Annotated in this window: 45 protein-coding genes, 1 tRNA gene and 1 riboswitch (1 of these 47 running past the window's edge); of the genes, 19 read left to right on the forward strand and 27 right to left on the reverse strand. The window is 70.8% G+C overall.

The features are described from left to right. From ABZ928_RS13605 to ABZ928_RS13675, 15 genes are all read right to left on the reverse strand, one after another. On the reverse strand, positions 1-983 hold the 5' portion of the coding sequence (locus ABZ928_RS13605) for an NAD(P)/FAD-dependent oxidoreductase (protein ID WP_361517834.1). Its footprint begins 403 nt before the window's first position; only the first 983 of its 1,386 coding nucleotides appear in the window; its start codon is at positions 981-983; its stop codon lies beyond the left edge, outside the window. A gap of 441 nt (positions 984-1,424) precedes the next feature. Continuing rightward, positions 1,425-2,366 carry a Ppx/GppA phosphatase family protein gene (locus ABZ928_RS13610; RefSeq protein ID WP_361517836.1) on the reverse strand — a complete coding sequence of 314 codons (942 nt, stop codon included), beginning with the start codon at positions 2,364-2,366 and terminating at the stop codon, positions 1,425-1,427. Next, positions 2,363-2,908: a DUF501 domain-containing protein gene (locus tag ABZ928_RS13615; protein ID WP_361517838.1), complete on the reverse strand. Its 546-nt coding sequence runs from the start codon at positions 2,906-2,908 to the stop codon at positions 2,363-2,365. The genes ABZ928_RS13610 and ABZ928_RS13615 overlap by 4 nt, the downstream gene beginning before the upstream one ends. Positions 2,909-2,954: 46 nt before the next feature. Beyond that, positions 2,955-3,431 carry a septum formation initiator family protein gene (locus tag ABZ928_RS13620; RefSeq protein WP_361517840.1) on the reverse strand — a complete coding sequence of 159 codons (477 nt, stop codon included), beginning with the start codon at positions 3,429-3,431 and terminating at the stop codon, positions 2,955-2,957. A 99-nt stretch (positions 3,432-3,530) separates the two neighbouring features. Further along, a complete protein-coding gene (gene eno / locus ABZ928_RS13625; protein WP_361517841.1) occupies positions 3,531-4,817 on the reverse strand; it encodes a phosphopyruvate hydratase in 1,287 nt (428 codons plus the stop codon). A gap of 304 nt (positions 4,818-5,121) precedes the next feature. Further along, on the reverse strand, positions 5,122-5,811 hold the full coding sequence (locus tag ABZ928_RS13630) for a transglycosylase family protein (RefSeq protein WP_361517843.1): 690 nt from the start codon (positions 5,809-5,811) through the stop codon (positions 5,122-5,124). Between the two features lie 3 nt (positions 5,812-5,814). Next, a riboswitch (cyclic di-AMP (ydaO/yuaA leader) is annotated at positions 5,815-5,993 on the reverse strand. 194 nt (positions 5,994-6,187) lie between these two features. Beyond that, a complete protein-coding gene (locus tag ABZ928_RS13635; protein ID WP_361517845.1) occupies positions 6,188-7,165 on the reverse strand; it encodes a transglycosylase family protein in 978 nt (325 codons plus the stop codon). A gap of 215 nt (positions 7,166-7,380) precedes the next feature. Then, positions 7,381-8,661, reverse strand: coding sequence for a cytochrome P450 (locus tag ABZ928_RS13640; protein WP_361517847.1), 1,281 nt, complete (start codon positions 8,659-8,661; stop codon positions 7,381-7,383). Then, positions 8,658-11,057, reverse strand: a complete 2,400-nt coding sequence (locus ABZ928_RS13645; RefSeq protein ID WP_361517849.1) for a hypothetical protein — start codon at positions 11,055-11,057, stop codon at positions 8,658-8,660. The genes ABZ928_RS13640 and ABZ928_RS13645 overlap by 4 nt, the downstream gene beginning before the upstream one ends. A 123-nt stretch (positions 11,058-11,180) precedes the next feature. Beyond that, positions 11,181-12,188 (reverse strand): nucleoside triphosphate pyrophosphohydrolase, encoded by a 1,008-nt coding sequence (locus ABZ928_RS13650; RefSeq protein WP_361517850.1) that lies wholly within the window; start codon positions 12,186-12,188, stop codon positions 11,181-11,183. A gap of 115 nt (positions 12,189-12,303) precedes the next feature. Further along, positions 12,304-12,948, reverse strand: a complete 645-nt coding sequence (locus ABZ928_RS13655) for a SurA N-terminal domain-containing protein (protein ID WP_361517852.1) — start codon at positions 12,946-12,948, stop codon at positions 12,304-12,306. 252 nt (positions 12,949-13,200) lie between these two features. Continuing rightward, on the reverse strand, positions 13,201-14,028 hold the full coding sequence (locus tag ABZ928_RS13660) for a glycoside hydrolase domain-containing protein (protein ID WP_361517854.1): 828 nt from the start codon (positions 14,026-14,028) through the stop codon (positions 13,201-13,203). 276 nt (positions 14,029-14,304) lie between these two features. Beyond that, entirely contained in the window at positions 14,305-15,798 is a 1,494-nt protein-coding gene (pkaE, locus tag ABZ928_RS13665; RefSeq protein WP_361518907.1) for a serine/threonine protein kinase PkaE, read from the reverse strand. A 38-nt stretch (positions 15,799-15,836) separates the two neighbouring features. Beyond that, complete coding sequence (locus ABZ928_RS13670; RefSeq protein WP_361517855.1) at positions 15,837-16,559, reverse strand: hypothetical protein; 723 nt, start codon at positions 16,557-16,559, stop codon at positions 15,837-15,839. Between the two features lie 92 nt (positions 16,560-16,651). Beyond that, positions 16,652-18,757, reverse strand: coding sequence for an N-6 DNA methylase (locus tag ABZ928_RS13675; protein WP_361517857.1), 2,106 nt, complete (start codon positions 18,755-18,757; stop codon positions 16,652-16,654). A gap of 231 nt (positions 18,758-18,988) precedes the next feature. Here ABZ928_RS13675 and ABZ928_RS13680 point away from each other — a divergent pair, with 231 nt between their 5' ends. Both ABZ928_RS13680 and ABZ928_RS13685 read left to right on the forward strand, forming a co-directional pair. Next, positions 18,989-19,681: a hypothetical protein gene (locus tag ABZ928_RS13680; protein ID WP_361517858.1), complete on the forward strand. Its 693-nt coding sequence runs from the start codon at positions 18,989-18,991 to the stop codon at positions 19,679-19,681. Positions 19,682-19,791: 110 nt separating this feature from the next. Beyond that, positions 19,792-20,583 (forward strand): hypothetical protein, encoded by a 792-nt coding sequence (locus ABZ928_RS13685; protein WP_361517859.1) that lies wholly within the window; start codon positions 19,792-19,794, stop codon positions 20,581-20,583. Between the two features lie 12 nt (positions 20,584-20,595). On the opposite strand, the gene ABZ928_RS13690 is transcribed toward ABZ928_RS13685, so the two are convergent. Continuing rightward, a complete protein-coding gene (locus ABZ928_RS13690; RefSeq protein ID WP_361517860.1) occupies positions 20,596-21,339 on the reverse strand; it encodes an N-acetyltransferase in 744 nt (247 codons plus the stop codon). A gap of 43 nt (positions 21,340-21,382) precedes the next feature. Continuing rightward, entirely contained in the window at positions 21,383-22,153 is a 771-nt protein-coding gene (locus tag ABZ928_RS13695; protein ID WP_361517862.1) for an HNH endonuclease family protein, read from the reverse strand. Positions 22,154-22,315: 162 nt separating this feature from the next. Here ABZ928_RS13695 and ABZ928_RS13700 point away from each other — a divergent pair, with 162 nt between their 5' ends. Continuing rightward, on the forward strand, positions 22,316-22,501 hold the full coding sequence (locus ABZ928_RS13700) for an antitoxin (protein ID WP_361517864.1): 186 nt from the start codon (positions 22,316-22,318) through the stop codon (positions 22,499-22,501). A gap of 162 nt (positions 22,502-22,663) precedes the next feature. Here ABZ928_RS13700 and ABZ928_RS13705 read toward each other — a convergent pair whose 3' ends face one another. Together ABZ928_RS13705 and ABZ928_RS13710 are read right to left on the reverse strand one after the other, a co-directional pair. After that, the gene (locus ABZ928_RS13705) at positions 22,664-23,140 is read right to left on the reverse strand and encodes a hypothetical protein (protein WP_361517866.1); all 477 of its coding nucleotides are present in this window, start codon (positions 23,138-23,140) and stop codon (positions 22,664-22,666) included. A 40-nt stretch (positions 23,141-23,180) separates the two neighbouring features. Next, on the reverse strand, positions 23,181-24,113 hold the full coding sequence (locus ABZ928_RS13710) for a hypothetical protein (protein ID WP_361517868.1): 933 nt from the start codon (positions 24,111-24,113) through the stop codon (positions 23,181-23,183). A gap of 115 nt (positions 24,114-24,228) precedes the next feature. On the opposite strand from ABZ928_RS13710, the gene ABZ928_RS13715 reads away from it, so the two are divergent. After that, positions 24,229-24,879 carry a TetR/AcrR family transcriptional regulator gene (locus ABZ928_RS13715; RefSeq protein ID WP_361517870.1) on the forward strand — a complete coding sequence of 217 codons (651 nt, stop codon included), beginning with the start codon at positions 24,229-24,231 and terminating at the stop codon, positions 24,877-24,879. A 198-nt stretch (positions 24,880-25,077) separates the two neighbouring features. Here the strand turns inward: ABZ928_RS13715 and mfd are convergent, their stop codons facing one another. The 3 genes from mfd to ABZ928_RS13730 all read right to left on the reverse strand — a co-directional run bounded on the left by mfd (position 25,078) and on the right by ABZ928_RS13730 (position 32,290). Further along, positions 25,078-28,608 (reverse strand): transcription-repair coupling factor, encoded by a 3,531-nt coding sequence (gene mfd, locus ABZ928_RS13720; protein WP_361517871.1) that lies wholly within the window; start codon positions 28,606-28,608, stop codon positions 25,078-25,080. Positions 28,609-28,937: 329 nt separating this feature from the next. Beyond that, positions 28,938-31,505 carry an FtsX-like permease family protein gene (locus ABZ928_RS13725; RefSeq protein ID WP_361517873.1) on the reverse strand — a complete coding sequence of 856 codons (2,568 nt, stop codon included), beginning with the start codon at positions 31,503-31,505 and terminating at the stop codon, positions 28,938-28,940. Further along, on the reverse strand, positions 31,502-32,290 hold the full coding sequence (locus tag ABZ928_RS13730) for an ABC transporter ATP-binding protein (protein ID WP_361517875.1): 789 nt from the start codon (positions 32,288-32,290) through the stop codon (positions 31,502-31,504). The genes ABZ928_RS13725 and ABZ928_RS13730 overlap by 4 nt, the downstream gene beginning before the upstream one ends. A gap of 452 nt (positions 32,291-32,742) precedes the next feature. On the opposite strand from ABZ928_RS13730, the gene ABZ928_RS13735 reads away from it, so the two are divergent. Both ABZ928_RS13735 and ABZ928_RS13740 read left to right on the forward strand, forming a co-directional pair. Continuing rightward, on the forward strand, positions 32,743-34,245 hold the full coding sequence (locus ABZ928_RS13735; protein WP_361517877.1) for an MFS transporter: 1,503 nt from the start codon (positions 32,743-32,745) through the stop codon (positions 34,243-34,245). A 21-nt stretch (positions 34,246-34,266) separates the two neighbouring features. Continuing rightward, complete coding sequence (locus ABZ928_RS13740; RefSeq protein WP_361517878.1) at positions 34,267-34,773, forward strand: GNAT family N-acetyltransferase; 507 nt, start codon at positions 34,267-34,269, stop codon at positions 34,771-34,773. Here the strand turns inward: ABZ928_RS13740 and ABZ928_RS13745 are convergent. After that, entirely contained in the window at positions 34,724-35,095 is a 372-nt protein-coding gene (locus tag ABZ928_RS13745) for a hypothetical protein (RefSeq protein WP_361517879.1), read from the reverse strand. The genes ABZ928_RS13740 and ABZ928_RS13745 overlap by 50 nt on opposite strands. Positions 35,096-35,375: 280 nt before the next feature. Here ABZ928_RS13745 and ABZ928_RS13750 point away from each other — a divergent pair, with 280 nt between their 5' ends. Together ABZ928_RS13750 and ABZ928_RS13755 are read left to right on the forward strand one after the other, a co-directional pair. Then, positions 35,376-35,786, forward strand: a complete 411-nt coding sequence (locus tag ABZ928_RS13750) for a DUF485 domain-containing protein (RefSeq protein WP_361517881.1) — start codon at positions 35,376-35,378, stop codon at positions 35,784-35,786. Continuing rightward, on the forward strand, positions 35,783-37,438 hold the full coding sequence (locus tag ABZ928_RS13755) for a cation acetate symporter (protein WP_361517882.1): 1,656 nt from the start codon (positions 35,783-35,785) through the stop codon (positions 37,436-37,438). Before ABZ928_RS13750 ends, ABZ928_RS13755 begins: the two co-directional genes overlap by 4 nt. A 122-nt stretch (positions 37,439-37,560) precedes the next feature. On the opposite strand, the gene ABZ928_RS13760 is transcribed toward ABZ928_RS13755, so the two are convergent. Then, the gene (locus ABZ928_RS13760) at positions 37,561-38,445 is read right to left on the reverse strand and encodes a cellulose-binding protein (protein WP_361517883.1); all 885 of its coding nucleotides are present in this window, start codon (positions 38,443-38,445) and stop codon (positions 37,561-37,563) included. Positions 38,446-38,737: 292 nt separating this feature from the next. On the opposite strand from ABZ928_RS13760, the gene ABZ928_RS13765 reads away from it, so the two are divergent. Next, positions 38,738-39,508: an alpha/beta hydrolase gene (locus tag ABZ928_RS13765; protein WP_361517885.1), complete on the forward strand. Its 771-nt coding sequence runs from the start codon at positions 38,738-38,740 to the stop codon at positions 39,506-39,508. 112 nt (positions 39,509-39,620) lie between these two features. Here ABZ928_RS13765 and ABZ928_RS13770 read toward each other — a convergent pair whose 3' ends face one another. Next, on the reverse strand, positions 39,621-42,980 hold the full coding sequence (locus tag ABZ928_RS13770) for an SUKH-4 family immunity protein (protein ID WP_361517887.1): 3,360 nt from the start codon (positions 42,978-42,980) through the stop codon (positions 39,621-39,623). A gap of 8 nt (positions 42,981-42,988) precedes the next feature. Beyond that, positions 42,989-44,032, reverse strand: a complete 1,044-nt coding sequence (locus ABZ928_RS13775) for an SMI1/KNR4 family protein (RefSeq protein ID WP_361517888.1) — start codon at positions 44,030-44,032, stop codon at positions 42,989-42,991. A gap of 333 nt (positions 44,033-44,365) precedes the next feature. On the opposite strand from ABZ928_RS13775, the gene ABZ928_RS13780 reads away from it, so the two are divergent. Both ABZ928_RS13780 and ABZ928_RS13785 read left to right on the forward strand, forming a co-directional pair. Continuing rightward, positions 44,366-44,902 carry a YwqJ-related putative deaminase gene (locus ABZ928_RS13780; RefSeq protein WP_361517889.1) on the forward strand — a complete coding sequence of 179 codons (537 nt, stop codon included), beginning with the start codon at positions 44,366-44,368 and terminating at the stop codon, positions 44,900-44,902. A 61-nt stretch (positions 44,903-44,963) separates the two neighbouring features. Continuing rightward, positions 44,964-45,458: an SUKH-3 domain-containing protein gene (locus ABZ928_RS13785; RefSeq protein ID WP_361517891.1), complete on the forward strand. Its 495-nt coding sequence runs from the start codon at positions 44,964-44,966 to the stop codon at positions 45,456-45,458. 105 nt (positions 45,459-45,563) lie between these two features. Here the strand turns inward: ABZ928_RS13785 and ABZ928_RS13790 are convergent, their stop codons facing one another. Further along, positions 45,564-46,880, reverse strand: coding sequence for a histidine kinase (locus ABZ928_RS13790; RefSeq protein ID WP_361517893.1), 1,317 nt, complete (start codon positions 46,878-46,880; stop codon positions 45,564-45,566). 167 nt (positions 46,881-47,047) lie between these two features. Here ABZ928_RS13790 and ABZ928_RS13795 point away from each other — a divergent pair, with 167 nt between their 5' ends. The 8 genes from ABZ928_RS13795 to ABZ928_RS13830 form a co-directional block, all read left to right on the forward strand. Next, entirely contained in the window at positions 47,048-47,920 is an 873-nt protein-coding gene (locus tag ABZ928_RS13795) for a hypothetical protein (RefSeq protein WP_361517895.1), read from the forward strand. Positions 47,921-47,931: 11 nt separating this feature from the next. Further along, positions 47,932-48,005 (forward strand) — tRNA-Gln (locus ABZ928_RS13800). A 111-nt stretch (positions 48,006-48,116) separates the two neighbouring features. Then, positions 48,117-49,565 (forward strand): bifunctional UDP-N-acetylglucosamine diphosphorylase/glucosamine-1-phosphate N-acetyltransferase GlmU, encoded by a 1,449-nt coding sequence (gene glmU / locus ABZ928_RS13805; protein WP_361517897.1) that lies wholly within the window; start codon positions 48,117-48,119, stop codon positions 49,563-49,565. Positions 49,566-49,698: 133 nt separating this feature from the next. Beyond that, the gene (locus ABZ928_RS13810; RefSeq protein ID WP_361517899.1) at positions 49,699-50,679 is read left to right on the forward strand and encodes a ribose-phosphate diphosphokinase; all 981 of its coding nucleotides are present in this window, start codon (positions 49,699-49,701) and stop codon (positions 50,677-50,679) included. 207 nt (positions 50,680-50,886) lie between these two features. Then, positions 50,887-51,480 carry a 50S ribosomal protein L25/general stress protein Ctc gene (locus ABZ928_RS13815; protein WP_361517901.1) on the forward strand — a complete coding sequence of 198 codons (594 nt, stop codon included), beginning with the start codon at positions 50,887-50,889 and terminating at the stop codon, positions 51,478-51,480. A 113-nt stretch (positions 51,481-51,593) separates the two neighbouring features. Next, on the forward strand, positions 51,594-52,211 hold the full coding sequence (gene pth / locus ABZ928_RS13820) for an aminoacyl-tRNA hydrolase (RefSeq protein ID WP_361517903.1): 618 nt from the start codon (positions 51,594-51,596) through the stop codon (positions 52,209-52,211). A 52-nt stretch (positions 52,212-52,263) separates the two neighbouring features. Continuing rightward, positions 52,264-52,779 carry a hypothetical protein gene (locus tag ABZ928_RS13825; protein WP_361517905.1) on the forward strand — a complete coding sequence of 172 codons (516 nt, stop codon included), beginning with the start codon at positions 52,264-52,266 and terminating at the stop codon, positions 52,777-52,779. Between the two features lie 135 nt (positions 52,780-52,914). Beyond that, positions 52,915-53,550: hypothetical protein (locus ABZ928_RS13830; RefSeq protein ID WP_361517906.1), on the forward strand; the 636-nt coding region annotated here is incomplete at its 3' end.

The following is a 53,550-nucleotide window of genomic DNA, read 5'->3' on the forward strand; positions in this document are numbered from 1 at the left end:
GGCGGGCACCAGGCGTTCTCGACACCGGCCTTGCGGGCGGCCATGTCCGGGACCTGGGCGTTGTCGCCCGCGGCCCAGATGTAGTCGGTGCCCTGGACCTGGAGGGTCGCGGCGGTGTCCACGTGACCGCGGGGGCCCAGCGGGAGGCCGTAGCGGGACAGGACCGGGTTCGGCTTGACGCCGGCGGTCCACACGATGGTGTTGGAGTCGACCTCGAGGCCGTTCTTCAGCACGACGTGCCCGTCGACGCAGGAGTCCATCGAGGTGGAGAGGTAGATCTCCACGCCGCGGCTCTCCAGGTGCTCCTTGCCGTAGGCGCCCAGCTTGGGGCCGACCTCGGGGAGGATCTTGTCGGCGGCGTCGACGAGGATGAAGCGCATGTCCTCGCGGGACACGTTCTTGTAGTACTTGGCCGCGTCGCGCGCCAGGTCCTCGACCTCACCGATGGTCTCCGCGCCGGCGAAGCCGCCGCCGATGAAGACGAAGGTGAGCGCCTTGCGGCGGATCTCCTCGTCGGTGGTGGAGTCGGCCTTGTCGAGCTGCTCAAGCACGTGGTTGCGCAGGCCGATGGCCTCCTCGATGCCCTTCATGCCGATGCCCTGCTCGGCGAGGCCGGGGATCGGGAAGGTGCGGGAGACCGCGCCGAGCGCGATCACCAGGTAGTCGAAGGGCAGCTCGTACGCCTCGCCGACCAGCGGGGCGATCGTGGCGACCTTGCGGTCCTGGTCGATGGTGGTGACCCGGCCGGTGAGAACCTCCGCCTTGGGCAGCACGCGTCGCAGCGGGACGACGACATGGCGCGGGGAGATGTTGCCGGCGGCGGTTTCGGGGAGGAAGGGCTGGTAGGTCATGTACGACCGGGGGTCGACGACCGTGACGGTCGCCTCTCCGTAGCGCATCTTCTTGAGGATGCGCCGAGCTGCGTACAGGCCTACGTACCCACCGCCTACTACGAGGATCCTGGGACGCTCCGTGGTGCTCATGCCATCGAGTATCCACCCGCCTCAGGGGGGTCGCTCGTGCGCCCCTTCACAAGCTCTTGGAAGGGGTGTGTTATCCTCCGCGACCCACGTGACCCAGGTCATGGCGCGAACCGGGAACCACCGTATAGGGCGACCCGTTGTCAATGCCGCGTGAGCTGCCTCTCTGGCCTCCCGAGGGTGCCGTGAGCCCCTCGAAATCCTTGCTCGCGAAGACATCCGCAACGCCCCGCTCACACCCCTTCTGAACACGTTCAAGGGGCTGTTGGCCCCTCGGAAGGGTCAGCCGGACCCTTTTCCTGGTTCCACGGAGCGGAATTCCTTGTGAAGAACTTCACGAACTTTCTCGACGGCACACGACAGAGGGGCCCCGAAGGGCCCCTCAGACGCGCTCAAACGTTGTTCTGCCTGCTCAGCAGAGGGCCACGGACGGCCGCGGACCGCTTAAGCGATCGACCAGGCGATGCCGTCGAGGATGTCGTGCTCGCTCACGACGACCTCCTCGGCCCCGATCCGCTCCATGATCGACAGCAGTACGAGGGCCCCCGCCGCGATGACGTCCACGCGCCCCTCGTGCATCGACGGGACGGCCGCGCGCTCGGCGTGGGTGGAGTGCAGCAGCCACTCGGTGATCTCGCGGACCTTGTCGTAGGAGACGCGGGAGTGGTGGATGCGCTCGGAGTCGTACTCGGGCAGCTCCTGCGCGATCGACGACACGGTGGTGACGGACCCGGCGAGCCCCACCAGCGTGCGCGCCTCGCGCAGCGGGACCGTCTCCTCGGCGAGGTCGAGGGCGGCCTCGATGTCCGCGCGCATCGCGGCGGTCTGCGCCTCGGTGGGCGGGTCGGTGACGGCGCCGTCCTGGACGAGGTGCCGCTCGGTCATCCGTACGCACCCGACGTCGACGGAACGCGCGGCCCGTACATGGTCGTCGCCGACCACGAACTCGGTCGAGCCGCCGCCGATGTCCACGACCAGGTAGGGCTTGGAGAGGTGGTCGCTGCCCTTGAGCTCCTTGGTGGCCCCGGTGAAGGAGAACTCCGCCTCCTGGTCACCGCTGATGACCTCGGGCTCGACGCCGAGGATGTCCAGCACCCCGCGCACGAACTCGTCCCGGTTCTCGGCGTCCCGGGAGGCCGAGGTGGCGACGAACCGCAGCCGCTCCGCCCCGTACTCCTTGACGACCGCCGCGTACTCACGGCAGGCGGCGAAGGTCCGCTCCAGCGCCTCGGGGGCGAGCCGCCCGGTGCGGTCGACGCCCTGTCCGAGCCGCACGATCGTCATACGGCGGTCCAGCTCGGCCAGTTCGCCGGTCGCCGGGTCGCAGTCGGCGACGAGGAGCCGGATGGAATTCGTACCGCAGTCGACGGCGGCGACCCGGGTCATTGATCGTCCTCCTTCTCGGCGGTCGCGCACCCGGAGGTCACGCACGGGCCCTTCGCCCACCACTCCGGGAGCATCGCGATCGCCTCGTCGCCCAGCGGGTTCACGCCCGGCCCGGCGGCCAGGGAGTGCCCCACCAGGACATGCAGGCACTTCACCCGGTCCGGCATGCCGCCCGCGCTCGGGAAGCCCTCCAGGACCTCGATGGCGTCACGGCGCGCGATGTAGTCCTCGTGTGCGGCCCGGTACGCGGCGGCGAGCTCCGGGTCGGTCTGAAGGCGTTCCGTCATCTCCTTCATGACGCCGTTCGCCTCCAGCGTGCCGATCGCCGAGGCGGCGCGCGGGCACGTCAGGTAGTACGTCGTCGGGAAGGGCGTGCCGTCGGGGAGCCGGGGGGCCGTCTCCACCACGTCCGGCTGACCGCACGGGCAGCGGTGCGCGATCGCGCGCAGCCCGCGCGGCGGGCGGCCGAGCTGCTGCTTGAAGGCCTCGACGTCCGCGTCGGTGGGCTCGGTGCGCGGAGTGGCGGGCGGGGGCGTTTCCATGCCGTACGAAGGTCTCTCTGCTGTTTGAACTGGTGGAAAGGTCGGTTCACTGGTCGGAGGCGTCGGACTTGTCGACCCCGTCCCAGACGTTCGCGTACCACGGCCGGTCGGCGGCCCCCAGCTCGGCGCGCGACTGCTGGGCCGCGCCCGGGTCGACGACGATGAACCCCGTCTCCCCCGGCATCACATAGTGGAGCCGCTGCCGGATCTGCTGCTCGGCGTACGCGTCGTCCTGCCAGCGCGCCTTGAGGTCCCGCAGCTGCTCTACCCGCTGCCGGGCCTGCTCCTGCTGCCGCTCCAGATCAGCGATCTCGGCGCGCTGGGAGACGTACTGCCTTATCGGGTAGGCGAGCGCGACCACCAGCGAGCACAGGACGAGCGCGAGCAGCGCCGCCCGGCCGGTGAGCCGGGAGCGGCGGGCCTGCCGCTTGGTCTGCGAACGGTAGACCCGGGCCGCGGTCTGCTCGCCGAGCAGCTTGATCCTGGTCGCGGTGGAGAAACGGTCCCGGTCCTTGACGGCCATCTCTCACTCCGTTCACCTACGCGCGTACGTCCCCGCACACGGTACGGGACCGGGTACGGGGACGTACGTACGACTGGCTAAGCCTTAGCCCGGTGAGGGTCAGCCCTTGAACCGCGGGAAGGCCGAGCGACCGGCGTAGACGGCGGCGTCGTCGAGGATCTCCTCGATGCGCAGCAGCTGGTTGTACTTGGCGACGCGGTCCGAGCGGGCCGGGGCGCCGGTCTTGATCTGGCCGCAGTTCACCGCGACCGCGAGGTCGGCGATGGTGACGTCCTCGGTCTCGCCGGAGCGGTGGGACATCATGCACTTGAAGCCGTTGCGCTGGGCCATCTCGACGGCGTCCAGGGTCTCGGTCAGCGAGCCGATCTGGTTCACCTTGACGAGCAGGGCGTTGGCGGAGCCCTCCTCGATGCCGCGGGCCAGACGCTCCGGGTTGGTGACGAAGAGGTCGTCGCCGACGATCTGGACCTTGTCGCCCAGCTTGTCGGTGATGACCTTCCAGCCGGCCCAGTCGTCCTCGAACAGCGGGTCCTCGATGGAGACGAGCGGGTACGCGGAGACGAGCTCCTCGTAGTACTCCGTCATCTCGGCGGCCGAGCGGGACTTGCCCTCGAACTCGTACTTGCCGTCCTTGTAGAACTCGGACGCGGCGACGTCGAGCGCGAGCGCGATCTGCTCACCGGGGATGTAGCCGGCCTGCTTGATGGCCTCGACGATGAGATCGAGGGCGGCGCGGTTGGACTCCAGGTTCGGGGCGAAGCCGCCCTCGTCGCCGAGGCCGGTGGACAGGCCCTTGGTCTTCAGCACCTTCTTGAGGGTGTGGTAGACCTCGGCGCCCCAGCGCAGCGCCTCGGAGAAGGACTCCGCGCCGATCGGGGCGATCATGAACTCCTGGATGTCCACGTTGGAGTCGGCGTGCGAGCCGCCGTTCAGGATGTTCATCATCGGAACGGGCAGCAGGTGCGCGTTCGGGCCGCCCAGGTAGCGGAAGAGCGGCAGGTCGCTGGCCTCGGAGGCGGCGTGCGCGACGGCGAGGGAGACGCCGAGGATGGCGTTGGCGCCGAGGGAGCCCTTGTTGTCGGTGGCGTCCAGGTCGAACATCGCCTGGTCGATCAGGCGCTGCTCGGTGGCGTCGTAGCCGACCAGCTCCGGGCCGATCTGCTCGATGACGGCGAGGACGGCCTTCTCGACACCCTTGCCCTGGTAGCGGTTCGGGTCACCGTCGCGGAGCTCGATGGCCTCGAAGGCACCGGTGGAGGCGCCGGACGGAACGGCGGCACGACCCGTGCTGCCGTCGTCGAGGCCGACCTCGACCTCGACCGTGGGGTTGCCTCGGGAGTCCAGGATTTCCCGGGCTACGACGACGTCGATGGACGGCACGAGCATCTCCTTCTTGGATGTGACGCGGCTACGGCACTACCGCAGCGGCTCTGCGAGACGAGCCTAACCGGCTCCGGGCGATCGGCCACCGCGTGGACCGCCCCGTGGACAGAACCGATCGTAAATTGTTTCTGAACGGAACAAAGACGCTTCCGGAAACCCGGCACAAAAAAGCCCCGCCCCGGTGCGTACGGGGGAACACGCACCGGAGCGGGGAGCCCGTGGGGACGGGGGGACCCTCACGAGGCCTTCAGTATGAGGACCACGGATGTGAGGGCGCTGTGGTTCAGCTGGGTCTTGCCGGTGCCTCTTACTTGAGGTGCAGCTGCTGACCCGGGTAGATGAAGTCGGCGTCGCTGACGATGTCCTTGTTCAGCTTGAACAGCTTCTGCCAGCCGCCCTTGACGTCGTGCTCCTCGGCGATGGAGCTGAGGGTGTCACCCTTGACGACCTTGTACTCGCCGTCGCCCTTCTTGACCTTCTTACCGGTCGGGGTGGTGACGGTCTTCTTCGCGGTCGTGCGCTCGGAGGAGCGGGACGTCGACTGCTCGGAGGAGCGGGTGCTGGTGCCGCTGTCGCTCGACGAGCTGGAGGAACCGCTGGAGGAGCTGCTGCTGCCGGTGTAGGTGGCGCCGGACAGGCCCACACCGCAGGTCGGCCAGGCACCCTTGCCCTGGGAGGCGAGGACCTTCTCGGCGATCTCGATCTGCTGCGCCTTGGTGGCCTGGTTCGCGGTGGAGGCGTACGCCGTGCCGCCGTACGCGGCCCAGGTCGAGGCGGAGAACTGCAGACCGCCGTAGTAACCGTTGCCGGTGTTGATGGACCAGTTGCCGCCCGACTCGCACTGGGCGACGGCGTCCCACTCGGAGGCGGTGGCGGCGGAGGCGTTGCCGGCCGCCATCAGCGGGGCGGCTATCGCGACACCGGTGACGCCGGCGAGCGCGGCGGCGCGGGTGGCCTTGGACGGACGGCGGTGCTTGCCCTTGCCGGAAAACAGCATGGTGGATCCCCTCACCGACGCCTGCGAGGTGAGCTGTCGGGTTCGGGCCGGTTGAGTTGCCCGGCCGCGCGTCGGGGCCTCTCGGCCCACTGCGCGGCTTCACCCCGAGCCGGACCAGCGTGAACTGCTGGGCCCGGCACTTACCTTGGGTCCCCCGCTCCTGCCTACGGCGCTTGACGCGACGACTGTTCCCGTACGGCCGCTGGCAGGATTCGGCGTTGCGGCAGCCGGGGCTCGTGGTGACGAGCGGTGTTGACCGTAGACACGGAACCCGGGGGATTTCAAAGACGATCAGGGCTTCTGAGACTCATCCCACACTTTCGCCAAACCGGACATTTACTGCGAAGTGCGGCGCGAACTCCCGTGCTTTTTCGCCCTATTCGGTACCGAGTACGAGGGTCTGACCGGGCATGATGTCGCTCGGGTCGGCGCCGATGACCTGCTTGTTCTCGGCGTAGAGCCGACGCCATCCGCCGTCGACGTCAAGGGAGTCGGCGATGGAGGCGAGGGTGTCACCGGAGCGGACGGTGTACGAGCTCTCGTCGGCACTCGCGCCGCGGTGCTTGCCGGTGCCGGTGCCGGCGCCGGTGCGGGCGTCGGCGTCGGCGCCGCTGTCGGTCGCGAGGGCGCCGGTGTCAACGAGGGCCGAAGAGCCGCCCTCTTGCCATGAGTTGTCCGATTCGTCAGCATCCGTCTCTGCTGTGGGTGAGCCGTCGGACGGCTGTGAGTTCTCGGCGCCGGGGTCGGAGGTGTCCGACTTGGCGGAGTTGTCCGCTTCGGTGGATGCGGAAGGCGAAGGGGTCGCGTCGGTGGAGGACGCGTCGGACGACCCGGAGGACGAGCCCGAGGACGAGGACGAGTCAGGCGATCCAGATGAACCGGAGGAACTGGACGAGTTGGATGATCCGGATGAACTGGACCCTTCGGACGCCGAGGGGCTGTCGCTCGCGACGCCGGTGTCGACCTCGTCCGAGGCCGAGTCCCGGCTCAGCCCGTTGAGCAGCCCGCAGGTGCCCCAGACGCCGACGCCCTGATCCGCGAGGACCTTCTCGGCGACGGCTATCTGCTGGTTGCGGCTGGCGAGGTCGGGGCTCGTGGCGTAGTCGAGGCCGCCGTACTTCTCCCAGTTCGCCTGGGAGAGCTTGAGCCCGCCGTAGTAGCCGTCGCCGTTGTTCGCACTCCAGGAGCCGTCGGTCTCGCACTTGGCGACCTGGTCCCAGGTGTTTCCGTCCGCCGCGCTCGCGCCGCCGGCACCCAGCAGCGGGATCGCGACGGCGGAGCCGGTCACTCCGGCCGCGACGAGAAGTGCCGGAGCCTGGCGGGGGCGACGGTGACGACCGTTCCCGGTGAGCATGCGGGGGCCTTTCGCGAGACGACAGTGACCGGCGTGACGGGTGGAGCGGGTCGCCACGCTGATGCGTGAACGTATCGGCAGTCGATCACTTGTCACAAGTTAATGCCGCGTAGATCACGTGAAGATCACAGACTTGAGGGGATGTCATGTTCGCAAGGGCCAGCGGGGACGGGCGAGTTGGCGCGAAGCCGCCTACGGATTCGGCGTGAAGCCGGTCACCCGGCCCGCCCCGCAGGCGTGAACTCGACCGGCAGGGTGCGCAGTCCACGCATGATGAGGCCACCACGCCATCTCAAATCGGCCGAATCCACCGCGAGTCGGAGATCCGGGAGCCGGGTGAGGAGCGTGGCCAGCGCGGTCTGTCCCTCCAGCCGGGCCAGCGGGGCGCCCAGGCAGTAGTGGATGCCGTGGCCGTATCCGAGGTGCTGGTTGTCCCGCCGGGAGAGGTCGAGGACGTCGGGATCGGCGAACCGCTCCGGATCCCGGTCCGCGGCGGCCAGTACGACGAGCACGGGGTCGCCGGGTGCGATGTCCTGCCCGCCGATGGTGAGCGGGCGGGTGGCGAAGCGCCATGTGGCGAGTTCGACGGGGCCGTCGTAGCGGAGGAGTTCCTCGACGCCGGTTTCGAGGAGGCCGCTCTCCCCGGCGGTGAGGGAGTCCTGGAGGCGGGCCCGCTGCTCGGGGTGGGTGAGAAGGGCGTACGTGCCGTTGCCGATGAGGTTGACGGTGGTCTCGAAGCCGGCAAAGAGAAGAATGAAGGCCATGGCCGCGGCCTCGTTCTCGGTGAGGTGCTCGCCGTGGTCGGAGGCGCGGATGAGACCGGAGATGAGGTCCTCGCCGGGGACGGGGTCGGCCGGGAGCCCTTCGCGCTTGCGGTGGATGAGCTCCAGCAGATACCCGCGCATCTTCTTGACCGACCGCGCGACACCGCCCCGCGGCCCTCCGCCGTGCCGGATCATCATGCCCGCCCAGTCCCGGAAGTCGTCCTGGTCCTCGCGCGGGACGCCGAGCAGGTCGCAGATGGCGTAGATGGGGAGCGGGAAGGCGAAGTCATGGATGAGGTCGGCGGAGCCGGTCTCGGCGAACCGGTCGATGAGCCGGTCGGTGAGCTCCTGCACGCGCGGCGCGAACTCGGCGACCCGACGCGGGGTGAACGCCTTGCTCACCAGCCGCCGCAGCCTCGTGTGGTCCGGCGGGTCGATGTTCAGCAGATGCGTCATCAACTCGGCCTTGCGCTCACCGGGGATCCCGGTCTTCCCCTTCGCGTGCGCGGGCTCGTCATGATGCTCCGGGTTCTTGCTGAGCCGCTGGTCGGCGAGGGCCTGCTTGGCATCGGCGTACCGCGTGACCAGCCACGCCTCCACACCGCTGGGCAGCTTGGTCCGGTGCACGGGGGCGTGTTCACGGAGCCAGGCGTAAGCGGGGTAGGGGTCGGTGGCGAACTCCCAGGTGAAGAGGTCGGGGGCCGCAGGGACGGAGGTCGGCTGGTCGGTCACTCCTTGACGGTATCCGGGTTTCCCTCAAGCACCTTCTTCGCGCCTGGGTGACCCATGTCGGCGGCTTTGCGGTACCAGGTCTTCGCTTCGCCGGGCTTGTCCTGCTTTTCGAGGAGGGCGGCGAGGCGGTACGCGCCGTAGGCGTCGCCGGAGGCGTGGGCCTTCTCGTACTCGGCGCGGGCTTCGTCGAGTCGGCCTTGCTTTTCGAGTACGACACCGTGGTGGGCGATGTCCAGGGGGTAGCCGTCGGTGTCCTTGAAGTAGGACTCGGCATCCGCGAGGGACTGCGGCTCTTGCTGAGCGTGCCGCAGCAGTTCGACCGCCGGCTCCCCGCCGGTATCCACCGCCCGTTGAAGCCAGACCAGGGCCGATTCCCCTTCGTTGGAGACCAGGTGCCACCTCGCGAAGCTGGTGGCGACCTCGGTTCGTCCGGCCATGGCGGCAGACATGTAGCAGTCCCACGCGCCCTCGTCGTCTCCGCCGCCGAAGCACAGATCGCCGAGCAGGTGAGCTGCCTCCAGATCGTGGCCGGCCGCACCAGCCCGCAGCCACTGTCCCGCCCGCCCCAACAACGCCTTCCCCATCAGGGTCGCCGCCCCGGCATCCCCCGCCTCGGCGGCCGCCTCCAGGAAGGGCTCGGCGTCCTTCGTCTCGCCCCGCTCCACAAACAGCCGCCCCAGTCGCCCCGCCGCCTCCGTCTGCCCGGCCTCGGCGGCCCGCCGGAACCACTCCTCGGCCTCGGCACTCCTCCCCAGGCTCTCGCGCAACCGTCCCAGCTCAAACATCGCCTGACCGTCCCCCGCGTCGGCCGCACTCCGAAACGCCTCCCCGGCCCGTCGGGCCACCACCTCGAAGTCGTACGCCGTATCCCCCCGCGCCGCTTCCAACGCGCATCCCCAGACCGAACCGGCCACCTCCGGAAGACTCGGGTCCCGCACCGTCGTGTCCACGAGATACGGCGCCGCCTCCCACATCCCCGCACCACTGCTCCGCAGCATCCGCAGCGCCCCGTGGCGTTTCCCCGCGGCCCACGCCAGCGCCTCCTCGACCGACTCCCGCTCCATGCCCGCCACGACGTCGTACGCCTCGTGCACCGTCACAAGCAGTTCCTGCGGCAGCGGCCCCTGGAGTCCGCACCGGGCAAGGTCGATCGCGGCGCGCACCAATGCGTGGCCGCGCGGATGCCGGTGAGCCTGACGGGCCCGCCGCCACTCCTCCCAGAGCAGCGGTCCGACGGAGAGATAGACCGCGACTCCCTCCGCTCCGCTGTGTCGTGCAGCCTCCGCCAGCCGGACATCGCCCGCCTGCTCGGCGCGCTCCCGCTCGCTCTCGCTCCATTCCCTGGGCAGCTCGACCATGTGCGCCAGGTCAAGGACCCGCCCGCGCGGAGTGTTCCGGTATTCGTCGTACGCCCCCTCGCTGAGCGTGGCGAGCACGACCACCCCCTGCCCCGTCAACTGGGCCAGCAGCCGCAGTTCCAGACCGTCGCCGAGGTGGGTGTCGAGGTCGTCCAGCCACAGGACCAGCCGGTCGGACCGACCGCGCAGTACGGCGGGCAGGGCCCACAGGTCCGCACCCCGCGCAGGCGCGAACACCCGGGCGTCGGGGAGGACTTCGACCGCCGCCTCGACGGCCGTACGCGTCTTCCCGGCGAACGGCTCCCCCAGGACGACCACCAACCCGCCGCTCTCACCGGCCTGTTCGAGAGCGGCTCGCACCGACCCGTCCGCGTCCCGTCGGACGTACGGCGGGAGTGACGGCAGCCCCGGCACCCGGCGCGTCGGCCGCACCCCGTGCGCCAGCGGCTCCAGGCCGCCCACCGTCGACCAGTCGTCCGGCACCACGTGCCCGCCGCCCGGCTGTGCCCCGTACGTGTTCCGCACCTGCTGGACACCGATGAACTGCCCGTGGAACGTGCTGCCGCCGAAGTCGAGATGGTCACCGGCGGCGGCCGGAGCGGAGGTGCGGGCGGAGGCGGACGGATCGTCCGGGGTGGCAGGCGCGTCCATGGTGGCAAGCGCGTCCGGGGCGCCGGGGGTGTCCAAGGTTCCGCGGGTGTCCGAGGCACCGGGAGTGTCCGAGGCACCGCGGGTGAGGTCCCGTAGCGTCAGCTGGATGACGGCCGCGAGGTCACCGCAGGCTTTCTCCGTCGCCGGGGAGGACAGGAGCGCCTCACGCAGCCGGCCGCGCCACAGTCGCTCGACCACGATCCGGACGGCGGGCCCCTGGGGCAGGGCGACGGCCTGACGGTACAGAGTCACCTCGTAGTCCGGCAGTCCGAGCCGCCGGAACCAGAAGGCGAAGCGCTCCTCGACGACCTTCCGCGCCTCCGAAGCCAAGCCCTCCATGAGCGCCCTGGCCCCGTCCGCAGCCAGTTCCTCCACACTCCGCGCCACGCACGCCCCCATGCCACCAACCGACCGTGCCTCCACGGTACTGAGGCACGGGCACGCCATTGCCCCGTCGCCCCGGTTGCGCACTCACCGCGCGTGTCCCGCTCGCGTCACGTCCTGCCTCGGTCAGCGCGCGCCGGTGCCGCTCTCCGTCTCCCGGATCGCGTCCCGGTACGCCCGTGCCGCCGCGCGCAGGGCCGCCTCCGGGTCGACGCCCGCTGCCTCCGCCCGTACCGCCAGGGCGAGCAACTCGTAGCCGAGGTCGTCGCCGGCCGGCAGCGGGACGTCCAGGCCCGCCGTGCGCACGCGGGACGCCAGTTTCGATGCGAGGGCGAGGCCGGGCTGGCCGAGGGGGATGCCTTCGGTGATCGAGGTGCGCTGTTTTTCGACGGCCTTGGTGCGGAGCCAGTGTTCCTTGACCTCCTCGGGGGTCGTCGCGGTCTCGTCGCCGAAGACGTGGGGGTGGCGGTGGATGAGCTTGGTGACGATGCCGCCGGCGACGTCGTCGATGGAGAAGGGGGTGTCCCCGTCCTCTGCGCGGCCTTCCTCGGCGATGCGGGCGTGGAAGACGACCTGGAGGAGGACGTCGCCGAGTTCCTCGCGGAGTTCGTCGCGGTCGCCGTCCTCGATGGCCTCGACGAGTTCGTAGGCCTCCTCGATGCCGTACTTGGCCAGGCCCTTGTGGGTCTGCTGGGAGGACCAGGGGCATTCGGCGCGAATGCGGTCCATGACCTGGACGAGGTCGAGGAGGCGGGCGCCCGGGAGGTCGTAGGAGGCGGGGAGGAGTTCCAGGTCGGGCATGGACACGCGGCCCGAGCCGGCGAGGCGGGCGAGGCCGTCGGTGAGGGCGGGTTCCCCCTCGCCGGTGGCGACGACCACGACGGTGCAGCCGTCGGCGCAGGCCGCGACCAGTTCCTCCGCCGTCGGGGACGCCTCGTCCACCCGTATGCCCGCCTCGCGCAGATAGGGCAGCTGCGGGTGCGCGCCGTCGGCGCACAGCACGCGGTCGGCGGCGTGCAGTGCCTGCCAGGCGGGCCAGGACAGCAGTCCGGGGGCGACGCGGTGGCTGGTGGTCAGCAGGACGATGCGGCCGGTGGCGGGGGCCGGGACGGGTTCGGGGCTGGTGGTGTTCACGAGTCGAAGCTAACTCACGCCGCCGACAGCCCCGAGAGTTATCCACAGGGCGATCGACGGCGCCGTACCTGTCCGCTGCCGCGCCGTACCGTTTCGCTGCCGCGCCGCCCCGGCGTTACGCCGTCTCCTGCGTCCCCGTCGCCGTGACCTCCCGTACCCAGGGCGTCTTCGCGTCGACGCGGCTGCTCTTCTCGACGTCCCAGGTGCCGTAGCGGGGGTTGAGGTCGACGTCGAGTTTCTTGGAGGCCTCGGACAGGGCCTGCCAGAAGGCGGCCTGGCTGGTGTCCGTGCCGAGGGCGGCGGCGAGTTTCTGGGCCTCCAGCTGGAGGCGGAGGTTCTCGTCGAGGCGCTCGGGGGCGATGCCGTAGCGCTGGAGCCAGGCGGTCTCCAGGGCCTTGGCGCTGCCGGCCTGCTGCTCCAGGCCGGTCCGCATCTCCTGGATCTCCTTGCGGGTGACGGTGACGCCCGCGTCCTCGGCGGCGCGGTGCAGCACCCGGTCGAGGACCATGCTGTGCAGGGTGTCGCGGGTGAGGGTGCCGGTCTTGGCGATGGCCTGCGTGTACTGCGTCTCGTCCGGCACCGCGGCGCGCTGGGCCTCGCGTACCTCGTTCACCCTGTTCTCCAGCTGGGCGACGGTGATCCGCTGGCCGCCGACGACGGCTGCCGCGCCGGGATGCGCGTCGTTTCCGCAGGCGGTGAGGAGGGGCGCCGCGGCGATCGCGGCGGAGAGGAGGAGCGCGGTGCGACGACGGCGGTGCAAGGAAGCCTCCCGGGGAGCTTGTGAAGACAGGTGCGCCGCGTAGCGGCTCGTTGAGGGGTGGTGGTCGGGCGACGGGCGGGCGCACAAAGTCTTGCGGTGATCGATGGTAGGCAGTGGGCAAGCTCTGGCCAACCCATTCGACCAACGATTCACCGGGACTTGGGGCACCGGCGCTCCGCGGTGCCCTTGTCGTCGCCCGGCTGTCGTCGTCCGCCTCGCCCCGGCCCGTCGCCCGCTGTCGCCGTCCGCCGCTCAGCCGGTGATGGCCACCGGCGCGTCCCACGCGTCCCGGTCCACGGTGATCGTGTAGCCGTTGCGCGTCTCCTTGCTGTTGACCAGGTACTGGTGGCCGCGGCTGTGACCGGTGTACTGGGTGGCGCCCCACGGCCAGTCCGCGGTCGTGGTGTTCTGCTTGTCCCACAGCGCGTACCAGAGGTTGCCCGGCAGGTCGGTCCTGTCGGTGGCGGTCGCGATCGCCTTGGCGCTGGAGCCGGCGAAGCCGTAGTAGCCCGCGCGGTACGTCTTCGCGCGCAGGGTCTTGGTGAACGCGCGCACATAGGTGAGCACGGCGTTGTTGCACGACGTGTTCGTGGTGTCGTACGCCTCCATGTCCAGGTAGATCGGGCTGCCCGCCTTCATGCCGAGCGCGGAGGCCTTGGTCACCGCGTCCGCCGCGTCGCTCGCGCCGAGGGAGGCGGCCGTGGTGGCGGTGAGCTTCTCGGGGCTGGAGCCGGACTGGCAGGGCGGCTGGGCGCCGACGTAGATCGGGATGAGCTTCCAGCCGACCGTGCTGACGGACTTGACCCAGGACGCGGTGAGGTTGGGCTGGGCGCAGCCGCGGTTCTTGCCGCCGACGTAGACGGCGGCGGCGCCGTAGAGGCCGCCGTGCCAGGCCTTCATGGCGGCCAGGGAGGGGGCGGCGCAGGTGTCGAAGGCGCGGCCGGTGTAGGTCTTCTGGGCGGGCCAGGTGGTCGCGGCCATGGAGGTCTGGGCGGCGATGCCGGCTGCCGCGACGACGGCGGTCCCGGCGACGGCCCAGGTGAGGTATCTGCGCTTCTTCGACTGACGATGGCTGGACATGCGTGGACCCACCCCTGGTTGTGCGTTGTGTGATGACGGCGTGCGGGGCGCCTGGGAGCGTGCGTGGCGCGCACTACGGCGCGGGAGGCGCGTGAAACGGAGCGCGGTCTGACATGCGCCCGCGCCCGCGAGCCCGCACTCACACCGGCACCCGCGCGCGTGCCCTCGCCCTCGGCCGCGCCCCGACAACGGATCGCAACCTAACGCGCGCCGCACCCCGGTTCGGGAAACACCGCCCCTAGGCGCTCACAAGTTTCTCTCAGCCCCTGGCAAAACCTAGCCGCGCACCTGTCCCAGCCATCCCAGCGTCCGCCGGATCTCCGCCGCGAGCGGGTGGCCGGGGCCGTGCAGGCGTTCCACGTCGTGGAGGAGCCGGGCGAGGGTGTCGTGGGCGGCGGCGCGGTCGCCGAGGGCGAGCAGGAGGTGGCCGATGCGGCGGCGGAGGTCATGGGCGAGGTCGGGGTCGCCGGCGACGTACTGGTTCTCGTAGTACGGCAGCAGCGCGCGGTACTCGGCGAGCGCGGCCGCGGGTTCGCCGAGCTGTTCCAGGCACTGGGCGGCCTCGTAGCGGAAGCGGAGGGCCTGGGGGTCGGCCTGGCCGGCCTCGGCGGCGCGTTCGTCGGCGAGGCGGCGCAGTTCGGGCAGCGCGCGCCGGTACTGGCCGTCGTCCATGAGGGTGGCGGCGTACTGCTTGCGCAGGGTGCGCACGACCGGGGAGTGCGCGCCGTGCTGTTCGGCGGCGGCGGGCAGGATCGCGCCGAGGATGTCGACGGCCTGGGTGATGCGGCCCTCGCCGAGGAGGCGCTTGACCTCGTCGACGGCGCGCGCGACGTCCGGCTTCTCGGTCGCGGGGGCGGCCGGGGTGACGGGGGCGGGCTGGGGCGCGGGCGTGCGCGCGCGGTCCGGCCAAGGGGCGTGCGGGCGCAGGAAGGGGCGCGTGGGGTCGAGGGGCGCCCCTGTGGGCATCCCGCGCGCGGGCAGGAGCAGCGCCAGGTGCTCGTACACCTCCTGTGCGCTGGCGGGGCGGTGCTGCGGGTCCTTGGCGAGCAGGCGCAGGACGAGTGCCTCCAGCGCCTCCGGCACCTCGGGGCGCAGCCGGCGCACCGGGAGCGGGGGCTCGTAGAGGTGGCGGTGCAGTACGCCGAGCGCCGTGGAGCCGGAGAACGGGACGTCGCCGCTGAGGAGTTCGTGGAGCAGGACACCGAGGGCGTAGAGGTCGGTGTACGGGCCGACCGCGCCGCCCATCGCCTGCTCGGGTGCCATGTAGGCGGGTGAGCCGATGGGGGTGCCGGTGTGGGTGAGGCGGGTGGTGTCGGCGTCCATGACGGAGGCGACGCCGAGGTCGAGGACGGTGACGGTGCCGTCCTGCTTCACCATCACGTTGCGCGGCTTGAGATCGCGGTGGACGATCGGCACGGCGTGCACGGCGCTCAGCACGGCGCAGAGTTGTGCGGCGACGGCGACGGCCCACTGCCAGGGGTACGGGTCGTGTTCGGCGAGGTGGTCGGAGAGGTCCGCGCCGTCGACGTACTGCATGACGAGGAACAGTTCCTCGCCTTCGCTGCCCGCGTCGTGGACGGTGACGAGCCCGGGGTGGTCGACCTGGGCGGTGACGCGGCACTCGCGGACGAAGCGGCGGCGCAGTTCGTCGGCCTCCTGCCCCGCCACCTTGTCGGGGCGCAGCAGCTTCACGGCCACGCGCCGGTCGAGCCGTCGGTCGTACGCCGTCCAGACCTGTCCCATGCCGCCCTGTCCGATGAGCGTGGACAGTTCATAGCGGCCTGCGACGACACGTCCTGTCGTCACGGTCACCTGCCGCCCTCGTGGCCGCCGCCCGGATTGCCGTCCTGCCTGCGCAGGTAGTCGCTGAGTTCGTCGAGTTCGGCGCGCACCTGGTCGATGCGGGCGGGCGCGGGGCGCTGGGGCGGCTGCGCCGGGGGCACGGGCGTGTGCGGCACGGGCGCGTGGGGTGCGTGGGGTGCGGGCGGTTGCGGCAGGGGGTGCTGCGGGATCGGCGCCTGTGTCTGGGGCAGGGTCGTCGCGGTGTAGGGCGGCTGCGGCTGCGGATAGCCGTACGCCGGGGCCGGTACCGGGCCCTGGGCGAGCTGGGGGGCGTAGGCGCCGTAGCGGAGTTGGTGGAAGTGGCGGATGTCCGCGGAGAGGTAGTACGCGATCGCGGCCACGAGGGTGCCGAGGAGCAGGAGCATGCCGCTCCAGCCGATCGCGGTGTCGATCTCCTCGCCGGGCTCCAGGCCGAGCAGCACGATGGCCACGACGATCGCGACGAACGAGGCCGCGAACAGGACCCAGTCGAGCGTCCTGCGCGTCACGAGTGCCAGCCGCAGCAGCATCGCCCAGGACAGGATGCCGATGGTGAAGATCCCGATCACCACGAACAGCACGCGCAGGAGGACCAGCACCCCCGGGTGGGGTGGCTGCTTCACCGGCTGCGTGTAGCCGTGGCCATGCATGGACAGCTCCTGGTGCCTGAGGTTGACGTACGAGGCGAGCGTATAGGCCGACAAGGACATGCGGTCCTGGGTTGTACCGAACTGTTGTCGGGCTGATCGCCTCGTACGACGGCGCAGGTCACGGCCGACTCAGGCGGAGGCCGTGCTTCCGGTCAGTCGGGGGCGACCGTCCCGTCCGTGAGGCCGTCGTACATCCCGCGCACGAGCTGCTCCCCGAGCCGGCCCGCGCGCCTGAGCGCCCGCTCGAACTCGTCGAGTGCGCGGAAGCGCGCGCCGTAGCGCCGTTGTTCGTCGAGCGGGAGCCGGGGCAGTTGGAGGCGGCGCACGTCCAGGCGCGTGGCGGTGGAGGCGTAGCTGCTGGCCTGGCGGTTGTTGGCGGTGCCGCGCAGGAAGCCGGCGAGGAACCAGGGGTCGAGCGCCGTGGGATCGGGGCGCAGGAGCACGAGGTTGCGCCCCAGGGCGGCGCCCCCCGTCGCGTCGTCGATCACGCGCGCCATCGAACCGCCGCCGAGCACCGGGACGACGACGTCGCCCGGTTCGGCCAGGACGGCCTCCTCGTCGCTCTCGGGGAGCGTGCCGGAGGGGGCGGTGCCGGCGAGGACGTCGTGGTCGGTGAGGACGGGCACGCGCGTGTGGCCGCCGTTTCCGCCGGCGCGCATCACGAGGGCGCCCCCGCGCGCGAGTTCGCCGATGGTGGTGAGCGGCCAGCGGGGCACGGGGTGTGCGGCCTCGGCGGCGGGCGGGGTGAGGTCGGCGGTCAGGCGCAGGGTCGCGCCGAGGTGGTCGCGTACGGCGGTCAGCGCGCCGGTGCCTTCGGCGGCGGCCGGTGGCGGGAGGTGGCGTGCGGGGGCCAGGTCCACGTCGTCGTCGAGGAGCTCGATGACGGGCAGGGAGCGCGCGAGGCCGGGGCGCTCCTCCAGGGTGCCCGCGCCGTCGAAGCCGCGCCAGGCGTCGAGGACGGCCTCCCGCACGGCGCGCCAGTCGGGCCCGCCGCGCCCCTCGCCGGCGAACTGCCCCGTGTCGACGAGCAGTACCTCGGGCTGGGCGGGCGCCTTCTCGGGGCGGCGCAGCACCCACAGGTGGAGCGGGATGTTGTACGGGGGCGCGGCGCCGACCGGGAGCGCCGCCACGGCGCGCAGCGCGCCCCGGCGCAGCAGGTCGGCGCGGATACGGCGGCCCGAGCGGCGGGAGGCGGCGGCGGGCGGCATGAGGAGTACGGCGGTGCCGCCGTCCTTGAGGCGGGCGAGCGCGTGCTGCACCCAGGCCAGTTCGGACTCGGTGCGGGCCGGGAAGCCGTACTCCCAGCGGGGGTCGTAGGCGAGTTCGTCGTGCCCCCAGTTGCGCTCGTTGAACGGCGGATGGCACAGGACGGCGTCGGCGCGCAGCTCGGGGAAGGCGTCGGCGCGCAGGGTGTCGCCGGCGGCGCCGCGCACGCCGGCGCGCGTGTGGAGCGCGAGCCGGAGCGCGGTGAGTGCCGCGAGCTCGGGGGCGCTGTCCTGGGCGTACAGCTCCTGGTCCGCGCGGGGGGTGACGGCGCGCAGGAGGGCGCCGGTGCCGCAGGCCGGGTCGAGGACGGTGCGGGCGGGTCCTGCGAGGTCGGCCATGAGCCCGGCGAGGTCGGCGGGGGTGAGCGTGTACTGGCGCGGGTTGGCGTCGAGGTGCCGGCCGAGCAGGAACTCGAAGGTCTGCCGGGCGCCGGCTTCGGCGGCGAGTTCGGCGGCGCCGCGCAGGAGGGGACCGGAGGAGAGGAGCGCGGGAGCGGTGGGGGTGTGAACAGCCGGGTCGGGGTTCACACCGCCAGGAGTGTTCACGGCGTCCGAGCCGCCGACGACACCCGCGCGGGGCGTGTTCACACCCGAGGCCGCCCCGAACCGCGGCATGAGCACCTCCCCCAGCGCTCCCGGCAGCAGCTCCGCGAGGCGCTCGTCGGAGCCGGCGCTGACGTCCAGCCAGACGGTGGGGCGGTCATGGATGAGCAGCAGGACGCAGCCGGCGTGGGTCAGCGCCGTGACCGGGCCCTCCGGGTGTCCGGCGAGCTGCTGCCAGACGCGTTCCCGTAGCGGGACCTCGGCGAGTTTTCCCTGGTCACGGAGCCATGCCTCGACCTCGGCGAGGGCGAAGGAGGGGCTGGTCTCGGTGCCGCCGACCGGCTTGGGGAAGTCCGCGTGGCGGCGGCGCCAGTTGCTGACGGCGGCGCGTCCCACGCCGGCGAGCCGTGCGATCCCGGCAGCGGTCACCTCTGTGGCGTTGTCCTGCACGGGCCGGCTCCCCTCGTCGTTCCTGCGTGTCCCCGCTGTGTCCCCGCGCGCCCTCGCGTTCGCGTGTGACGCCGAGCATAGCGACGTACGCAAGATCTACCCATTCACGGCCGTGTACACAAGACGTTCCGTGAACCGTGTTGACTCGGTTCACAGCGCATGCTCTTATTGACCCAGCGAACGAGAGGCAGCCGATCGGCGGCTGTCACACCGTGTGGAGGGGACACAGTCATGGGCATGAAGGGCAAGGTCGCGCTGGGGGCCGTCGTGGGGATCGTCGTCATCGGTGCCGTCTCGGCGAACTCCGGCGACAGCGACAGCGACTCCACGAGCAGCGACAAGGGCTCTTCGGCGTCCGCTCAGGCGAAGCCCGGCGGCGAGAAGGACTCGGCCGGGGCGAGCGAGGAGAAGGCCGAGGAGAAGAAGGTCGCCTTCGAGGGGGACGGCGAGTTCCAGGTCGGCTCGGACATCAAGCCCGGCACCTACCGCACCACCGGCAACGACGACGGCATGTGCTACTGGGAGCGCGCCAAGGACGCCTCGGGCGAGATGGACTCGCTGCTCGCCAACGACAATGTCACCGGCACCAGTTACGTCACCGTCAAGGCCACCGACAAGCTCTTCAAGTCGAGCGACTGCAACGACTGGGAGGCCGTCGACACCAAGGCGAAGGGCACGCCCGCCGCGAAGATGTCCGGCGACGGCGGCATGTACAGAGTCGGCGTCGACATCGCCCCCGGCACCTACAGGTCCACCGGCAACGAGGACGACATGTGCTACTGGGAGCGCGCCAAGGACGCCGAGCACGGCCTCGACTCGATCATCGCGAACAACAACGTGACCGGCTCGGCCGTCGTCACCATCAGCGCCAAGGACACCTACTTCAAGACGTCCGGCTGCACCGACTGGAAGAAGACCGGCTGACACCGGCCACCGCACGGCGGGACCGGCGGGGCGCACACCGACGACAGTGCCCCGCCCGGCGCGCCCCGCCGCACCCGTTCACCACCCCGCGACACCACCGAGGAATTCCCATGCGTCGCACCGCACTTGCCACCTTCTGCCTCACCGCCGCGACCGCCCTCGCCCTCACCGGCTGCCAGTCCGGCAAGGACAAGGCCGGCAGCGAGCCGGGCAAAGCCGCGTCCACTCCGTCGAGCACCCCGAGCAAGGCGAAGGATCCGTTCCCCGGGCTGACCGGCGGCGAGATCGCCGACCGGGCCGTCGAGGCCACCACCGGCGCCTCGTCGCTGCGCATGAAGGGGGACGTCCCCGACGACGAGTCCGGCTCCACCATCACCATCGACATGGCCCTCAACAAGCAGGGCGAGTGCGCCGGCACGATGAGCGTGGGCGGCCAGGGCAAGGCCGATCTGATCAAGGTCGGCGACACCGTCTACATGAAGTACGACGAGGCCTTCCTGCGCGCCCAGAGCAAGGGCGAGAAGAAGTCCGACGTGGACGCGGCCGTGGCGCTGCTGGCCGGCAAGTGGACCAAGATGTCCGCGAAGGGCGAGGACGCCAAGGACATCGCGGGCTTCTGCGACCTGGACACGGTCCTCGGCGACGCCGACGACGTCGACTCCGACGCCCTGCGCGGCAAGACGACCACCGTGGACGGCACCCCGGCGATCGTGCTGCGGGAGCGGGACGGCAAGGAGCGCTACACGCTGTACGTCGCCACCGAGGGCAAGCCGTATCTGCTGCGGGTCGACAGCGCGTCCACGTCGGACCCCGGCACCCTGACCTTCAGCGAGTACGACGAGCCCGTCCCGGCGCGGAAGCCCAGCGGCGAGATCCTCGACCTCGACGCGCTGGGAGCCTGAACCGCCGTACGACTACAGCGGATGCCGCATCCACACATTGGGCTCGACATACACGGCGTACCCCCGCTCCGGCTCGCACCGCACCGGCACCAGTGCGCCGGGCACCTCGATGTCGCCCTGGGTGTCGAAGGGCAGCCCGGTCCAGCGGCGCCACTGCTCCAGCGAGCCGACCACCGTCATGGACGCCGGCGCCACCGCCTCGATGGTGGCGCCGGCCCTCGCGTGGACCCGCAGCCACGGGTCGTGCGGGAGGCCGTCGGGGCGTACGCGGTGGGCGTACTCCCCGATGGGGGTGTGCGGTTCGAGGTGCTTGGCGCTGGGGCGGACCGGGGCGACGACCTCGCCGAAGCCGTGCGCGCGGGCGTTGTCGCGCATCGCCGTCAGCATGCGGCCCGACAGGCCCTTGCCCTGGGCGTCGGGCCGGACGTTGATGGCGATCGCGCTGACGGTGTCGGGCCGGACCCCGCGGCGCAGATCGGCGAAGGCCCACAGGAGAACTTCGTCCCAGCCCCGGGCGGGCAGTTCGCCCCGGCCCTCGGCACCGAGGGCGAAGGGCACGCTGAACCCGGTGGCGACGACCTCGCCCCGCTCGTCCTCGGCGAACAGCACATACGCCGGGAACTCCCGGGCGATCCGGCCGTAGTGGTAGTCACCCACCAGGTCCCGGGTGACGAACTCCGGCCAGCTGTCGGCCATGCCGACCACGCACCCGTGGTCGTCGGGGCGCTCGGCGAGACTCGACACCTTCAGCTCCATGCGGCCACCGTAGGCGGGCGGCGGCGGGAGCGGGAACCGGTTTTCAGCCGCCGCACTGGCGCAGCATCATCTCCTTGTCGGGCTTGGTCACGGGCAGTTCGTACTTCAGGGACACCTGCGCGAACCGCACGACGTACGAGCAACGGATCGACTTGCTCGGCGGCAGCCAGGACGCAGGCCCCGAGTCGCCCTTGGAGCTGTTGGACGGGCCGTCGACCGGGATGAGGTTGAGCGGGTCGTTGGCGATGTCCTCCCGCTTGCCCTTGTCCCAGCGCGAGGCGCCCATCTGCCAGTCGTACGACAGCGGCATGACGTGGTCGATCTGCACCGTGGTGGCACGGGACTTGACCCAGTCGATCTCCTTGCCGGTGTAGGGGTCGGCGAGGGTCATGGAGGCGACGACGCAGTCGGAGCCGGAGCGGAAGCGGACGTCGTCGCCGTCGCGCTGGAGGAGGTCGTTGCGGGTGTCGCAGCCGTTGCGGGAGAACGGTATGCCGCCGGGGGCCGAGTCCATCCAGGCGTAGCCGAACTTATCCCGGTCGTAGCCGGTCTTGGGGCCGCGGCCCTTGGTCTCCACCTTCTCGATGAGAGCCCGCGCCTTCGCTCTGTCGGCGTCCGTGGTGAGGGCCGCGAGGCCCGGTTTCGTGCCGTCCGGGTTGTCCAGCGGGCTCACCGCCCGGCCGGATCCGACGGCCGGGCCGGCGCCGGACGGCTCACTGTCCGAGGGCAGGTCCACGCCCTCGCAACCGGCGAGCAGTACGACCATGCCGAGCATCGCCGCGGCGCCCGCCGCCCCACCCCTCAGACGCGTCACGGTGCGTCCCTCCCCTTGTTCTCCTGGTTCCGCCCCGCACGAACGGTCGTGCCTGCTCTCACCGTACTGGCCGAGAGGTCCAGACCATATGGGGCCTCAAGGGGCATTCCACCCAAGGCGGGCGTATCGTCTAATCCGAGTCACCTCCGGAAGGAGCTCTGGATGGGCATCCTCGACAGGTTCAAGAGCAACCGCATGGCGCAGGACAAGGCCAAGGACATGTCCGACGCGGCGGAAAAGAAGGTCAACGAGAAGACGGGCAACAAGTACGAGAGCCAGGTCGACGACGCGCAGCAGAAGATCGAAGGCGCGATGGGCATGGATCGCGACCGACCCCAACAGCCATGACGCCACCAGCCCCACGGAGGAACACGAGACCCCAACCGGGCACACCGCCCGGACCTGGGTCCCCTGAACCACCTTGAAACCGAGGCCGTCCACGGAGAATCGACTCCTGTGGGCGGCTTCGCGTCTTACGGCCTCCTCTCACCGCACCCGTCACGAGACCCCTCACCGCTCCCCCAAGAACACGACGCGACCGATCCGGATGTCGAATGCCAGGAACGGATGGCCGTAGGCACCCTCGGGGTCCATGAACACCGACTTGCCGAGCCGCCCGCCGATCGTCCGCAGGAAGTCGCAGAAGAGGTCCAGTCGCTCCTGCCCCTGCAACTCCCGCAGGTCCATGTCGAAGTCGATCTCCTCCGCCGCGTGGAAGCGGAAGATCGCACACATATCGCCGGTCGGCCAGAGCCGTAGTTGAGGGCACTCCGCGTCCCGCGGTCGGGCCAGTACATCCACCGCACGGGGCAGTGGAAGCGCGGTGTCGCCTTCCACGTACTCGTGACCCCAGCGGCGTTCCACGACGAGGTCGAGCACCGCCTGCCAGTCGTCGGCCGAGGTGTGCGGGACGCGGAGGTCCGGCAGCGAGCCCATCTTGTACGGGTCGAAGTACTCCTTGACGTCGGCCCACAGCAAGTCAGACATCAGCACCCACCCCGCCGCCCCTTTCCCCTCGGTTCTCCCCTCAGACCTTCCCGATCCCCAGCGTCGTCTCCGACGGAAGCAGGCCGGAGGACAGGACTGCCACCCAGTAGTCGCCGAGGAGTTCGACGAGGCGGTCGGTGTCGGTCGGGCCGAGGGACTGCCAGGGGGTGGTGGCGAGGCGGTCGGTGTGGTGTTCGACCTGGTTGCGCAGGGCGCGGCCGGAGTCGGTTGCCGTGCCGGTCTCGTCGAGGAGGCCTCGGGTGGTCAGGCGGTCGCGGGCGGCGGACCATTGTGCGGCTGTCCAGCCTCGGCTCTCGAAGCGTTCGACGGACGCGGCGCCTATCGCCGCGAAGGAGACGAGGGACTCGACCGGGTCGAGGCCGGCGATGAGGAGGGCGGCGAGGTGGCCGTCGCCGCGGTGTTCGCGCAGGATCGTCGCGGCCTGCCACAGCTGGAGGTGCGGGGCGGTGGGCCAGTCCAGTTCGGCGTTGGCGGCGGCCAGGGGGCGGCCCGCCGTGTTCACCGCCTCGGCGGCTCGGCGGGCCAAGGCCGCGGCCTCCGCGAGTTCGGGGCTGTCGACGCGGTCGCCGAATATCGCGCGGTACGCACGGTCGATTCCCCTCAGTCGGGCCGCCAGCACCTCCTCCGGGCTCGCGGTGTCCCATGCGTGGTCGATGTGCTCGGCGACCATGCGGGGGCTGAAGCTGTAGAAGGCGGACGTCACGCGCTCCGCGCCCACCGCTCCCAGCGGGGCCGCGCGGAAGGGGAAGTAGCTCGGCCAGCGTTCCTTGGTGTCGTAGCCGAGGGCGGCGGCCTCCTCGAAGACCTCCGGCGCGTAGTAGAGCACCGCATGCAGGGGTTCGAGCAGATGCCAGAGCTGGCGTACGCGGGCCGGGGTGATGCCGCCGGTGGCCGTACCGGTCCCGCTCTCGTCTTGCGACCCCTCGTGCGTCGACCTCTCGCGTTGCGACATGGCAGGACTCCTCGTCGTGTTCGAGTACTTCGGACCGTTCCCCAACTTGCCACTGACAAGATTGCCCGAGCCCGCCGAACTTGTCAATGACTAGATTGGGCGTACTCTGCTTCCCATGGCCCCCACCGAAACTCCGTCCGCCGGGACTTCATCCGCCGACGCTCCGTCCGCCGAACCGCCCCCGACCGGCACTCCCCCCGCCAAGCCCTCCCGCCGCGCCTACCACCACGGCGACCTGCGCCGCGCCGTCCTCACCGCCGCGCTCGACGTCATCGCCGCCGACGGGCCCTCCGCGCTGAGCCTGCGTGACCTCGCCCGCCGGGCCGGGGTGTCGCACGCGGCCCCCGCGCATCACTTCAAGGACCGCACCGGGCTGCTCACGGCGATCGCCGCGGAGGGGTTCGGGCTGCTCTCGGCCACGCTGCGGGAGGCGCCCGACCTCAAGGAAGCGGGCGTGCGGTACGTACGCTTCGCGCGTCAGCACCCCGCGCACTTCCAGGTGATGTTCGCGCCCGACCTGCTGCGCGCCGAGGACCTCGAACTGGCCACCGCGCGCACCCTCGCCGGTGACGCCCTGCGCGAGGCCGTGTCGGGCGTGCACCCCGAGGGCATCGAGCCCCGCCTCGCCGGGGTCGCCGCCTGGTCGCTCGCGCACGGCTTCGCCACGCTGCTGCTCGGGCACAACCTGGACGGGCCGGTGGGGGACCGGGACCCCGAGGAGGTGTTCCGGGCGTTGGCGGCGATGCTGTTCCGGTCCGGGGACTGACACCAGGACCCCGGCTCCGCGGTGACGTACCAGTCAGGAGGCGGGTAGGCGCGGGACCCGGCGGCCCGCCCCTGCTCCCGCTTCCCCCGACAGCCGTGCCCGACCTGGTGCCGGAAAACCGCAGGCCACGGCCCCGGAATCACGGCACCCCACGACCTCGGCCTCAGCCTCGTCCTCGGCCCCGACGAATCGGCGCCCCTACGACCCCAGAATCGACGCCAGGAACTCCCCGACCCACCCGAGCAACTCCCGCCCGACCAACGGCTTCCCCCCCACCTTCGCCGTCTTCGGCCGCGGCACCAGCACCTGATGCACCGCCGGCTTGATGACGGTCCCCGGATACAGCCGCTTGAGCCGCAGTTCCTGGGACTCCCGCAACTCCACGGGCGCGAAGCGGATGTTGGTGCCCTGGAGGACGATCTCGCCCACGCCGCACGCGCGTGCCAGCATCCGCAGGCCCGCCACGAGGAGGAGGTTCTCCACGGGCTCGGGCAACTTGCCGTAGCGGTCGACGAGTTCTTCCCGTACGGCCTTGATGTCGTCCTCGGTGTTGGCGGAGGCGATGGAGCGGTAGGCCTGGAGGCGGAGGCGCTCGCCGGGGGCGTAGTCGTGCGGGACGTGTGCGTCGACCGGGAGCTCGATCTTGACCTCCAGGGGCGGCTCCTCCTCGACGCCGCCCTCCAGGGAGGCGCGGTAGTCGGCCACCGCCTCGCCGACCATGCGGACGTACAGGTCGAAGCCGACGCCCGCGATGTGGCCGGACTGTTCGCCGCCCAGGAGGTTGCCCGCGCCGCGGATCTCCAGGTCCTTCATCGCGACGTACATGCCCGCGCCCATCTCCGTGTGCTGGGCGATGGTCGCGAGGCGTTCGTGGGCCGTCTCCGTCAGCGGCTTCTCCGGGGGGTAGAGGAAGTAGGCGTAGCCGCGCTCCCTGCCCCGGCCCACTCGGCCGCGCAGCTGGTGCAGCTGCGAGAGGCCGAAGTTGTCGCCGCGCTCCACGATCAGCGTGTTGGCGTTCGAGATGTCGATGCCCGATTCGACGATCGTCGTCGACACCAGTACGTCGAACTTCTTCTCCCAGAAGTCGACGACCACCTGCTCCAGCGCGGACTCCGACATCTGGCCGTGGGCGGTCGCGATCCGTGCCTCCGGGACGATCTCGCGCAGCCGCGCGGCCGCGCGGTCGATCGACTCCACCCGGTTGTGGATGTAGAAGACCTGGCCCTCGCGCAGGAGTTCACGGCGGATGGCCGCGCCGATCTGCTTCTCCTCGTACGGGCCGACGAAGGTCAGGACCGGGTGGCGCTCCTCCGGGGGCGTCGTGATCGTCGACATCTCCCTGATGCCCGTGACCGCCATTTCCAGCGTGCGCGGGATCGGGGTCGCGGACATCGTCAGTACGTCGACGTTGGCGCGCAGCTTCTTCAGCTGCTCCTTGTGCTCGACGCCGAAGCGCTGTTCCTCGTCGACGATGACCAGGCCCAGGTCCTTGAACTTGGTCTCCGAGGAGAACAGCCGGTGGGTGCCGATGACGACGTCCACCGCGCCGTCCTTCAGGCCCTCCAGGACCGCCTTCGCCTCCGTGTCCGTCTGGAAGCGGCTCAACGCCCGCACGTTCACCGGGAATTGCGAGTAGCGCTCGCTGAACGTCCCGAAGTGCTGCTGCACCAGCAGTGTGGTCGGCACCAGCACCGCGACCTGCTTGCCGTCCTGCACCGCCTTGAACGCGGCCCGGACGGCGATCTCCGTCTTGCCGTAGCCGACGTCGCCGCAGATCAGGCGGTCCATCGGGACCGACTTCTCCATGTCCTCCTTGACCTCGGCGATGGTGGTCAGCTGGTCCGGGGTCTCCGCGTACGGGAACGCGTCCTCCAGCTCGCGCTGCCAGGGGGTGTCCGGGCCGAAGGTGTGCCCGGGCGCCGCCATGCGCGCGCTGTACAGCTTGATCAGGTCGGCCGCGATCTCCTTGACGGCCTTCTTCGCGCGCGCCTTGGTCTTCGTCCAGTCGGCGCCGCCCAGGCGGTGCAGGGTGGGTGCCTCGCCGCCGACGTACTTGGTGATCTGTTCCAGCTGGTCGGTGGGGATGTAGAGGCGGTCGCCGGGCTGGCCGCGCTTGGCGGGGGCGTACTCGACGACGAGGTACTCGCGCGTGGCGCCCTGCACGGTGCGCTGGACCATCTCGATGTAGCGGCCCACGCCGTGCTGCTCGTGGACGATGTAGTCGCCCGCCTCCAGGGTGAGCGGGTCGATGGTCTTGCGGCGCCTCGCGGGCATCCGGGCGCCGTCCTTGCCGGCCGCCTTCTGGCCGGTCAGGTCGGTCTCGGTGAGCACGGCGAGCCGGAGCGAGGGGGCGACGAAGCCGTAGTCGATCGAGCCGCACGCCACGTGCACGACGGACGGGGCGATCTCCCCAAGCTCCGCGTCGAGACGGGCCGCGATGCCCTCGCCGCCGAGCACCTCGACGGTACGGGCCGCCGGGCCGTGGCCCTCGGTCACGAACACCGTGCGCCAGCCCTCGGCGAGCCAGCCCTTGGTGTCGGCGAGCGCCTTCGCGGTGTCGCCGCGGTAGGTCTCGGGCGCGTGCATGCCGAGCTGGAGGGTGTCCGCCTCCAGCTCCAGGTCCGCGGCGAACGGCGACACCGACCACCACATCATGTCCAGCTCGCGCGCGCGGTCACGGACGTCCGCGATCGACCACAGCGAGGCCGCGCCTACGTCGATCGGCGCCTCGCCGCCGCCCGCCGTGGCCGCCCAGGAGGCATGGAGGAACTCCTGCGAGGTCGCCACGAGATCCGCGGCACGCGTGCGTACCCGTTCCGGATCGCATACGACGGCCATGGCGCCCTTGGGCAGTACGTCGACCAGGAGCTCCATGTCGTCGACGAGAACGGGGGCGAGGGACTCCATGCCCTCGACCGCGATGCCCTCGGCGATCTTGCCGAGCAGTTCGCCGAGCTCGGGGTGCTGTTCGGCGAGGGCACGCGCGCGTGCGCGTACGTCGTCGGTGAGGAGGAGCTCTCGGCAGGGCGGGGCCCACAGGCCGTGCTCGGCGATCTCCAGGGAGCGCTGGTCGGCGACCTTGAAGTAGCGGATCTCCTCCACGTCGTCGCCCCAGAACTCGATGCGGAGGGGGTGTTCCTCGGTGGGTGGGAAGACGTCCAGGATGCCGCCCCGTACGGCGAACTCGCCGCGCTTCTCGACGAGCTCCACGCGTGCGTAGGCGGCGGCCGCCAGGGCTTCGACGATCTGGTTCAGGTCGGCGGTCTGGCCGGTGCGCAAAGCTACGGGTTCGAGGTCGCCGAGGCCCTTGACCTGGGGCTGGAGGACCGAGCGGACGGGGGCCACCACCACGGTCACCGGGCCCGTCTCGGGGTCGTCCGGGCGGGGGTGGGCCAGGCGGCGCAGGACCGCGAGGCGGCGGCCCACGGTGTCGCTGCGGGGGCTCAGGCGCTCGTGCGGGAGGGTCTCCCACGACGGGTACTCGACGACGCCTTCCTGCGGGAGCAGGGAGCGCAGGGCCGCCGCCAGGTCCTCCGCCTCGCGGCCCGTGGCCGTCACCGCCAGGACCGGGCGGCCGGACTCCCGGGCGAGGGCGGCGATCGCGAAGGGGCGGGCCGCCGGGGGGCCGACCAGGTCGATGTGCATGCGGTTGCCGTCCGCGGCCGCGGTGATCGCTTCCGCGAGGGCGGTGTCCTTGACGACGGCGTCGAGCAGACCGTGCAGGCTCATGGAGGGGCGCTTCCGTCCTAGGTGGGCAACACGAAGGGCCCGACGCGGTGACCGGCCGGGGGGTCTCCAGCGTACGTCGGCGTCGGCGCGGCTGCCGGGGCTGTGGATAACGCCGGTTCTCCCGCACCCCGTCGGCCGGGCCGGCCCCGGGCTCTTCTCACCCCGCGCCCTGAAACGCCGGACGGGCTGAAAAACACAGACCCGGCGCCGAGAAGTCCCCCGTGACTTCTCGGCGCCGGGCCCTGGCCCCCCGTCGCACCCCCCGTATGAACCCCCGTTCGATATGGCTACTCGGTCATGGCTGCTCAGCCATGGCTACTCGGTCACGGCTACTCCGTCGCGATCGCGTTCAGGACGTTCATCCGGCCCGCCCGGAACGCCGGGATCAGTGCCGCGAACAGGCCCACGAAGGCCGAGCCGATGAACACCCCGATGATGGTCGGCCACGGGATGTCGAGGACGTTGAGGCCCTCCATGGCGAGGAGTTTCTGGGCCGTGGCCCCCCAGCCCATGCCGAGCCCCAGGCCCAGGAGAGCGCCGAAGAGGGCGATGACCACGGACTCCATGCGGATCATCCGGCGGAGCTGGCGGCGCGAGAGGCCGATCGCCCGCATCAGGCCGATCTCCCGGGTCCGCTCGACCACCGACAGAGCCAGGGTGTTCACCACGCCCAGGACCGCCACGATGATCGCGAGGCCGAGGAGTCCGTAGACCATGTTCAGGAGCTGGCCGACCTGGTCCTTCAGTTCCTGCTTGTAGTCGGTCTGGTCGCGGACCTGGTACTGCGGGTAGTCGTCCAGCGACTTCTTCAGGGCGGCGTAGGCCTGCTTCTCCTGGCCGTCCTTGGCCTTGGCGAACATGATCGTGTTCGGCGGGATCTGGTCGGCGGGGACATACTTCTTCATCGTGTCGATGGAGAGGTAGCGCGCTCCCTGGTCCAGCGCCGAGCTGTCGTCGGTGATGGCCGCGACCTTCAGCTTCGCCGTCTCGCCGCCCTTGAAGGCGACGCTGATGGTGTCGCCGACGTGGACGCCGTGGTCCTTGGCGTAGTCGGAGCCGACGGACATGGAGTCCTTGCCGTAGGCGGCGGAGAGGGTGCCCTCCGTCGTCGCGCGGCGCAGGTCCTGGGCGTACGACGGGTCGGCCGCCGTCACCTCGGAGTCGTCCTTCTTGCCGTCGGGCGTGGTCAACACCGCCTCCACCTCCTTGTAGGAGGTGACGTGGGCCAGGCCCGGGCTCCGCTCCATCGCCTTCTCGGCCTGCGGGACGATCCGCTGGCCGCCCTCGACGATGAAGTCCGCGCCGACCGACTTGTCGAGCTCGCTGGTGGCGGAGGCGACCATGGAGGAGCCGACCACCGAGAGGCAGGCCACCAGGGCCAGGCCGATCATGAGGGCCGCGCCCGTGGCTCCCGTACGGCGCGGGTTGCGCAGGGCGTTGCGCTCGGCCATGCGGCCCACCGGGCCGAAGGCCCGCAGGAGCACCGCGCTGATCACCCGTACGACCCCGCCGGCCAGCAGCGGGCCGATGACGACGAAGCCGATCAGGGACAGGACCACGCCGCCGGCCAGCAGCAGCGAGCCGTCCTTCGCGGTGTCGGCGGTGGCGGCCGCGTAGAGGGCGTAGCCGCCGGCGCCCGTCAGGGTCAGCCCGATCAGGGCGCGTACCCAGCCCGCCTTGCCGTCGGCCGGCGTACCGGCGTCGCGCAGTGCGGCCATCGGGGAGACCTTGCCGGCCCGGCGGGCGGGCAGATAGGCGGCGAGGACGGTGACGACGACGCCCAGGACCATGCCGATGACCGGAGTCGTCCAGGCCACCGTCAGGTCGTCGGTGGAGAGGTTCATGCCGGCCATGCCCATGAGCTTCATCAGGCCTATGGCGATGCCGACGCCCGCGCCGACGCCGAGGACCGAGCCCACGAAGCCGAGGAGCAGGGACTCCACCAGGACCGAGCGGTTGACCTGCTTGCGGGAGGAGCCGATGGCCCGCATCAGGCCGATCTCGCGGGTCCGCTGGGCGACCAGCATGGAGAAGGTGTTGATGATCAGGAAGATACCGACCAGGAACGCGATCCCGGCGAAGCCGAGCATGGCGTACTTGATGACGTTCATGAACTCGCCGACGTCCGCGCGGTTCTCGTCGGCGTTCTCCTTGGCCGTCTGGATCTTGTACGAGCCGACGCCCAGGGTCTTCGTGACGTTCGATTTGAGCTGGGCGTCGCTGACGCCGGCCGCGGCGGTCGCGTACACCTGGGTGAACCGGCCCTCGGCGCCGAGGAGTTCACGCTGGGCGGTGGCGGTGTCGAAGTAGACGATCGCGGCACCGGGGTTGGTGACCTTGAAGGTGGCGATGCCGACGATCCTGGCCTTGAAGTCACCGACGACGGAGATGGTGCGCAGTTCGTCGCCGATCTTCAGGTCGTGCTTGTCGGCGGTGTCGGCGTCGACCATCGTCTCGGTCGGCCCGCGCGGGGCGTGTCCGGAGGTGATCTCCATCGAACGCAGGTCGCTCTTGGTCCAGTTGCCGGCGATGGTGGGCGCGCCGTTCGACGTGCCCATGTTGTCGTTGTCGCTGTTGACGACGGTCACGTTCATCGAACTGACCCCGCCCTCGACGGACTTCACACCGTCCGCCTTCGCGACCTGCTGGACCGTCGAGGCCGGCAGGGAGGCGGGCTTGCCGTTCTGCGGGGTGTCGTCGCTCTTGGCCTCCTTCGGGGAGACCGTGACGTCGGAGGCGGTGGTCGCGAAGAGCTTGTCGAACGTCGTGTTCATGGTGTCGGTGAACACGAGCGTGCCGCACACGAACGCCACCGACAGCAGCACGGCCACGGCCGACAGCGCCATGCGGCCCTTGTGCGCGAAGAAGTTGCGCATCGAGGTCTTCAGGACGGTCATGACGTACGCCCCCGGGCGTCGAAGTCCTTCATGCGGTCCAGGACGGCGTCCGCGGTCGGCTTGTACATCTCGTCGACGATCCGGCCGTCGGCGAGGTACAGGACACGGTCGGCGTAGGAGGCCGCGACCGGGTCGTGCGTGACCATGACGATGGTCTGCCCGAGCTCGTCGACGGAGCGGCGCAGGAAGCCCAGTACCTCGGCACCCGCGCGCGAGTCGAGGTTTCCGGTCGGCTCGTCCCCGAAGATGATCTCGGGCCGCGCGGCCAGCGCCCGGGCCACGGCGACGCGTTGCTGCTGACCGCCGGAGAGCTGGGTCGGCCGGTGCTTGAGTCGGTCGGAAAGGCCGACTGTCTCCACCACGCGCGCGAGCCACTGCTTGTCGGGCTTGCGCCCGGCGATGTCCATGGGCAGCGTGATGTTCTCGATCGCATTAAGTGTGGGCAGGAGATTGAACGCCTGGAAGATGAACCCGATCCGGTCCCGGCGCAGCTGCGTGAGCTTCTTGTCCTTCAGCCCGGTGATCTCGGTGTCGTCCAGGTAGATCTGCCCGGACGAGACGGTGTCGAGCCCGGCGAGGCAGTGCATGAGCGTGGACTTGCCGGACCCCGAGGGGCCCATGATCGCGGTGAACTGTCCCCGCGCGATGTCCACGTCCACGTGGTCGAGGGCGACGACACGGGTCTCGCCGGACCCGTACGCCTTGACGACCTGCCGCGCCCGCGCGGCAACGGCCGTAGTCCCTCCAGTGCCCCCGTGCCTGGTGATGGTCACAGCCGATGTCACGGTATGTCTCCTATGTCGGTCAGCGGAATGCTCGTGCCGAGTCGTCGTCGCCGGTGTCTCGATGAGTGCCGGTACGTCGGTGAGTGCTTGGTACGTCGATGAGTCTGGCGTCGGTCGGGGGTGCGGCGCGCTGGTGCTGAGCGCCGTCTTCTCCTGGGGAAAACCCCACCCCCGGCCCTGCGGTACACCGCCCTGAGCTCGTCCTCAATCCCGTCCGAGCGGCGTAAAGCCAGGTTAAGGACGGCCCCGGTGCCTTCTCGTCCTCCGGCGGTACGAACCCTCCCCGAGCCGTAGTACGGAGGTACCCCTAGGGGCAGTCCACCGCCGGGTGGAGAGGAACTCGGGGTCGGCCTCCACCCCCCGGTGCGGTCAGCCTGCACCCTGCCGCGACGTGAGGGTCAAGTGAGAGGGTGTTCCGCGGCGGATAGATGCAAGGGGAAAGGAATTCACCGGTGGGCCAGGGGGACACGGACATACAGCCCGCGGCGACGGACGACCGCCGACCGGACACGCGCCGCCGCGGTGCCGTCGTCGCCGCGCTGATGCTCTCGATGGCGCTGGCGGCCCTCGACTCCACGATCGTCTCCACGGCGGTCCCGCAGATCGTCGGCGACCTGGGCGGCTTCTCCGTCTTCTCGTGGCTCTTCTCGGGCTATCTGCTGGCCGTGACGGTGACCCTGCCGGTCTACGGCAAGCTCTCCGACACCTTCGGCCGCAAGCCGGTGCTCATCGCGGGCGCGGCCCTGTTCCTGCTGGGCTCGCTGCTCTGCGCGCTCGCCTGGAACATGGCCGCGCTGATCGCGTTCAGGATCGTGCAGGGCCTGGGCGGCGGCGCGCTGCAAGGCACCGTGCAGACCCTCGCGGCGGACCTCTACCCCCTGAAGGAACGCCCGAAGATCCAGTCCAAGCTGTCCACCGTGTGGGCGGTGTCCGCGGTGGCCGGCCCAGGGGTCGGCGGCGTGCTGGCGGCGTACGCGGACTGGCGGTGGATCTTCCTGGTCAACCTCCCCATCGGCGCGGTCGCGTTGTGGCTGATCGTCCGTCACCTCCACGAACCGGAACGGCTCTCCGAGGGCCGCCCCCGGATCGACTGGGCGGGCGCGCTCGCCGTGTTCGCGTGCGGCGGCGTCCTGTTGACGGCGCTGGTGCAGGGCGGGGTGGCCTGGCCGTGGCTGTCGGGGCCGTCAATTGCCTTGTTCGGCACGGGACTCGCCCTCGTGGCGGTGGTGGTCCTGGTGGAACGCCGGGCGGCCGAGCCGATCATCCCCGGCTGGGTGTGGCGCCGCCGTACGATCGCCGCGGTCAACCTCGCCCTGGGCGCCCTCGGTCTGCTGATGGTGGCCCCGACGGTGTTCCTCCCGACGTACGCCCAGTCGGTCCTCGGCCTCGCCCCGGTGGCGGCCGGATTCGTGCTCTCCGTATGGACGTTGAGCTGGCCGCTGTCGGCGGCGTTCAGCCAGCACGTCTACCGCCGGATCGGCTTCCGCAACACGGCGATGCTCGGCATGGGCGCGGCGGCCCTGACCCTCTTCGCCTTCCCCTTCCTCCCCTACCCCGGCGCGGCCTGGCAGCCGACGCTCCTCATGCTGCTCCTGGGCGGCGCGCTCGGCCTGTTCCAACTCCCCCTGCTCGTCGGCGTGCAGTCGACGGTGGTGTGGTCGGAACGCGGTACGACGACGGCGTCCGTCCTCTTCTGCCGCCAGACCGGCCAGACCCTCGGCGCCGCCCTCTTCGGCGCGGTCGCCAACGGCGTACTGGCCTCCCGCCTCGGCGGGGCGGGCGACCTCGACTCGGTGACCCGGACCCTCGACTCCGGCGCCGCATCCGAGCCGGTACGACGGGCCGTCGCGGACGCGGTCCACGCCGTGTACCTCGGCGCGGCGGGCGCGGCGACCCTCTCCTTCCTCGTGCTCCTCCTCCTGGCCCCGCGGAAATTCCCGGTGCTCTCGGAGTAAGTCCTGCGTAGGGTGCCGGACATGGGGCAACCGGTGCTGAGGCTGGAACGACTGCGAGCGGACCACGCGGAGGCCGTACTCGCCTTCGAGGCGGAGAACCGGCAGTACTTCGCCCGCTCGATCCCGGACCGCGGCGACGCCTACTTCACCCCCTCCGGCTTCGCCGACCGCCACCGCGCCCTCCTGGCCGAACAGGACGCCGGAATCTGCCACTTCCACGTCATCCTCGACGAGGACGGGCTCCTGCTGGGCCGGATCAACCTCATGGACGCCGTGGAGGGCACGGCCGAACTGGGCTACCGCATCGGCGAGCACGCCGCGGGACAGGGCGTGGCCACGGCGGCGGTGCGCGAGATGTGCCGGCTGGCCGCAACGCCGTACGGCCTGAACTCCCTGACGGCGAAGACCACCGAGGACAACCACGCCTCCCGAACGGTCCTCGAACGCAACGCCTTCGTCCTGACCGACCACATCACCCTCATGAACCGCCCCGGCGTCCGCTACGCGCGCGTGCACCTCGCCCACTGACCTGCTCCCGGCCGAACCACGCCGTGCTCTCCGGCAGGAACAGCAGGATCACGACCGGCACCCCGAGCAGAATCCGCAGCGCCGCGTCCAGGAAGTACGCGGGGGCCGTCACCTCGCCCAGCCGCACGACGGTCGGCAGGACCATGAACACCATCAGCACGACGGTCGTCGTCCGGACACCGGTCCGCGCACTGCCGTCGTAGGTGACGGCGAGCAGCACGCAGACCCACACGAACATCCAGGGCGCCATCAACTCGCCCTGCCCGTAGGCGGTCAGGCGGTCCGAGAGCGCGAGCATCGAGACGATACCGATGACGGACATCGAGGCCTTCCGCGCGCGGCTCGACGACGGTTCCGAGGTGCCACGGTCCGTAGCGCTCGTTCACCTGAAGTAGCGCCGGAGGGGGGTGATCCGGCGCTCAATAATCTGAGTTAATCCGGGTAACACCCCAGGTCAGCGAAGTAAGCGCATACCGACCGATCAGTTTGGTGAAAACCCTGTACATCTCCGTACCGACGAGTAACGTGCGTGGCTCCGCTCGCCCCACCCCCCAACTCCCTGCGGTCCGCACCGGGCCCGAGCCATGCAAGGAGCCACCGGGATGTCATACGACTCGTCCCCGCCGCCCACCTACCCCTGGCAGCAGCCGCCGTTCGCCCCCGAACCGGCCGCACCGGCCACCCGGCAGCGTCCGCACCGGGACGCCCTGGGCCACCACAGCGATCTGCGGATCCTGCGCGGCGCGTACCGCCGGCAGCGGCGGGTGGCGACGCTCACCGCGCTCGGCTACTTCACGCTGTTCCTGATCCTGTCGGCATTCGTCCCGTCCCTCATGACGAGCCGGATCACCGACGGCCTCCCGACCGGCCTGCTGCTCGCCCTGCTCCAACTCCCCGTCACCTGGCTGGCGATCGTCCTGTACGAGCGCACGGCCCGCTCCTACGTCGACCCGATCGCGGACCGCATCCGCAAGCAGGCCGCGCTCGACGCGAGGCGGGGGGCGACCCGATGACGGGGGCAACGGCCGTGACGGGAGCGGCGGGGTTGACCGGATTCACGGGGTTCAGCGACTCGGCGCAGGCGATGTCCCTGGTGGCGTTCTCGGCCGTCGCCACGGTCACGCTGCTGCTGTGCGTGATGACCGGGCCCGACCGCGACGACCTGGACGAGTTCTACACCGGCTACAACTCCCTGTCCCCCATGGGCAACGGCCTCGCCATCGCCGGGGACTACATCTCCGCCGCGACCGTCCTCGGCACCGGCGGAGTGATCGCGCTGTGCGGCTACGACGGCATCGTGCTCGCCCTGAGCACCGCGCTGTCCCTGATGCTGCTGATGTTCCTGCTGGCCGAACCCCTGCGCAACGCGGGCCGGTTCACGATGGGCGACGCGCTGACGCGGCGGATGCCCGGACGGTCGGTGCGGATCGCGGCGTGCGGGGTGACGCTGGCCGCTCTGCTGCCGCTGATGCTGGTGCAGCTCGCGGGGACGGGGCAGCTGCTGGCGTTCATCCTCGGCTTCTCCGGCGAGGGGCTCCAGACCGGCTGCATCCTCGGACTCGGCGTCCTGATGATCAGTTACGCGGCGATCGGCGGCATGAAGGGCACCGCCCTCATCCAGATCCTCAAGATGGTGATGCTGCTCGGCTCCGGCGCCGTGGTCGCCGTACTGATGCTGCGCCGCTTCGACTGGGACCCCGGCACGCTCTTCGACGCCGCCGCCGCGCAGAGCGGGGTCGGGCCGGCCTTTCTGGAGTCGGGGCTGCAGTTCGGGGGCGGTGACTGGCCCCGCCTCGACATGATCACGTCGGAGCTGACGGTGGTCGTAGGCGGCGCCTGTCTCCCGCACGTCACCATGCGCATGTACACCGCGCGCGGCGCCCGCCAGGTCCGCCGCTCGATGTCGTGGGCGGTGTCGGCGGTGGTGCTGTTCGTGCTCGTCATCACGGTCGTCGGCTTCGGGGCCACCGCGCTCATCGGACGGGCGGTCATCGCGGAGGCCGACCCGCAGGGCAACACGGCGTATCTGCTGGGCTCCCGGGCGGCGTTCGGCGCGGAGGTCTCCACCGCCGAGACCTTCCTCTTCACGACGGTCACCACGGCGATCTTCCTCACCCTCCTCGCCTCCGTCGCCGGCATGATCCTCGCCTGCGCCAACTCCCTCGCCCACGACGTCTTCGCGGGCCGCGCCCGCGAACTGTCGGCCCGCCGCGAGATGACCCTGGCACGCGTCTCGGCCCTCGCGGTCGGCATCCCCGCCATCCTCCTCGCCACCCAGGTCCAGCACCGCAGCCTGCAACCCCTGGTGACCCTCTCCTTCTGCCTCGGCGCCTCCGCCATCGCCCCCGCCCTCGTCTACAGCCTCTTCTGGCGCCGCTACACCCGAACAGGCCTCCTATGGACCCTCATCGGCGGCTCCCTGCTCGTCCTGCTGCTGATGCCAGGCACCAACCTCGTCTCCGGCTCACCCGTCTCCGCCTTCCCCGACCACGACTTCAACTGGCTCCCCCTCACCACCACAGGCCTCATCTCCATCCCGGCCGGCTTCGCCTTCGGCTGGCTGGGGACGGTCCTGTCCGGGCGGCGCACGGCGGAGGTGGAGCGCCGGCAGTACGAGGCGGTGGAGGGGTGGATTCTGGCGGGGGCGGTGCGGAGGGGGGAGTGAAGGTGGGGTGAGGGGAGCGACGGTGGGGTGGGGGGAGCGGGCGCGCTCGAAGGGAGCGGGCCCGCGCTCTGTTCCGCAGGCGCGAGCCAGAGATTGCGCTCCCCTCGGAGCGCGTTCGCGCCCTACTCCGCCGGCGCCCGCCCCGTGAGCGTGGTCAGGCTGTTGCGTACGTGGTCCATGTGAGCGCGTACGTCGTCCCAGCGCTCCCCGTGCTCACGCAGGACGCGCTCGGTCTCGCGGGCGATGCGCTCCTCGCGGGCGCGCGCCTCGGTGAGGATCTCGGCGGCACGCGCGCGGGCGTCCTCCTGGCGGAGCCGGGCGGAGGCCTCCGCGTCGGCGAAGGCCTGCTTGGCCTCCGACAGCGCGGCCTCGGCGCGCGCCACCTGTTCGGCGTGGCGGAGGTCGAGCGCCGCCTCGCGCTCCGCTTCCTCGCGCTCGGCGTCCGCCCAGCGTTCGGCGTGCTCCTTGGCCTGCTCGGTGAGCATGCCGGTGGTGCGCTGCCGTACGTCGCGCAACGCGGCGAGCGCCTCCGTGCGCCCCTCTTTCACTTCGCGCCGGGCGGAGATACGGAGTTCGTCGGCCTCGGCGCGCGCGGCGAGCAGACGCTGACGGGCGCGTTCCTCGGCATCGGCGCGTACGGCGTCGGCGTGCGCCTGCGCCGCGCCGCGCACGCCGTTCGCGCGCGCCTGCGCCGCCTCCATGAGGCGCTGCGCCTCCTGCCGCGCGCCCTCACGTACGGCGGCGGCCTCTTCCTGCCCGAGCTGGAAGATCCGGCGCGCACGCTCCCCGAGCGCCTCGTACGACTGCGGAGCGAGCCGCGCGACCCGTTCGCGCAACGCACCGAGCTCCGCCTCCATCTCCTTGGCGAGGACGGTGAGTCGGGCGGCACGTTCCCAGGAGGCGTCACGGTCCTGGGAGAGCGCAGCGGCGTACGCGTCGACCTGTTCGGGACGGTAGCCCCGCCGTACGGCCGTGAAGCCGTGGGACGAGACAGGTGTGCCGCTCATCCTGGAACCCCTCTTCATCAAAAGGACGCAAAATGATGATTTCGCGCACATCTTGATGTATCAGGCAGAAATGTGCATAACGCGACACTCCGCGCGGAGGTCACGGCGCCCCTCCGCGAAAACCCGTTGGCGGGCCACGACGGCCGTTGCTACCTTCCCGGAGACCGTGCGAGAGAACGAGGAGGTGGTACCCGTGAACGCAGAATCGACATGGGTGCTCCCCTCCGGGGTCACGGTCGGGCGATAGGTCGTCCGGGAGCGCCGTTCACGCGCACTCCCGAAGGACACGACCATGCATTTCACTTCCGAACAACGCCTCGACGACGGCGTCCTCGAACGCGAGTTCACCCTCGGCGAGATCCCCGGCACCCTGTGGACACCCGCCGGCTCCGCGTCGGCGGCCCCGCTGATCCTCATGGCCCACAACAACGGCCTGCCCAAGAGCCAGTCCCGGCTGGTCGCCCGGGGCCGGCACACCGCCGCGTACGGCTACGCGGTGGCCACCATCGACGCCGCAGGCTGCGGAGACCGCCCCCGCTCGGCCACCGACGAACAGGCACGCGCCGACCTCCGCCGGGCGATGCAGACAGGCGAACCGGTCGACGAGATCTTCGAGTCGGTCGTCGGCCCCCTCGTCGAGAACGCGGCCCCGGACTGGCTCACCACCCTGGACGCGCTCCTGGCGCTGCCCGGGATCGACGGCCCCGTCGGCTACTCGGGGTGGATGGCCCTCGGCATCCGGCTCGCGGCGGTCGAACCGCGCATCGCGGCCGCCGGATTCTTCGCCGGGGGTTACGTCCCCCTCGCCCAGCGCGAGGAGGCCCGGCAGGTCACCGTGCCGCTGCTGGTCCTGCTCCAGTGGGACGACGAGGGCAACCCCCGGCAGCGCGCCCTGGACCTCTTCGACGCGTTCGGCACCAAGGAGAAGACACTCCACGCCAACATGGGCGGCCACACCGGCACCCCGGCGTTCGAGGGGGAGGACGCGATCCGGTTCTACGACCGGCACCTGAGGGGAGACGGGACCGTGGGCGCAGGGCGGGCCGTAGCCATCAGCCGCTGACCTGACCGCCTCAGCGAGAAGCCGGGCCCGGTCACGGTGACCGGGCCCGGCTTCTCGGAGACCTCGTGGCGGCGAAGTCAGACGCCTGCTGGAGCAGGGCGTCCCGCATCCACTAGAGCAGTCCGTCCCACATCTGCTCCAGCAGCACCGACCACCAGCTCTCCGGCGAACCGAGCGCCGCCGGGTCGAGCGAGGCCAGCTGGGCCTGGAAGTCGACGGTCCAACGGCCCGCCTGCTCCTGGTTCAGCCCGAACCGGAGCCGCCACATCCGCCCCAGCAGCGCCAGGCACCGCTGAAGCTCGGGCAGCCCGGTGTTCACGAACTGCGGCGGCACCGGCGCCCCGCCCGGCCCCGCCTCCACCGGCACGGCCACGATGTTCGCCGTGCCGTACTGCACACAGATCGCCCGGCCGAAGTCACTGCCCATGACGAGGTACGAGCCCGCGTCCGCAGCCGGCTGCACACCGCGCTCGGCCGCCAGTTCGGCGAGCGTCGGCACCGGCCGCCCAGGCTGGGCCTGCGCCCAGAAGAACGGACCCATGTCCATCGGCAGCCCCGCCACCACCAGCGAGTGCGCCACGACCGGCGGCACACCCTGCCGGGACACCGCGGCCTGCTCGAACCGGAAGACCCCCGGCCCGAACGCCCCCGCCAACTCCTGCGCGACGCCCTCCGGCGGAACCGGCGGCGCGGGCTGCACCGGCGGAAGCGGCGCGCGCACCGGCGCCGGACGCGCCGGCCCGTCCGCCACCTGGTGCAACTCGCCCTGGTGCGCCAGCAACTGCTGCATCCCCTGCTGCCGGCTCGCGTGATCCGTACCGTACGGCGCGATGCTCGCGAGCCGCGCCTGCGGCCACTGCTCCCGGATCATCCGCGCACAGTACGCACCCGGCAGCTCGCACGACTCCAACTCCGTGTGCAGCTCCAGCACCTGGTCCGGCGGGATGTTCATCCCCCGCAGCTCATGGAAGATCTGCCACTCCGGATGCGGCGTACCCGGCGCCGAACGCCGGATCAGCTGCTGCTCCGAACCGTCCTGCGCCCGGTAGCGCAACACCGCCTGATACCCGGGACCGACGGTCGGCTGCCCCTGCGGCGGATACCCGTACGCCGGCTGCTGCCCGGGCACGGGCTGCCCCGGAGGCGGTACGGCACCGGGCGGCATCGCTCCGGGCGCCATCGGCTGAGCGGCGCCCGGTGCCATACCGGGGGCGCCCGGAACTCCGGGCGCGCCGGGGGCTTGCGGCGGCGGAGGCGCGCCGGGGCCGCCCACCGGGGGCGCGGCCAGCATGGTCTCGGCGTGGTGAACAGCACCAGGCGCGCCCCCCAAAGAGCCCTGCGCACCAGGCGCACCGGGCACACCAGGGGCGCCCGGAGGCTGCGGCGCGCCGGGGGCGTGGGGTGCACCGGGAGCGTGGGGTGCGCCAGGAACGCCGGCGGCACCAGGGGCGCCAGGCGCCCCCGGGGCACCTGGAGCGCCCGGCATGCCCGGAGCGCCCGGCGCGTGAGGTACGCCCGGGGCGCCCGGAGGAGTCTGAGCGCCCGGCGCACCGGGCATGCCGGGGGCGCCCGGAGGTTGCGGCGCGCCCCCTCCCGGTCCCATACGCCCCGGGTCGGCAAGCATCGTGGCGGCATGGTGCACAGCGCCCGGAGGCGTACCGCCAGGCGGATTCGGCGCACCCGGCGGAGCGGGCGCACCAGGCGGCGTGGGCGCGCCCGGACCCTGCGGCGCGCCGGGCATGCCGGGGGCGCCCGGACCGCCCTCAGGACCGTCCGGCCCGAGCGCCGACACGAGCTGCGTCGGCACATACCCACCCGCCCCCGCACCCGGCGCACCCGGCACGGGCGGAGGCGCGGCACCCGGCCGCGCGCCCGGCGCCCCAGGCGCACCCGGCGGAGGCGGCGGCGTCGCACCACCGCTCCCCCGGCGCGGCGGAGGCGAGGCCTTGCTCGTCGCGGCGTCGGCGATGTCCCCGGCGTTCGGCGCGAGCGACCGCCCCGCCGCACCCGGCCCGTCCGGACCCGCCGGTGGCTGAGGCGCACCCGGCGCTCCGCCGGGCCCCTGCGGATACCCGTAAGAAGGAGCACCCGGAGGCGGCGTACCCGGTACACCCGCACCCGGCGCGTTCGGATAGCCGTACGCCGACCCACCCGGAACAGGCGGCGGCGTGCTCCCCTGCGGCGCACCCGGCACCGGCGGGGGCGTGCCCGGCACACCCGCACCACCCGGCGCACCGGGATAGCCGTACGCCGCACCACCCGGCGCGGGCGCAGACGCGGGCGCCCCACCCGGCACCGCACCACCGGGCGGCGGCACGATCTCCTGGGGCGCACCCGGCACCCCGGGCGCCCCGTGCGTTCCGGACACTCCCGGCGCACTCGGAACTCCATGCGCCCCGGGCACACCCTGCGCGCCCGGCGCACCATGCCCACCGGGCGCCCCCGCCACACCCTGCACGCCCGGCGCCCCAGGAACACCCTGCGCCCCAGACACCCCAAGCGCACCCGGCGCACCACCCGGCGCGTTCGGATCGTCGAGCGCCGGTGCCAGCGCCGTCCGCGGCAGCTGGCTGCCCCCCGACATGAGCGCCGTCTTGGCGTCCGGCGGCGTCGCGGGCGGCGGAGTGTCGTCGTCGGTACCGCTCAGCGGCGGCGCGAACACGGTCGCGGGCAGCGGTACGGAACGGTCGTCCCCCGCATCGGCGTTGGTGTCCGTCCCGGCCCACGGCGTAGCCCCCGGAGGCACGGCGGCCCCACCCGGCGCGGACGGCGCACCCGCAGGCGCGCCCACCCCGACAGGCGCCCCCGGCGCAGCCCCCGCCGAGCCGGCGGGCCCCGGACCACCCGAAGCGCCACCCGCCCCGCCCGGCACCCCGGCCTGCGTCTCGGGAAGCCCCGGCCCGCCACCGACCCCAGCCCGACCATCAGCACCAGCGCCGACACCCGCACCCGCACCCGCGCCAACATCCGCACCGGCCCCAGCACCACCACCGGCGCCCGCACCAGTACCCACACCAGCGCCAGCCCCCGCGCCCGCGCTCACACCGTCCCCAGCCGCGGCCCCGGCCTCCGCGCGCCCACCCCGCCGATCCGGAATCCCCAGCTGATCCGCCGCCTCCTGCAACCACTCCGGCGGCGTCAGCAAGAACGACGTCTGATTCAGATCGACCCGGGCCGCGGGCGCCGGCGCCGCAGCCGCGGCATCGTCGGCAGCGCGGCCGTACTCCTCCTCGTACCGGCGGATCACCTCACCCACCGGCAGCGAGGGCCACAGCGTGGCCTCCCCGCTGTCCCGGGCGATCACCAGCCGCTGCGCGCCGCCGTCCGAACGCGGCCCGTCGGGGCGGTCCTCCGCCCACACCACGAACCCGAGGTCGAACTCCCGCACCCGCACCTCACGATGCTGGTACGACGGCACATCCCCGTTGATCCACTCCTCGGCGCGCTCCTGCGCCTGCGCGAACGTCACCATCGGTCAGCTCACTCCCCCACCGAAGACACCGAGGGCGCCGTGCCCGCCCTGGCCGCCGAAGCCGACCCCGAAGCCGAAGCAACCGGCACCGAACGCGCGAACCCACCGTCCACCATCAGATTCGCCACCGTCTCCAACTCCGGCGGAGAACCCGCCAGTCGGGACAGGAACACGTCGAAGTCCGCACCGCAGGGCAGCAGAAGCCGCTCCACCCGCTCGGCGGGCGGCGTCGTCGGATCGACGTCCCGCGCATCGTCGTACGCGCAGAACCAGACCGAACCGATCCGCTCGCCCTTCACCTTCACCGCCAGCAGGCCACCCTGCACGAACCCGACACCCAGGTAGTCCTTGGTCAGATGGTCACGCAGGCACTTGTTGACGTACACGAGGTCGTTGACGGCGGCCTCGTCCCGGACCGTGAAGAACGGCTGGTCCACCAGCAGCCCCAACTCCGGGTCCAGCGCCGTCCCCACCGGCGCACAGCCACCCGCCGCCTTCAGGAAGGACCGGTACGCCCCCGGCAGCCGGTACCCGAGATCCTCCTCGACCCCCAGCACCTGCGACTCCGACACCGCCGTACCCGACTTCGGCAGACCGAAGTGCGCGGGCCGCGTCTCCTGCAACGGCCGCGTCCCCCGCTTGGCATGGTCCACCGCCGCCGTCGCGATACCGCCGTGATGCCGCAGCAACGCCTTCACCTCGACGGGCACCAGTTCGAGCCGCCGTGAACCCACCACGTGATGCCACGTCCAGCCGTGCGGCGTCGCCACCGCCGGCACCGTGTCCCACAGTTCATGACCGGACGCCGCGAGGGCCGCGTTCGCCGAGACATAGTCCGTCAGCCGCAGCTCGTCGACACCGAAACCCTCCGGCGGATCGGCGATCTCCGCGGCCGCCCGCGCATACGCGGAGAAGTCGGGGTAACCGTGCTCGTCCACCCGCACCCCTCTTGGGTGACGGGCCGCCCGGACCGGATCCGGGAAGTGCACGACCTGCCCGGCGTAGGCCGCGTTCGGCGGCGCGGCTTGCTGCCCGAGCCGACCTGTCGTCATGGCGGTTGCCCCCTGCGGCACTCTGTACGACCCGTGACGACCGGTTCCGGTATCCCCGGTTCCGACCCGCCCCAGTCCGTATTCGACTTCTCCAACACGTAGAACGCACCCACCGCATCACTGCGGCGAACCCGCATACACGCGGGTGCCGACAGCCTATGCGGTACGACGACACCGGTCACCGGGCACCGGTCAGCCGCCCTCCGCTTCCGTGACCAGCCGTCACCCCGCCGTGACAGCCCGCCCAAACCCGGGCGTGTCGCACCGCCCCAGCTTCCGCACCAGCCACGCCATTTGGCACTCTGTGTCGTCCGGGGGGATGCTCGGGAGGGGATGATGATCATGAATACGACGCAGACGGGACCACACACAGGGCCGCGACCAGCCACATCCGGTGATCCCCGGATCGGCTGGAGCAGCACCGACGCACACCCCGCGCCCACCCTCCGTCACCGCCGCGACGGCATACTCCCGACCGTCGCCGCCGCCCTCTCCGTCCGCGGCGCCACCCTCACCGGCACCGCCGCCCGCGGCGACCAGGCACCACCCCTGCACCCACTCGTCCAGGACTTCCTCGACACCCTCACCTCCACCCAGCGCGACCGCTTCACCGGACGCTGCGCCGAGACGATCCTCATCTCCCGCCACCTCGCCGCCGCCGACGAGGCCCGCAGCAAACGCGCCGCCCGCAAACCCATGACCAACGGCGAGGCCCGCAAAGCCCTCAAAGCGGCCAAACTCACCGCCCGCCGCATCCGCGAGGACGGCGACCCCCTCCACGGCAGCTTCGCCGCCCCCTGCCGCGCCTGCACCGCCCTCAGCGCCCACTTCGGCGTACGCATCGTCGACCCGGCAGCGGCGGACGACTGACCGACCGCCACCCCCGCACACCACGAGCCGCCGATTCACCACCTCGACGAACGAAGGGCAGATGCACCCCGACCGCACCTCAACCACCCGCTTCCCCGTCCCCGTCGACGCCGCCCTGCGCGCCGCCGGCTGGCAACCCGGACGCTGGGACATCAAACAGGCCGAGATCTGGGCCGACGCCCTCCGCGACCACGTCTCCCCCGCCGGCCACCGCCACACCGTCTTCCCCGCCGCCGTCGAGGCCTGGGCCGAATTCGGCGGCCTCCACATCACCCCGGCAGGACCCGGCCGCCAGATCGCCCCCGCCGGCCTCCACATCGACCCCCTCCACGGCCTCCACATGGCCCGCACCCTCGGCGACCTCGGCCGCGCCCTCGACACCGAGATCTGCCCCCTCGGCGCCGAGACCGAGACCGCCGCCCTCCTCGCCATCGACACCGAAGGCCGCGCCTACGCCCTCGACCACACCGGCGACTGGTACCTCGGCCCCGACATCGACCAGTCCCTCGCCGCCCTGGTCTCAGGCATAGAACCGGTACGACTCACGGCAGGCTGAACACAAGGAAGCAAAAGGACGTACAAGAAAGCAGAGAGGAACAGCGGAAACAGAGAGACAGAGAAACAAAGAAGTACGAGGAGCAGGACCCCCGAAACCGGCCCCCTACGCCGCCGGAATGACCGCCGACACCCGGAAACCCCCCGCATCCGTCGGCCCGGACACGAACACCCCGCCCAGCGCCACGACCCGCTCCTTCATCCCCACCAGGCCATTGCCCCCCGACGGCAACCGCGCCGACGACGCCACCGACACCTCCGGCGGCGGCTCGTTCTCCACCTGCATCGCGATCTCCGACACCCGATGCGCCAGCCGTACGTGCGTCTTGGACCCGGCGGCATGCTTGTGGACGTTCGTCAGCGCCTCCTGGACCACGCGATACGCCGTCTGCTCGATCTCAGCCGCATACGCCCGCACATCACCCTCGACCGTCAGATCCACGACCATCCCCGCCGCCGCCGACTGCCCGATCAACTCCTCCAACTCGGACAGACAAGGCCCGTCAGACTCGTCCACGGCCCGCGAAGCCGCGGCAGCGGCCGCGGCCCCCACAGCCGCCAACGGCACGGACTCGGCCCGTACGCCCTTCCCCCGCCCGCCGTCCCCGCTCCGCAGCACCCCGAGCATCTCCCGCAACTCGGTCAGCGCCTGCCGCCCCATGTCCCCCACGAGCGCGGCATTCTTCACGGCCTTCTCGGGATCCTTCCGAGCGACAGCCTGCAACGCGGCCGCATGCACCACCATCAGACTCACCCGATGCGCGACGACATCATGCATCTCCCGGGCGATCCGCGTCCGCTCCTCACCCCGCGCCCACTCCGCCCGCTCCTCCGCCCGCTCGGCCAGCAGCTGAAGCTCCCGCTCCAGACTGTCCGCCCGCTCCCGAAGACTCTCCATCAGCCGCCGCCGGGCACCGACGTACAACCCGAGCAGCAAGGGCGGCGCGGTCAACCCGATGGCAATGGTGACGGCGGCGAACGGAACGAACCAATCCCCCAGCTGAAGACCATCCCCACCTCTGTCACCCTGCCGCAGCTGAACGAACAGCACGATCATCTGCCCGACCAGCGACATCCCCGCAAGGGACCCGATGATCCGGCGAGGCAGCTCGGACGCGGCCAGGGTGTACAGACCGACAATCGCCATGAGATAGCCCATCTGAGCGGGCGTAATGGCGATGGACACCAGCACAACGGCGATCGGCCACTTCCGCCGCACCAACAACGCCGACCCGGCGAGCAACCCGAACACAATCCCCGCGGCCCTCGGAATCCCCGCGTCCCCCGCGAACCGCCACCCCTCCGCCCCGCACTCGACGACCGACGCGAAAGCCAAGCTCACGTCCAGTACGGCACTGCGCCACCGATCCCACCACCACGGCCCCTGCCGGGCCGCGGCGTGCTCTTCCCCCGTCGTGGTCATGCCTCCAGCCTACGGGCGGTCGGCGCGCGTTTTCCGGTGAGTTTCCGGGATTGGCCTACACCACACTGCGTGACCGGCCGGATGCGAAAGCGACCGATTTCCCTCGAACTGCTGAATCGCTCACCGTTCGACACCGGAAGATCCGATTCCGCCCGGAGGGTATGCCCATGGCACACGCACAGGGCAAATACGCGGACTTCGAGGGGTTGCGGGAGCAGGCGGTGGCGTTGCGACGCCAGGGCTACAGCCTTCGGCAGATCCGCAACAAGCTTCAGGTCCACAACAAGGAGACCCTTCAGCGCCTGGTAGAAGGTGAGCCGCCTCCGGAATGGACCAAGCGGCCGCGAGCGAAGGACGACCTACGCGACAGGGCTCGGGAGCTACGGAAGCAGGGGTGGACGTACAACCAGATCCAGGCCGAGCTGGGCTGCTCGAAGAGCTCAGTGTCGCTGTGGGTACGGGATCTGCCGCATCCGGAGCCCAAGTGCACGCCGGAGGAGCAGAGGGCACGCATGAACGCGGGGCTGGCACGACTGCGTGCCGCCCAGGATGAGGAACGGCAGGCAACCAAGGAGGCGGCAGCGGAAGCGGTGGGTGAGCTGTCGGACCGCGAGTTGTTCATCGCAGGCGTCGCGCTGTACTGGGCCGAGGGCGCCAAGGACAAGCCCCACCGCCGCACCGAGGTCCTGCAGTTCATCAACAGCGACGCCAACGTGATCAGGTTCTTCCTGCGTTGGCTCGAACTACTGGAGGTGAAGCGGGACCGCCTGACCGTCAGGGTCAGCATTCACGAGAGCGCAGACGTGGCAGCCGCCGAACAGTTCTGGGCCGCCGTCACGGGCATCGATGCGTCAGCCTTCAGCAAGGCCACGCTGAAACGACACAACCCCCGGACCGTGCGAAAGAACACGGGCGAGACCTGCAGCGGATGCCTCGTCATCTACGTCCGACAGAGTGCCGACCTGTACCGTCGCATGGAGGGCGCCTGGTACGGCATAGTAGGGGCTGCACCTGCGGCCGATCTAGGAAATCGGACATAACAGGTAAACCATCCCGGGTCGTCTAATGGTAGGACAAAGAGTTTTGGTCTCTTGAATGAGGGTTCGATTCCTTCCCCGGGAGCCAACAAAGCGTGGGCCCTGACAGCTCAGTCAGGGCCCACTCCCATGTCCCCCACGAAACGCCCCGGTATCCTGCGGATGTCACCCCACCCCCTCCACAGCCGAAGGGCATCCCGTGAGCGCCATTCGCCCGGCAGCCGTCGTCGTTCTCGCAGCGGGTGAGGGCACCCGTATGAAGTCGGCCACACCGAAGGTCCTGCATGAGATCTGTGGCCGCAGCCTCGTGGGTCATGTGCTCGCCGCAGCGCGGGAGTTGGACCCGGAGAATCTGGTCGTGGTCGTCGGTCACGCGCGGGAGAAGGTCACCGCGCATCTCGCCGAGGTCGACCCGCATGTCCGCACCGCGGTCCAGGCCCAGCAGAACGGCACCGGGCACGCCGTACGGATGGCGCTCGAAGAGCTGGGCGGTGTCGTCGAAGGGACCGTCGTGGTCGTCTGCGGGGACACCCCGCTCCTCACCGGTGAGACCCTCCGGACCCTCGCCGCCACGCACTCCGCCGACGGCAACGCGGTCACCGTGCTCACCGCCGAGGTCCCGGACGCCACCGGTTACGGCCGTATCGTGCGCGACGGTGCCTCGGGGGCCGTGACGGCGATCGTCGAGCACAAGGACGCCTCCGACTCGCAGCGTGCGATCCGGGAGATCAACTCCGGGGTGTTCGCGTTCGACGGGCAGTTGCTCGCCGATGCCCTCGGGAAGGTCCGTACGGACAACAGTCAGGGTGAGGAGTACCTCACCGATGTCCTCGGGATTCTCCGTGAGGCCGGGCACCGCGTCGGTGCTTCCGTCGCGTCCGATCATCGTGAGATCGCCGGGATCAACAACCGTGTGCAGCTCAGTGAGGCGCGGCGGATTCTCAATGACCGGCTGCTCACGCGCGCGATGCTCGCCGGTGTGACCGTCATCGACCCGGCGACGACGTGGGTCGATGTGACCGTCACCTTCGAGCAGGACTCCCTCGTCCACCCCGGCACTCAGCTGCACGGTTCCACGCACCTCGGTGAGGGCGCCGAGGTCGGGCCCAACAGCCGTCTCAAGGACACGGTCGTCGGGGCCGGCGCCCGCGTCGACAACACCGTCTCCGACGGCGCTCACGTCGGTCCGGGTGCCACGGTCGGACCGTACGCGTATCTCCGTCCCGGCACGCGTCTCGGTGCCAAGGGCAAGATCGGCACGTACGTCGAGACGAAGAACGCCTCGATCGGGGAGGGGACGAAGGTTCCCCACCTCTCCTACGTCGGGGACGCGACGATCGGTGAGTACACCAATATCGGTGCGGCGAGTGTGTTCGTGAACTACGACGGGCAGGACAAGCACCACACGACCGTCGGCTCGCACTGTCGTACCGGTTCGGACAATATGTTTGTGGCTCCTGTCACGGTCGGGGACGGTTCCTACACCGCCGCAGGGTCGGTGATCACGAAGGATGTGCCGCCCGGTTCGCTCGCTGTGGCCCGTGGTCAGCAGCGGAATATCGAGGGCTGGGTGGCCCGTAAGCGTCCGGGGAGCGCGGCGGCGAAGGCGGCCGAGGCGGCGTCCCGGGAGCCGGAAGGCGAAAGCTGACCGGAAACAGGTGCGTCGAACACGGCGTACCGTGATAGGTGCACACCCGCACCCACCAGCTGAGACGGCCGCGTCGCGCCCAGTGGCGAGGTCTCTCGACAGTCGGCTGAGACACCTCTGAGGAGATAGTGCTGTGACCGGGATCAAGACGACCGGCGAGAAGAAGATGATGTTCTTCTCCGGCCGCGCCCACCCCGAGCTTGCCCAGGAGGTCGCCCAGCAGCTGGGTGTCGGGGTCGTCCCGACCAAGGCCTTCGACTTCGCCAACGGTGAGATCTATGTCCGCTACGAGGAGTCCGCTCGTGGTGCGGACTGCTTCGTGATCCAGAGCCACACGGCTCCGATCAATCAGTGGATCATGGAGCAGCTGATCATGATCGACGCGCTGAAGCGTGCGTCGGCCCGTTCCATCACGGTGATCGTGCCGTTCTACGGTTACGCGCGGCAGGACAAGAAGCACCGTGGGCGTGAACCGATCTCGGCGCGCCTGATCGCGGATCTGATGAAGACCGCGGGTGCGGACCGCATCCTCACCGTCGATCTGCACACGGACCAGATCCAGGGCTTCTTCGACGGTCCCGTCGACCATCTCTTCGCTCTCCCCCTCCTCGCGGACTACGTGGGCGAGAAGGTGGACCGGGACAAGCTGACGGTCGTGTCCCCCGACGCCGGTCGTGTCCGGGTGGCCGACCGCTGGTGCGACCGTCTGGGTGCGCCGCTGGCGATCGTGCACAAGCGGCGTGACAAGGACGTGGCGAACCAGGTGACGGTCCACGAGGTCGTGGGTGAGGTCAAGGGCCGGGTGTGTGTGCTGGTCGACGACATGATCGACACGGGTGGCACGATCTGTGCGGCGGCGGACGCGCTGTTCGCGCACGGTGCGGAGGACGTCATCGTCACCGCGACGCACGGTGTGCTGTCCGGTCCGGCCGCGGACCGGCTGAAGAACTCCCGGGTGAGCGAGTTCGTGTTCACGGACACGCTGCCGACGCCGGGTGAGCTGGGCGAGGACCTGGACAAGATCACGGTTCTGTCCATCGCGCCGACGATCGCGAGCGCGGTGCGTGAGGTGTTCGAGGACGGTTCGGTGACGAGCCTCTTCGACGAACAGTAGGCCTGAAGCCTTGAGGCAGAACGCTTCTGCATGATCGATTTTTCTGCGGCCTCCCCCGCCGAGTAGACTGCTCAGGTTGCTCGGCGAGGGAGGCCGTACTCGTGCTCATTGCGCGATACGGCGATCCGTTATCGACGCGCTCTTCGTAGCAGGCCGTTCTGGCCGGGTGACCTTGTCCGTTTCTCACCCATACGAGGAGTGATCCACATGTCCGAGGTCAAGCTCTCCGCCGAGACCCGCAGCGAGTTCGGCAAGGGTGCCGCCCGTCGCATCCGTCGTGACAGCAAGGTTCCCGGTGTGCTGTACGGCCACGGTTCGGACCCGATCCACCTGACGCTCCCGGGCCACGAGCTGCTGCTCGCCCTGCGTACGCCGAACGTCCTGCTCTCCCTGGACATCGACGGCAAGACCAACGAGCTGGCGATCCCGAAGTCGGTCCAGCGTGACCCGATCAAGGGCTTCCTGGAGCACGTCGACCTGCTGCTCGTGAAGCGTGGCGAGAAGGTCACGGTCGAGATCCCGGTTCACACCGAGGGCGAGCTGGCCGCCGGTGGCAACCTCCTCGAGCACGTGCTGAACGCGCTTCCGGTCGAGGCCGAGGCCACCCACATCCCCGAGTCCGTCACGGTCTCCATCGAGGGCCTGGAGGCCGGTGCCTCCGTCCTCGCCAAGGACATCACCCTCCCGAACGGCACCACGCTGGCCGTCGAGGAGGACGCTGTCGTCCTTCAGGTCCTGGCCGCGCAGGCCGAGGAGTCCGCTGAGGGCGAGGCCGAGGGCGACGAGGCTGCCGAGGCCTGAGCCTGAGGCTCTGCCTTGGGGCTCTGTCTTGAGGCTCCGCCTTTGAGGCTCTGCAAGAATTCGTCAGCCGCTGCTTCCGTACGGGAGCGGCGGCTGACGCGTATCGAGGAGACATGGACGTGACCACCCCCGCGGGCGCCGCTCCCGCCAACGCCCCCTGGCTGATCGTCGGCCTCGGCAACCCCGGCCCGGAGTACGCGGCCAACCGGCACAACGTCGGTTTCATGGTGGCCGATCTGCTGGCCGAGCGGATCGGGGGGAGGTTCAAGCGGGCCGGGAAGGCGCAGGCGCAGGTCGTGGAGGGGCGGATCGGGCCGCCCGGGCCGGCGAATCGCCGGGTGATCCTGGCCAAGCCGATGTCGTTCATGAATCTTTCGGGCGGGCCCGTCAACGCGCTGAAGGACTTCTACAAGGTGCCGGTCGCCAACGTCGTCGCCGTTCATGACGAGCTGGACATCGACTTCGGGGTGCTGCGGCTGAAGCTGGGTGGCGGGGACAACGGGCACAACGGGCTGAAGTCGATGACGAAGGCGTTCGGTGCCGAGTACCACCGGGTGCGGTTCGGGATCGGGCGGCCGCCGGGGCGGATGCAGGTCGCTGACTTCGTGCTGAAGGATTTCTCGTCGGCCGAGCGCAAGGAGCTGGACTACTTCGTGGACCGGGCGGCGGACGCGGTGGAGTGTCTGGTGATCGAGGGGCTGGAGCGGGCGCAAAGCACGTACAACTCCTGACTTGTCCCGCCGCACAGACAGCCGAAGTTGACGCGCTGTCCGGGCATGGCCAATGATCCCGGCCATGCCTGCCACAGCCACCAAGTCCCGCCCGGGATCCCGCCAGGCCTCGGTCGCCGCCCTCCGTTTCGGACGGCTCGCGGCGATGGGCGCGGTCGCGGGGCTGATCCTGATCGCCGGGGTGTGGGCGTCGTGGGGCACCGCGCAGCACGTGATGCTGACGAAGGGCCGGGAGAGCGGCACGATCGAGGTGACGCGGTGCGGCGACGACACCTGCACCGGTCCCTATACGCCGATCTCCGAGGGGTCCACGGCTCGCGCGAAGGTCGTCATCGAGAAGACGGTCGCGGTGAGGAAGGGCGAGACGTACACCGTGGTCGTGAAGCCCAGCAGTGACGATGTCGTACGGTCCGGGCCTGCGGGCATCCTCTACGCCTGGGTTCCGCTCGGTGGGGCGCTGTTGCTGGCGTCGGTCGTGGTGGCGGGCGGGTTGGGGCGCACGCGGGGCGCGTGGGTCATGGCGGGGGCGGGAATCGCGCTGCTCACCGCCGCTTTCGTGACCATCTGACGGTGTTCGGGGTTCTCCACATCTGTGGAGGACCTGAGCGTTGCCTGTTCGTGATTGACCTTGGGTCAGGCGGGGCTGGAAGCTGAGCCGCCCCCTCCACATCTTCCCTGTCACATCTCGAAGATGGACTGCCCCATGCGTACCCTCATCCGTGCCGGCGCCGTGTGCGCCGTCGCCTCGGCCGCCCTGCTCGCGGCCCCCGCCGCCTACGCCACCGCTCCCGGTGACAACGGCACAGTGAAGATCCACGACGCCTCGACCGGCGAGGAGCTTCGCCGCAACGAGCCGCACGTCTGCACCTTCTACCTCGACGCGTTCGGCTTCGACTCCGTCCAGGAGGTCGACTGGCACATCGAGGCCTGGGCCCCGACGGCCGACGTCAAGGGCGAGACCGTCAAGTCCGGCGAGATCACCCTCGACTCCGAGGGCCACGGCCGGACCGAGGACCTGTCGCTGCCCGACGGGCACTACAAGCTGTTCTGGAACTTCGAGGGCGAGAAGGGCGCCGCGAAGCACAAGGTCTTCTGGACCGACTGCGAGGACGGGCAGGCCGAGGACGGCAAGCCCGGTGAGACGCCTTCCTCGTCGGCGTCCGCCTCCGCGTCGGCGTCGGCGCCCGCCGGTGAGTCCGCGGAGCCCTCTTCCTCCCCGTCCGCCCAGGGTGGCGGCACCGGTGACAGCGAGAGCGGCGACCTCGCCGAGACCGGCAACGGCGCCCCGGTGGGCCTGCTGAGCGGTGCTGCCGCCGCGCTGGTCGCCGCGGGTGGCTAC

It is taken from the genome of Streptomyces sp. NPDC046909, from assembly GCF_040644695.1.
Lineage (GTDB): Bacteria > Actinomycetota > Actinomycetes > Streptomycetales > Streptomycetaceae > Streptomyces.

Bases quoted from the DNA above. Each gene is read 5' to 3' on its own strand.
- ABZ928_RS13610 (WP_361517836.1), bottom strand. From the start codon at position 2,366: ATGACCCGGGTCGCCGCCGTCGACTGCGGTACGAATTCCATCCGGCTC.
- ABZ928_RS13615 (WP_361517838.1), bottom strand. From the start codon at position 2,908: ATGGAAACGCCCCCGCCCGCCACTCCGCGCACCGAGCCCACCGACGCG.
- ABZ928_RS13620 (WP_361517840.1), bottom strand. From the start codon at position 3,431: ATGGCCGTCAAGGACCGGGACCGTTTCTCCACCGCGACCAGGATCAAG.
- eno (WP_361517841.1), bottom strand. From the start codon at position 4,817: ATGCTCGTGCCGTCCATCGACGTCGTCGTAGCCCGGGAAATCCTGGAC.
- ABZ928_RS13630 (WP_361517843.1), bottom strand. From the start codon at position 5,811: ATGCTGTTTTCCGGCAAGGGCAAGCACCGCCGTCCGTCCAAGGCCACC.
- ABZ928_RS13635 (WP_361517845.1), bottom strand. From the start codon at position 7,165: ATGCTCACCGGGAACGGTCGTCACCGTCGCCCCCGCCAGGCTCCGGCA.
- ABZ928_RS13660 (WP_361517854.1), bottom strand. From the start codon at position 14,028: ATGTCCAGCCATCGTCAGTCGAAGAAGCGCAGATACCTCACCTGGGCC.
- ABZ928_RS13670 (WP_361517855.1), bottom strand. From the start codon at position 16,559: ATGTCCTTGTCGGCCTATACGCTCGCCTCGTACGTCAACCTCAGGCAC.
- ABZ928_RS13680 (WP_361517858.1), top strand. From the start codon at position 18,989: ATGGGCATGAAGGGCAAGGTCGCGCTGGGGGCCGTCGTGGGGATCGTC.
- ABZ928_RS13685 (WP_361517859.1), top strand. From the start codon at position 19,792: ATGCGTCGCACCGCACTTGCCACCTTCTGCCTCACCGCCGCGACCGCC.
- ABZ928_RS13690 (WP_361517860.1), bottom strand. From the start codon at position 21,339: ATGGAGCTGAAGGTGTCGAGTCTCGCCGAGCGCCCCGACGACCACGGG.
- ABZ928_RS13700 (WP_361517864.1), top strand. From the start codon at position 22,316: ATGGGCATCCTCGACAGGTTCAAGAGCAACCGCATGGCGCAGGACAAG.
- ABZ928_RS13705 (WP_361517866.1), bottom strand. From the start codon at position 23,140: ATGTCTGACTTGCTGTGGGCCGACGTCAAGGAGTACTTCGACCCGTAC.
- ABZ928_RS13710 (WP_361517868.1), bottom strand. From the start codon at position 24,113: ATGTCGCAACGCGAGAGGTCGACGCACGAGGGGTCGCAAGACGAGAGC.
- ABZ928_RS13715 (WP_361517870.1), top strand. From the start codon at position 24,229: ATGGCCCCCACCGAAACTCCGTCCGCCGGGACTTCATCCGCCGACGCT.
- mfd (WP_361517871.1), bottom strand. From the start codon at position 28,608: ATGAGCCTGCACGGTCTGCTCGACGCCGTCGTCAAGGACACCGCCCTC.
- ABZ928_RS13725 (WP_361517873.1), bottom strand. From the start codon at position 31,505: ATGACCGTCCTGAAGACCTCGATGCGCAACTTCTTCGCGCACAAGGGC.
- ABZ928_RS13740 (WP_361517878.1), top strand. From the start codon at position 34,267: ATGGGGCAACCGGTGCTGAGGCTGGAACGACTGCGAGCGGACCACGCG.
- ABZ928_RS13745 (WP_361517879.1), bottom strand. From the start codon at position 35,095: ATGTCCGTCATCGGTATCGTCTCGATGCTCGCGCTCTCGGACCGCCTG.
- ABZ928_RS13750 (WP_361517881.1), top strand. From the start codon at position 35,376: ATGTCATACGACTCGTCCCCGCCGCCCACCTACCCCTGGCAGCAGCCG.
- ABZ928_RS13755 (WP_361517882.1), top strand. From the start codon at position 35,783: ATGACGGGGGCAACGGCCGTGACGGGAGCGGCGGGGTTGACCGGATTC.
- ABZ928_RS13760 (WP_361517883.1), bottom strand. From the start codon at position 38,445: ATGAGCGGCACACCTGTCTCGTCCCACGGCTTCACGGCCGTACGGCGG.
- ABZ928_RS13765 (WP_361517885.1), top strand. From the start codon at position 38,738: ATGCATTTCACTTCCGAACAACGCCTCGACGACGGCGTCCTCGAACGC.
- ABZ928_RS13770 (WP_361517887.1), bottom strand. From the start codon at position 42,980: ATGGTGACGTTCGCGCAGGCGCAGGAGCGCGCCGAGGAGTGGATCAAC.
- ABZ928_RS13775 (WP_361517888.1), bottom strand. From the start codon at position 44,032: ATGACGACAGGTCGGCTCGGGCAGCAAGCCGCGCCGCCGAACGCGGCC.
- ABZ928_RS13780 (WP_361517889.1), top strand. From the start codon at position 44,366: ATGATGATCATGAATACGACGCAGACGGGACCACACACAGGGCCGCGA.
- ABZ928_RS13785 (WP_361517891.1), top strand. From the start codon at position 44,964: ATGCACCCCGACCGCACCTCAACCACCCGCTTCCCCGTCCCCGTCGAC.
- ABZ928_RS13790 (WP_361517893.1), bottom strand. From the start codon at position 46,880: ATGACCACGACGGGGGAAGAGCACGCCGCGGCCCGGCAGGGGCCGTGG.
- ABZ928_RS13795 (WP_361517895.1), top strand. From the start codon at position 47,048: ATGGCACACGCACAGGGCAAATACGCGGACTTCGAGGGGTTGCGGGAG.
- ABZ928_RS13815 (WP_361517901.1), top strand. From the start codon at position 50,887: ATGTCCGAGGTCAAGCTCTCCGCCGAGACCCGCAGCGAGTTCGGCAAG.
- pth (WP_361517903.1), top strand. From the start codon at position 51,594: ATGGACGTGACCACCCCCGCGGGCGCCGCTCCCGCCAACGCCCCCTGG.
- ABZ928_RS13825 (WP_361517905.1), top strand. From the start codon at position 52,264: ATGATCCCGGCCATGCCTGCCACAGCCACCAAGTCCCGCCCGGGATCC.